Origin of the sequence: Salinisphaera sp. S4-8, assembly GCF_040361235.1 — a bacterium.
Taxonomy (GTDB): domain Bacteria; phylum Pseudomonadota; class Gammaproteobacteria; order Nevskiales; family Salinisphaeraceae; genus Salinisphaera.
The window spans coordinates 458,981-516,651 of record NZ_APNF01000002.1 but is presented as its reverse complement, the minus strand read 5'-3'; the positions used below and the strand labels follow the sequence as shown (position 1 = coordinate 516,651).

At 62.8% G+C, this 57,671-nt stretch carries 43 protein-coding genes (2 of these 43 running past the window's edge); 29 read left to right on the top strand and 14 right to left on the bottom strand.

Annotation, left to right across the window (positions count from 1 at the left end; genetic code table 11):
- A protein-coding gene (locus S4A8_RS04920; protein WP_353219269.1) for a hypothetical protein crosses the window boundary here: on the top strand, window positions 1-423 show its 3' portion. Its footprint begins 618 nt before the window's first position; the window shows 423 of its 1,041 coding nt (coding positions 619-1,041); its start codon lies beyond the left edge, outside the window; it ends in the stop codon at window positions 421-423.
- A gap of 47 nt (window positions 424-470) precedes the next feature.
- On the opposite strand, the gene speE is transcribed toward S4A8_RS04920, so the two are convergent.
- Window positions 471-1,316, bottom strand: a complete 846-nt coding sequence (gene speE / locus S4A8_RS04915) for a polyamine aminopropyltransferase (RefSeq protein ID WP_353219268.1) — start codon at window positions 1,314-1,316, stop codon at window positions 471-473.
- Between the two features lie 77 nt (window positions 1,317-1,393).
- On the opposite strand from speE, the gene speA reads away from it, so the two are divergent.
- The 3 genes from speA to S4A8_RS04900 all read left to right on the top strand — a co-directional run bounded on the left by speA (window position 1,394) and on the right by S4A8_RS04900 (window position 4,691).
- Complete coding sequence (gene speA / locus S4A8_RS04910) at window positions 1,394-3,262, top strand: biosynthetic arginine decarboxylase (RefSeq protein WP_502950701.1); 1,869 nt, start codon at window positions 1,394-1,396, stop codon at window positions 3,260-3,262.
- Between the two features lie 878 nt (window positions 3,263-4,140).
- Window positions 4,141-4,395: a type II toxin-antitoxin system ParD family antitoxin gene (locus S4A8_RS04905; protein ID WP_353219266.1), complete on the top strand. Its 255-nt coding sequence runs from the start codon at window positions 4,141-4,143 to the stop codon at window positions 4,393-4,395.
- A complete protein-coding gene (locus tag S4A8_RS04900; RefSeq protein ID WP_353219265.1) occupies window positions 4,395-4,691 on the top strand; it encodes a type II toxin-antitoxin system RelE/ParE family toxin in 297 nt (98 codons plus the stop codon). Before S4A8_RS04905 ends, S4A8_RS04900 begins: the two co-directional genes overlap by 1 nt.
- Window positions 4,692-5,428: 737 nt before the next feature.
- Here S4A8_RS04900 and S4A8_RS04895 read toward each other — a convergent pair.
- Window positions 5,429-8,641, bottom strand: coding sequence for a DUF748 domain-containing protein (locus tag S4A8_RS04895; protein ID WP_353219264.1), 3,213 nt, complete (start codon window positions 8,639-8,641; stop codon window positions 5,429-5,431).
- 71 nt (window positions 8,642-8,712) lie between these two features.
- Between S4A8_RS04895 and S4A8_RS04890 the strand changes: the two genes are divergently transcribed.
- Complete coding sequence (locus S4A8_RS04890; RefSeq protein WP_353219263.1) at window positions 8,713-9,579, top strand: NAD(P)-dependent oxidoreductase; 867 nt, start codon at window positions 8,713-8,715, stop codon at window positions 9,577-9,579.
- Between the two features lie 424 nt (window positions 9,580-10,003).
- Here S4A8_RS04890 and S4A8_RS04885 read toward each other — a convergent pair whose 3' ends face one another.
- Both S4A8_RS04885 and argH read right to left on the bottom strand, forming a co-directional pair.
- Window positions 10,004-10,516 carry a DUF1269 domain-containing protein gene (locus S4A8_RS04885; RefSeq protein ID WP_353219262.1) on the bottom strand — a complete coding sequence of 171 codons (513 nt, stop codon included), beginning with the start codon at window positions 10,514-10,516 and terminating at the stop codon, window positions 10,004-10,006.
- Window positions 10,517-10,580: 64 nt separating this feature from the next.
- Complete coding sequence (gene argH / locus S4A8_RS04880) at window positions 10,581-11,981, bottom strand: argininosuccinate lyase (protein WP_353219261.1); 1,401 nt, start codon at window positions 11,979-11,981, stop codon at window positions 10,581-10,583.
- A gap of 241 nt (window positions 11,982-12,222) precedes the next feature.
- Between argH and S4A8_RS04875 the strand changes: the two genes are divergently transcribed.
- The 7 genes from S4A8_RS04875 (at window position 12,223) to S4A8_RS04845 (ending at window position 19,452) form a co-directional block, all read left to right on the top strand.
- On the top strand, window positions 12,223-13,260 hold the full coding sequence (locus tag S4A8_RS04875; protein WP_353219260.1) for a sensor histidine kinase: 1,038 nt from the start codon (window positions 12,223-12,225) through the stop codon (window positions 13,258-13,260).
- 39 nt (window positions 13,261-13,299) lie between these two features.
- The gene (locus S4A8_RS04870; RefSeq protein ID WP_353219259.1) at window positions 13,300-14,031 is read left to right on the top strand and encodes a LytR/AlgR family response regulator transcription factor; all 732 of its coding nucleotides are present in this window, start codon (window positions 13,300-13,302) and stop codon (window positions 14,029-14,031) included.
- 66 nt (window positions 14,032-14,097) lie between these two features.
- Window positions 14,098-15,018 (top strand): hydroxymethylbilane synthase, encoded by a 921-nt coding sequence (gene hemC, locus S4A8_RS04865; protein ID WP_353179698.1) that lies wholly within the window; start codon window positions 14,098-14,100, stop codon window positions 15,016-15,018.
- Window positions 15,015-15,797: a uroporphyrinogen-III synthase gene (locus S4A8_RS04860; protein ID WP_353219258.1), complete on the top strand. Its 783-nt coding sequence runs from the start codon at window positions 15,015-15,017 to the stop codon at window positions 15,795-15,797. Before hemC ends, S4A8_RS04860 begins: the two co-directional genes overlap by 4 nt.
- Window positions 15,798-15,843: 46 nt before the next feature.
- The gene (locus tag S4A8_RS04855; protein WP_353219257.1) at window positions 15,844-17,418 is read left to right on the top strand and encodes a uroporphyrinogen-III C-methyltransferase; all 1,575 of its coding nucleotides are present in this window, start codon (window positions 15,844-15,846) and stop codon (window positions 17,416-17,418) included.
- Window positions 17,418-18,602 carry a heme biosynthesis HemY N-terminal domain-containing protein gene (locus S4A8_RS04850; protein WP_353219256.1) on the top strand — a complete coding sequence of 395 codons (1,185 nt, stop codon included), beginning with the start codon at window positions 17,418-17,420 and terminating at the stop codon, window positions 18,600-18,602. Before S4A8_RS04855 ends, S4A8_RS04850 begins: the two co-directional genes overlap by 1 nt.
- Window positions 18,595-19,452: a Rossmann-fold NAD(P)-binding domain-containing protein gene (locus S4A8_RS04845; protein ID WP_353219255.1), complete on the top strand. Its 858-nt coding sequence runs from the start codon at window positions 18,595-18,597 to the stop codon at window positions 19,450-19,452. Before S4A8_RS04850 ends, S4A8_RS04845 begins: the two co-directional genes overlap by 8 nt.
- Window positions 19,453-20,354: 902 nt before the next feature.
- On the opposite strand, the gene S4A8_RS04840 is transcribed toward S4A8_RS04845, so the two are convergent.
- Window positions 20,355-20,882 (bottom strand): hypothetical protein, encoded by a 528-nt coding sequence (locus S4A8_RS04840; protein ID WP_353219254.1) that lies wholly within the window; start codon window positions 20,880-20,882, stop codon window positions 20,355-20,357.
- Between the two features lie 355 nt (window positions 20,883-21,237).
- Here S4A8_RS04840 and S4A8_RS04835 point away from each other — a divergent pair, with 355 nt between their 5' ends.
- Window positions 21,238-24,492, top strand: a complete 3,255-nt coding sequence (locus S4A8_RS04835) for a hybrid sensor histidine kinase/response regulator (protein WP_353219253.1) — start codon at window positions 21,238-21,240, stop codon at window positions 24,490-24,492.
- Window positions 24,489-25,520, top strand: coding sequence for a response regulator (locus S4A8_RS04830; protein WP_353219252.1), 1,032 nt, complete (start codon window positions 24,489-24,491; stop codon window positions 25,518-25,520). The genes S4A8_RS04835 and S4A8_RS04830 overlap by 4 nt, the downstream gene beginning before the upstream one ends.
- On the opposite strand, the gene S4A8_RS04825 is transcribed toward S4A8_RS04830, so the two are convergent.
- From S4A8_RS04825 to S4A8_RS04810, 4 genes are all read right to left on the bottom strand, one after another.
- Window positions 25,490-28,582, bottom strand: a complete 3,093-nt coding sequence (locus tag S4A8_RS04825; RefSeq protein WP_353219251.1) for an efflux RND transporter permease subunit — start codon at window positions 28,580-28,582, stop codon at window positions 25,490-25,492. The genes S4A8_RS04830 and S4A8_RS04825 overlap by 31 nt on opposite strands.
- Complete coding sequence (locus S4A8_RS04820) at window positions 28,579-29,925, bottom strand: efflux RND transporter periplasmic adaptor subunit (RefSeq protein WP_353219250.1); 1,347 nt, start codon at window positions 29,923-29,925, stop codon at window positions 28,579-28,581. Before S4A8_RS04820 ends, S4A8_RS04825 begins: the two co-directional genes overlap by 4 nt.
- A complete protein-coding gene (locus S4A8_RS04815; RefSeq protein WP_353219249.1) occupies window positions 29,922-31,412 on the bottom strand; it encodes an efflux transporter outer membrane subunit in 1,491 nt (496 codons plus the stop codon). Before S4A8_RS04815 ends, S4A8_RS04820 begins: the two co-directional genes overlap by 4 nt.
- Window positions 31,413-31,522: 110 nt before the next feature.
- Window positions 31,523-32,041: an EF-hand domain-containing protein gene (locus tag S4A8_RS04810; protein WP_353219248.1), complete on the bottom strand. Its 519-nt coding sequence runs from the start codon at window positions 32,039-32,041 to the stop codon at window positions 31,523-31,525.
- Window positions 32,042-32,251: 210 nt separating this feature from the next.
- On the opposite strand from S4A8_RS04810, the gene S4A8_RS04805 reads away from it, so the two are divergent.
- From S4A8_RS04805 to S4A8_RS04770, 8 genes are all read left to right on the top strand, one after another.
- Window positions 32,252-32,974 carry a response regulator gene (locus S4A8_RS04805; protein WP_353219247.1) on the top strand — a complete coding sequence of 241 codons (723 nt, stop codon included), beginning with the start codon at window positions 32,252-32,254 and terminating at the stop codon, window positions 32,972-32,974.
- Window positions 32,975-34,312, top strand: a complete 1,338-nt coding sequence (locus tag S4A8_RS04800) for an ATP-binding protein (protein ID WP_353219246.1) — start codon at window positions 32,975-32,977, stop codon at window positions 34,310-34,312.
- Between the two features lie 84 nt (window positions 34,313-34,396).
- On the top strand, window positions 34,397-35,146 hold the full coding sequence (locus tag S4A8_RS04795; RefSeq protein WP_353219245.1) for a phosphatase PAP2 family protein: 750 nt from the start codon (window positions 34,397-34,399) through the stop codon (window positions 35,144-35,146).
- A gap of 66 nt (window positions 35,147-35,212) precedes the next feature.
- Entirely contained in the window at window positions 35,213-35,896 is a 684-nt protein-coding gene (locus tag S4A8_RS04790; RefSeq protein WP_353219244.1) for a type 1 glutamine amidotransferase domain-containing protein, read from the top strand.
- Between the two features lie 26 nt (window positions 35,897-35,922).
- A complete protein-coding gene (locus S4A8_RS04785) occupies window positions 35,923-36,399 on the top strand; it encodes a GNAT family N-acetyltransferase (RefSeq protein ID WP_353219243.1) in 477 nt (158 codons plus the stop codon).
- 32 nt (window positions 36,400-36,431) lie between these two features.
- Window positions 36,432-37,922 (top strand): RimK family ATP-grasp domain-containing protein, encoded by a 1,491-nt coding sequence (locus S4A8_RS04780; protein ID WP_353219242.1) that lies wholly within the window; start codon window positions 36,432-36,434, stop codon window positions 37,920-37,922.
- A gap of 96 nt (window positions 37,923-38,018) precedes the next feature.
- The gene (locus tag S4A8_RS04775; RefSeq protein ID WP_353219241.1) at window positions 38,019-40,190 is read left to right on the top strand and encodes a malate synthase G; all 2,172 of its coding nucleotides are present in this window, start codon (window positions 38,019-38,021) and stop codon (window positions 40,188-40,190) included.
- 212 nt (window positions 40,191-40,402) lie between these two features.
- Complete coding sequence (locus S4A8_RS04770; protein WP_353219240.1) at window positions 40,403-42,172, top strand: JDVT-CTERM domain-containing protein; 1,770 nt, start codon at window positions 40,403-40,405, stop codon at window positions 42,170-42,172.
- A 738-nt stretch (window positions 42,173-42,910) separates the two neighbouring features.
- Here the strand turns inward: S4A8_RS04770 and S4A8_RS04765 are convergent.
- The 3 genes from S4A8_RS04765 to S4A8_RS04755 all read right to left on the bottom strand — a co-directional run bounded on the left by S4A8_RS04765 (window position 42,911) and on the right by S4A8_RS04755 (window position 49,848).
- Entirely contained in the window at window positions 42,911-45,049 is a 2,139-nt protein-coding gene (locus S4A8_RS04765; RefSeq protein ID WP_353219239.1) for an FUSC family protein, read from the bottom strand.
- Between the two features lie 524 nt (window positions 45,050-45,573).
- Window positions 45,574-47,088, bottom strand: a complete 1,515-nt coding sequence (locus S4A8_RS04760) for a metallophosphoesterase (RefSeq protein ID WP_353219238.1) — start codon at window positions 47,086-47,088, stop codon at window positions 45,574-45,576.
- 42 nt (window positions 47,089-47,130) lie between these two features.
- Window positions 47,131-49,848 carry a CehA/McbA family metallohydrolase gene (locus S4A8_RS04755; RefSeq protein ID WP_353219237.1) on the bottom strand — a complete coding sequence of 906 codons (2,718 nt, stop codon included), beginning with the start codon at window positions 49,846-49,848 and terminating at the stop codon, window positions 47,131-47,133.
- A 527-nt stretch (window positions 49,849-50,375) separates the two neighbouring features.
- Here S4A8_RS04755 and S4A8_RS04750 point away from each other — a divergent pair.
- The 7 genes from S4A8_RS04750 to S4A8_RS04720 all read left to right on the top strand — a co-directional run bounded on the left by S4A8_RS04750 (window position 50,376) and on the right by S4A8_RS04720 (window position 57,032).
- A complete protein-coding gene (locus tag S4A8_RS04750; RefSeq protein ID WP_006912179.1) occupies window positions 50,376-50,645 on the top strand; it encodes a DUF4212 domain-containing protein in 270 nt (89 codons plus the stop codon).
- A 9-nt stretch (window positions 50,646-50,654) separates the two neighbouring features.
- Window positions 50,655-52,421, top strand: coding sequence for a sodium:solute symporter family protein (locus tag S4A8_RS04745; RefSeq protein WP_353219236.1), 1,767 nt, complete (start codon window positions 50,655-50,657; stop codon window positions 52,419-52,421).
- A gap of 197 nt (window positions 52,422-52,618) precedes the next feature.
- The gene (locus tag S4A8_RS04740) at window positions 52,619-53,899 is read left to right on the top strand and encodes a DUF445 domain-containing protein (protein WP_353179552.1); all 1,281 of its coding nucleotides are present in this window, start codon (window positions 52,619-52,621) and stop codon (window positions 53,897-53,899) included.
- Window positions 53,900-53,922: 23 nt separating this feature from the next.
- Window positions 53,923-54,672: an Abi-alpha family protein gene (locus tag S4A8_RS04735; protein WP_353179550.1), complete on the top strand. Its 750-nt coding sequence runs from the start codon at window positions 53,923-53,925 to the stop codon at window positions 54,670-54,672.
- Between the two features lie 250 nt (window positions 54,673-54,922).
- Complete coding sequence (locus S4A8_RS04730) at window positions 54,923-55,786, top strand: M23 family metallopeptidase (protein WP_353219235.1); 864 nt, start codon at window positions 54,923-54,925, stop codon at window positions 55,784-55,786.
- Between the two features lie 245 nt (window positions 55,787-56,031).
- Window positions 56,032-56,256, top strand: coding sequence for a DUF2188 domain-containing protein (locus S4A8_RS04725; RefSeq protein ID WP_353179546.1), 225 nt, complete (start codon window positions 56,032-56,034; stop codon window positions 56,254-56,256).
- 413 nt (window positions 56,257-56,669) lie between these two features.
- On the top strand, window positions 56,670-57,032 hold the full coding sequence (locus S4A8_RS04720; protein ID WP_353219234.1) for a hypothetical protein: 363 nt from the start codon (window positions 56,670-56,672) through the stop codon (window positions 57,030-57,032).
- A 31-nt stretch (window positions 57,033-57,063) separates the two neighbouring features.
- On the opposite strand, the gene S4A8_RS04715 is transcribed toward S4A8_RS04720, so the two are convergent.
- Window positions 57,064-57,495, bottom strand: a complete 432-nt coding sequence (locus S4A8_RS04715; protein ID WP_353219233.1) for a carboxymuconolactone decarboxylase family protein — start codon at window positions 57,493-57,495, stop codon at window positions 57,064-57,066.
- Between the two features lie 38 nt (window positions 57,496-57,533).
- Window positions 57,534-57,671: the final stretch of an FMN-dependent NADH-azoreductase gene (locus tag S4A8_RS04710; protein WP_353219232.1), read on the bottom strand. Its footprint extends 468 nt past the window's final position; 138 of the gene's 606 nt are visible here — the last part of the coding sequence; its start codon lies off the right edge, out of view — the gene reads right to left on this strand; it ends in the stop codon at window positions 57,534-57,536.

Genomic DNA, 57,671 nt, shown 5'->3' with positions numbered 1-57,671 from the left:
GAACTGTTGATCGAATCCCTCGACGAAGAGCGCATCCGCGCGATCGCCGCGGAAATCTGGGCCGAGGTCCAGGACAAGAAGCTGTCGATCGAGGATGTGGTCGACAGCGACGAGCTTCAGAAGCTCATCGATTACGGGCTGCGTATCTGGCAGGAACTGCGTGAGACCCAGTACGTCGGCGAACTGGTGGATGCGGCGGTGGTGTCGTATTTCGAGCGCAACGGCAGCCGTACGCTGGCCGACGTATTGGGCGACGTCGGTGTCGATCGCGATCTGCTGCGTCAGGAGGCCGAAACCCTGGCGCCGCCGGTGATCGAAGGTCTGGCCGAAAGCGGGCTGCTCGAGGAGCTGGTACGCCGGCGTCTGGGCGCGTTCTACGAATCGGATGCCTTCGACAAGGCGCTGGGCGAGGCCGGCGAATAAGACGCGACGAGCGCGGCGCCGGCGCTATGGCTGGCGCCGTCGCCTGTTCAGTCGGCGAGAATTCGGGCCATGAAGGCCGGCTGCGCAAACGCGGCGTTATGCATGGCCGGTGTGTAGTAGAACGTCTGCAAGGTCAGATCGCCTTGCGGTGCGTACAACGTGCGCGTATCGCGCGCGGCCAGTGTGGCCGACCACCAGCCGGTGGGATAACTGGGCTGGGGAAAGCTCAGTAGATGGGTATCGGCAAAGCCGGCCGCGCGCAGCCCGCCATGCATTTCCCCGATCAGTTCGCTGTGTACCAACGGCGATTCGCTTTGCTGGACCAGCAGCCCACCCTGGGCAAGCACGCGGTGGCACTGCTTGTAGAACGCTTCATTGAACAGGCCCTCGGCCGGGCCGATCGGGTCGGTACTGTCGATGATGATCAGGTCGACGCTGGCGTCCGGGGCGTTGTTCATCCACGCCACACCATCCTCGAAGGCGAGCGTGGCGCGCGCATCGTCGTTGGCATCGCACAGCGCGGGAAAATATTCTTCCGCGATGCGGGTCACGCGTTCGTCGATCTCGATCTGGGTGGCACGCTCGACACTTTCGTGCTTGAGCACTTCGCGCAGGGTGCCGCAGTCGCCACCGCCGATGATCACCACGTTTTTCGCTGCGCCGTGGGCGAACAGGGCCGGGTGGGTCATCATCTCGTGATAGACGAAATTGTCGCGGTCGGTGAGCATCACCAGCCCGTCGATGGTCAGAAGCCGGCCGAAGGTCTCGGTTTCGTACACGGCAATGGTCTGATAAAGCGACTGTTCTTCATGCAGCTTGGCCTTGATGCGTAACGAAAAGCCCAGTCCCAGATCGTTGCTTGCTTCGGTATACCAGTTCTCGTCGAGTACCATGCGTTGTCCTTGTCTGCGCGTACGCGCGTCCATCAAGCCAGAATCGCCTCGCAGTATAAGCCAGCCACGCAAATACAATGTCCATGTCCCGACCCCAACCAACCCCGCATGCCGCTGCCGACTGGCAGATCGATGACGCCCGCGCGCTTTATCGTGTTGCCACCTGGGGTGACGGCTATTTCGATATCAACGATCGTGGCGCGGTGACCGTCACGCCGCAAAAGGGCGGGCCGGCAATCGATCTCGACCGCTTGACCGATGAAATCCAGCAGGCCGGCCTGCGCTTGCCGGTTTTGGCGCGGTTTACCGATATTCTCGGCGACCGTATCAACCGGCTCTGCGATGCGTTCGAAGCCGCGCGCGAACGCCACGACTACGATCGCCGCTATACGGTGGTTTATCCGGTCAAGGTCAATCAGCAGCGCGCGGTCGTCGAACAACTCGTGGCCTCGGGCGGCGTGCGTGCCGGGCTGGAAGCCGGCAGCAAACCGGAGCTCATGGCCGTGCTCGCATTGGCCGCGCCGCAGAGCGTGATCGTGTGCAACGGCTACAAGGACCGGGCCTTTCTGCGCCTGGCCATGATCGGCCAGCAACTCGGCCATCGCGTGTATATCGTGGTGGAAAAGCCCTCCGAGCTGGAACCCATCGCCGAAATCGCCGACGAACTGGGCCTGCGCCCGACCATCGGCCTGCGGGTGCGCCTGGCCAGTGTCGCCGCGGGCCACTGGCAGAACACCGGCGGCGAGAAATCCAAGTTCGGCCTGACCGCCACCCAGGTGGTGGCCGCGCTCGAACAGCTCCAACAACTCGGCTATGCCGACTGCGTACGCATGCTGCATGTACATGTCGGCTCGCAGGTGGCCGATCACGGCGCGCTGTCGCGGGCGATGGACGAAACCGCCCATCTCTATCGCGGCCTGCGCGCGCTCGGCGCGCCGCTGGAATGCGTGGATGTCGGTGGCGGGCTGGCGGTCGACTACGAAGGCCGCGGCGCGCGCTCGTTCTGTTCCATGAACTACGGCGTGCCCGACTATGCCGACGCCGTGGTCGGCGCGCTTGCACGGGTGTGCCGCAGCTTCGACCTGCCCATGCCGGATCTGATCAGCGAATCCGGCCGCGCATTGACTGCCCACCATGCCGTACTGCTCACTCAGGTCATCGACAGCGAACTGGCCAGTACGCCGGCGCCGGATGCGCTGGATTCGACGCTGTCGCCCAGCGCCACGCTCGATCGCGCCGAACGGCGAATGGCCGATACGCAGGCGCGTTTTCTGGCCGGCGATATCGGTTTGGCCGAACGCGCCGAGGCCGAGGCACAGGCAATATCGACCTATCGTGCGGTGGCTGCGCATGCCCCCGAAAACGACGACGAACGCACCGCCGTCGCCGCTGCCCAGGAAAAGCTGGCGGCCAAGTATTTCGTCAATTTCTCGGTATTCCAGTCGGTGCCCGATGTCTGGGCGCTGGATCAGATCTTTCCGGTGATGCCGCTGGCGCGACTCGACGAGCGTCCGGACGAGCGCGCTCGGCTGTGCGACCTGACCTGTGATTCCGATGGCCGGCTGGACCGTTATGTCGACGAAAACGGCGTCGATACCACCCTGCCGTTGCATGCGCTACGCCAGGATGAAGCCTATCGGCTGGGCATCTTCATGGTCGGCGCCTACCAGGAAAACCTGGGCGATATGCACAACCTGTTCGGCGATACCGATGTGGTCAATATCGAAATCGACGACGCGAGCGACAGCGGCTGGCGCCTGGCCGATGCCGAGCAGGGCGATCGCACCGACGAACTGCTGCGCTATGTCCATTTCGAGCCCGACGACCTGCGCGCGGCCTACCGGCGCAAACTGGCCGCCTCCGGCCTGAGCGGCCGGCTCAAGCGCGAAACCGAAGCCCTGCTCGAAGCCGGGCTTGCGGGCTACACCTACCTTGTCGAATCGTAAGCGCTGCTGAAGAAAAGTTTGGTCCGCGAATGAACGCGAATAAACGCAAATAATAAGACGGCGGGTCTAACCGACCAAGCGGGCTGCCTTGTAGCCTGCATCTCGTTGATTCGAATACATTTCTTTTGAAGCAAAATCCGCAGATTGCGCAGATTTTGATCGAGTCGGGGTTAAGGCCGATTGCCCGAGGCCACGATAGCGACGTGCTGCCGATAGGCGTGACTTACCGTCTTCAATCTGTGAAATCGGCGTAATCTGCGGATTGTTGTCCAGGCAACTAAGCCCAGTGCTCGTGCAGGGCGTGTTTTCGGCAGGGCGCCGTTACGTAGTCGGTAAGCGATGCCGAATCGACACGCGACCGCTGTCTTTCATTCGCGTTCATTGGCGTGCATTCGCGGACTGTTTTTCAAGACAGGATCCGCGGATTGCGCAGATGACACAGATTATCTGACAGTCGCTGCGTGCTTCGGCGCCCAAGTCTGACGACACGCGCGGTCCGCTACTGGCGTCATAGGGTCTTAAATTAATCTGTGAAATCGGCGTAATCTGCGGATCGTTCCAGGGAACGAAGCCCAGAGGGCCGCGATGGCAGGGTTAGTCCGCAAGTAAACGCGAATAATAAGACGGCGCGCCGCAGGTCATGGGAGAGGTCTGATCGACCAAGTGGGCTGGCTTGTAGCCTGCGTCTCGTTGATTCGCAGACATTTCTTTGAAGGAGAATCCGCAGATTGCGCAGATTCTCGTGCAGGGCACGTTTTCGGCAGGGCGCCGTTGCGTAGTCGGGGAGCGATGCCGAATCCGGCTCCAAGCGGTCGACGTCTTAATTCGTGTTTTGGGTATGATATTTTCATACGATCCGTGCTATTGGAGTGGCCGACATGGGCATGCATCGCAAAACCATCACGTTGACTGAGCAACAGGACAGCTGGGTGAAAGACCAAATTGAAACCGGTCAATTCGGCAACGACAGCGAGTACATCCGTCATCTCATCCGTGAAGACCAGCGGGCGCAGCGACGCCTGGCCACGCTACGCGATGCGCTTATAGCGGGAGAATCAAGTGGTGAATCCAGACCGCTGGACATGGCGTCCATCAAGGCATTAGGTCGCGAGCGAGTAAAGGCGGCTGAGTAGTGCGCCGATTGCGTGTCACACCGCGGGCCGAATCGGATCTCGTCGGCATCTGGTTGTACACCTGCGAGGAATGGGACATAGCGCAAGCTGACAAATACCTCGATGGGCTTGAAGCCGGCATGAAACAGTTGCTTGTCCATCCGTCACTGGGCGCCGATTATGCCCATGTCTTGCCCGGCTATCGCCGATTGCAGATCGAACATCACGCGGTTTTCTACAAGGTCGACGAGCCGTACGTGCTCGTTGTCCGCGTACTGCACGAAGAGATGGATGCCCCGGCGAGGCTGTTCGATTAGATGACAGGTTGCGCGGTGCGCGGCGGCACGATACGGGATTTCGGTGCGTAGCCTGGAAGCAATGCCGAATCGACACCCAGGGGGGCCGATGTCTTTCATTTGCGTTTATTGGCGTGCATTCGCGGACTGTTTTTCAAGACAGGATCCGCAGATTGCGCAGATGACGCAGATTATCTGACAGTCGCTGCGTGTTTCGGCGCCCAAGTCTGACGACACGCGCGATCCGCTACTGGCTCCCGGTGTTCTTAAGCCAATCTGTGAAATCGGCGTAATCTGCGGATTGTTGTCCAGGCAACGCAGCCCAGTGCTCGTACAGGGACAGGTTTCGGGCAGGATGCCGTTGATTAGGCTGGAAGCAATGCCGAATCGACAACCATGCGGCCGATGTCTTTCATTCGCGTTTATTGGCGTTCATTAGCGGACGGTTCTCAAGACAGGAACCGCAGATTGCGCAGATGACACAGATTATCCGACAGTCGCGGCGTGTTTCGGCACCACGGTCTGACGACACGCGCGATCCGCTACTGGCCCAGGTGTTTTTAAGTCAATCTGTGAAATCGGCGTAATCTGCGGATTGTCGTCCAGGCAACGACGCGCGGCGCTCGTGCAGGGCCAGTTTTCGGCAGCGTCCTCCATTCGCGTTTATTAGCGTTCATTCGCGGACTGTTTTTAATACAAAATCCGCGGATGACGCAGATTGTTTGATCGGGGCTGTGTGCTGCGGTGCCCTGGTGTATTTACTTGGCGGATAACGACAAGGTCGCGCGCGGTTGGGCGTCCTCGTCGCGATCGATCACCGGGTCGGCGAGGGTGAAGCGCTGGGGCAGGACATCGCGTGCGGCCAGATAATCGCGTACCGCTTTTCCACGGCGGCGCGCCAGTGCATGCAGCGCATCTTCGTTGTCGCTATCGATGGTGGCGCTGCCGAACAGCGACATGGCCTTGGCGTCGGCCGGCGTGGCATGGCCCTGGATGGTCAGCCTCAAGCCCGGCTTTTCGGTCATCTTCTGGGCAATCTTGCCAAGATAGGGCCGGTCGTCGGGACGGATATAGTCGCGATTGGGCACGAACACCACCGGTTGCGACACCAGCGACCGGCCGATGCTCAGCAAGGCGTTCTTGGCCTTGTTGAGTAGCCCCACCGGCGAGTAGTCGCTCATGATCGCGGTGCGCAGGCCGGCGAGCACGGCTTCGCGGACCAGGTTGCGAATCGAGAAGTAGGGGTTGGTGACGTCGCCGAGAATTGCGGTTTGAAAGTGGATGGTATCGCTTTGACCGCGCACCAGTGCCAGCGCGGTATCCATGGAAATACCCAGCACGATCTCGGTTTCTTCGCCGGGTGTCTCGATCAGCCGAAAATTCGACAACGTCGTATCCAGAATACCGTCGAGCTGGCCGTTGGTGGCGGACAGATTGAGTGTGCCATCGGCCACGCCGTTGGCGATGCGCCGGCCCATCGCGGCATTGAGATAACCGGACAGCGGCGTCAGCGCGAGCGAACGCAGCCAGGCATCGATATCCATTTCCAGCCCGCCGGTGGCCAGCGGCGCAATCTTGCCGCGGCTGTCGAGATGGCCATATTCGCCCACATCCAGCGCCAGCCGGTAGCTGGCATCCTGATCGGGATGGCCGGTATCCAGCCCGTCGAGATTGAACTCCAGTTCCGAACCGCGTAGCGATACGTTCGGCGTGACCGCGACATCGTTGAACACGATCTGCGAACCGGTCAGCGATAGATGGTCGATCGCGTAGCGGGTGCCGGGGCCGGGCTCGGCGTCGGTTGTGGCGTTGTCGGCCGCGTCATCGTCCGGGCCGGCGAAATATTGCGCCATCACGCCCATGCCGTTGGCATCACGGCGAACATGAATATTGGCGCCGTCAATGTCCATATTGCCGACCTGGTAATAGGCCAGATCGGACAGGCGAAAACCACGCACCGTGGTGGATACGGCCTGTAGCACGGCTGCGCTGGTATCGGTATCGCCGAGTACGCGTACGCCCTTGCTGCTGAGGCTGTCGAAGGCGATATCGTCGATACCGTCGATGACGAGACGGTGCACTTCGGTATCGCGCAGCGCCAGCCAGGGCGCATCGAGTGCCGTGTTCTGGGCGCGGAAATTCTGGCTGGCCATATCGCCGTCCATGGCGAGCCTGAGCGCGCCGCGGGCCGGTTGTTCGCTGTACGCGCCGTTGAACACGATGCGGTCGGTCGTTAGTGCCAGCGGTTGTCCGGGTAGCTCGAGCCGTGCGTCGTTGCCGATCACGCGCCCCCGTGCCCGCCGTGCGAATAGCGTGGCGATATCGAATACCGTGCTGCCACGCCAACTCACATCGTTGGCTTCGAACAGCGCTGATTCAGGCACATCGAACGTCAGCCGAGTCGCGTCGAGCTTGCCATCGCTTTGTATACGGGTGGCCGCGCCGGTGTCGATATCGATCGCGCCCTGCCAGTCGAGCTTGGCCAGCACCATGTCCAGCGCGCCGGGCGAGGCCAGGGCCAGGCGATCGCTTTTTAGACGCCCGTCGGTGTCGATATCGTCGAGCCCGGCGAAGGTGATTTTGCCCTGCCAGTTCACGGCGGCGGTGTCGGCGTGCAGGCTGTCGCTATCGATCGTCAGCGCGCCGCTGTCCAGCCGGCCATCGCCGTGGATATGCGTACTTTGGGCCAGCCGCGTATCGATGGGGCCCTGCCAGCTCAGCCGCGGGCTCTTTACCGTGGTGCCGGCACTGACAAGGGTCGGCTTTTCGGCATCGATACGGCCGCTGAGCTTCAGTTCGCTGGTGTTCGGGGCGAACGCGCTGTCGAGTGTGCCTTTCCAATCGAGCCCGGCCGTGCGTAGCGCGGTCGCGCCGCTTTTGAGTGCTGGCTTGTCAGCCCGGTAGGCGCCGTCGAGTGCCAGCTGGGTAGCCTTGGCCAGCGTGAGTGTGGTCTTGCCCTGCCAATGGGCCTTGGGTTGTTCGAGCTGAAAGCTGTGGCCGTTGTCGAGGGTGAAACCATCGACATCGATAGCGCCATTGCTCGTGATCGTGGCCGGTTGCCCCTGCGCGCGAAACAGCTGCATGTCGATCTTGCCCTGCCAGCTCAGTCCGCCGCTGCGCAGGCGAGGCCCGTTGTTGAGTGCCAGCACCGATTGATGGCCGTGGGCCTTGCCATCCATGGAGACCGCGAGTGCGCTCGCCGAGTCGTATTCGAAATCGATCTGCTGATCGCTGTCGACCAGGCCTGTGAGTTCGCGCAACCCGCCGGCCGAGGCCAGCGGCGCGATCAGTTCCAGCGCGAACCGTTCGGTCACCAGTTCGAAATGACCGCTGATGCGATCGCCGAAAGGTGTCACGCGGCCACTGAGGCGGATACGGCTGTCGCCGACGCTGACATCGGCGTCCATGGGCACGTCGTTGTTCTGCTGCCAGCTGACCACATCGCGGGCGTTGGAATCGTTGAGCACGAGTTCCCGATCAATGGCGCGCTGCTGGCCGTTGGCGGGCTGGCTGTAGTGCACGCGCAGCCCGCGCAGCACGACGTGTTGCAGGGCGATACCCCAGTTAAGCGACGTGGCCTGGCTATCGCTCGTGCCGATCGGATAACCGCCCACGCGCAACGTATTGTCACGGTCGCGATGGATATCGAACGCGCCGTTTTCGATCGCCAGGTGTTCGAGCACCACCCGCTTGGACAACAACGGCGCGTACGCCAGCGACAGCGCCAGTCGGCCGATGGCGATCTGTTCGCCTTCGGCGGCGCTGGCCTGAATATCGTCATAGACCACGGTGCCAGTCACGATATTGACATCGACATCGCCGATCGTGGCCTGCATGCCGGCCTGCTCGAGATAGTGCAGCGTCAGCCCGCGTACAACGATTGAAGGCAGCCACAGCGCGGCAGCCGCAAGCAGCACGGCGAACACGCACAGCGCGACAAGAGCGCCTTTTGTGCGCCGTGAAAATTTCATTGCGTTACGAGATTGGCCACCGGGGTTTCAAACTTTATCATCGAGGCTTCGTTTCCCGACACACGTTCGCTATGAAAACTGCATTTATCGGCCTCGGCGGCATGGGCTACGGCATGGCCGCCAACCTCCAGGCCGCGGGCCTGCTGACCGCGGTCTATAACCGCACGGCCGAAAAAGCCGACGCCTTCGCCCAGGAATACGGCGTCGACGCCGTCAGCAAGCCCGCCGAAACGGCCGCGCACGCCCAGGCGATTGTCATGTGTGTGAGTGCCGACGACGACGTGCTCGCCATGATCGATGCGCTGGTACCGGAACTGGGCGAAGATCATGTCGTCATCGACTGCTCGACGGTGGCCAGCGATACGGCCCGCGAAGCGGCCCGCCGTGTGGCCGAAAAAGGGGCTGCATTCGTCGATGCGCCGGTTTCCGGCGGCACGGAAGGCGCCAAGAACGGCACGCTCTCGATCATGGTCGGCGCGGATGAGTCGGTTTTCGAGCGCGTCAAGCCCGTGCTCGACGCCATGGGCAAGAGCATTACCCATATGGGCGAGGTCGGCACCGGCCAGGCGACCAAGGCGGTCAACCAGATTCTGTGTGCGGGTATCAATCAGGCCGTATGCGAAGGCATGCGTTTTGCCGCCGCACTCGATCTGCCGCTGGATAAGGTCGTCGACGTGGTCGGCTCCGGCGCGGCCGGTAACTGGTTCGTCAACCACCGCGGCAAGACCATGGTCAAGGATATCTTCGACCCGGGTTTCAAGATGAAGCACCACCACAAGGATCTCGGCATCTGCCTGCACATGGCCGAGCTCAACGGTGGCAAACTGCCGCTGTCTGCGCAGACGCGGGCCGAGTACGAACAGCTCATCGAACAGGGTTACGGCGACGAAGACATCTCTGCGCTCTACCGCGCCCGCCGCGATCTGTTCGACCGCTGATCTTGGCCGCGGCATCAGAACGTTTTCGAAAGGTTCTTTGAAGACAATCCGCAGATTACGCAGATTGCGCAGATTTTTATCGAGTCGGCATTGACGCGATAGCGACGTGCAGCCGATAGGCGTGGCTTGCCGTCTTAAATCTGTGAAATCGGCGTAATTTGCGGATCGCTCCGAGGACGAAGCCCAGAGAGCCGCGATGGCAGGGTTAGTCCGCAAATAAATGCAAATAGGGCAGGGCGTGGGCCATGGCAGCACTACGCGACGTGATCGCCGGTTAGCATCCAGAAATCGGCTTTCATTCGCGTTTATTTGCGTTCATTCGCGGACAATTTTTTTCGCTAACGACGACCCAGAAGGTCGCGGCCGAAAAAAAGGCCGGCGATGATTGCCGGCCTTGTTAAGAGCGAGCGGGGCGACGCCGGTATCAGTTGGCGCTCTTGCCCTGGGCGTCGGTGCCTTCGATCTTGGCGCTCGGTGCGGCCTGCTGGATGACGCGTTCGATTTCGTCGACGCGTTCGGCGGCGACATCGACCATGATCAGAACCTGGCCGTCATCGAGGGCTTTTTCATAGGTTTCGATCTGTTCGTTGTCGTGACGAATACCGATCATGCTCGAGGCCCAGGCGCCAAACCCGGCACCGACGACACCGGTGGCCGCGACCAGCCCGCCACCGATAGCCAGCCCGGCCGGCGGAAAGGCCATGGCGGCCAGGCCGGCGACCACGCCCGTCACGCCGCCGGCAGCGGCGCCGCGTTCGGCCGAACCGACCAGGTCTGACGTTTCCGATACATCGGCCTGGGGCAGATCGCTGGTCTGCACGCTATCGCGGGCGACGACCGACATATCGTCTTCGGATACATCGTTTTGCTTGAGTTTGTCGACCACCGCGTGGGCGGTATCGATATTCGGTACGAGGAAATAAAGACGACGCGACATGATTATCCTGTGTATCTGGCTATGAATATAAGACCGTGGCCCAGCCGACGGGTTCCTTGATCGACTAGTTCAGGGCCGCGCGTGCGCGTTGGGCCGCGGCGCGAACCTGGGCCGGTGCGGTGCCGCCGATATGATCACGTGCGGCGACCGAGCCTTCCAGCGTGAGCACTTCGTAGACGTCTTCGCCGATCGCCTCGGAAAAACCGCGCAACGTGGCCAGGTCGAGTTCGGCCAGATCGCATCCGGCCTGAATGGCGTATTGCACGCTCTTACCCACGATTTCATGGGCATCGCGAAACGCCACACCTTGACGTACGAGATAGTCGGCCAGATCGGTTGCAGTGGAAAAACCCTTGCGCGCGGCTTCGCGGCAGACATCGGCATGAACCACCACATGCGGCATCATGTCGGCATACAGCGCGACGCTGTTCATGACCGTATCCACTACGTCGAAGATCGGTTCCTTGTCTTCCTGGTTGTCGCGGTTGTAGGCCAGCGGCTGGCCTTTCATGAGCGTGAGCAGGCTCACCAGATGTCCATTCACACGGGCGGTCTTACCGCGTACGAGCTCGGCCACGTCCGGATTTTTCTTCTGCGGCATGATCGAGGAGCCGGTGCAGTAGCGATCCGGCAGGTCGACGAAGCCGAAGGCGGGGCTCATCCAGAGAATCAACTCTTCGGAATGACGCGACAGATGGGTCATGACAAGCGCCGCGGCCGAGACGAACTCGATCGCGAAGTCGCGATCGGACACCGCGTCCAGCGAGTTGTCGATCACGCTGTCAAAGCCCAGTTCCGCGGCGACCATCTCGCGGTCGATCGGAAAGGTCGTGCCTGCCAGGGCGGCCGCGCCCAGCGGCAGGCGATTCACCCGTTTGCGGATATCGCGCAGGCGTTCGGTGTCGCGCGCGAGCATGGCCTGCCAGGCGAGCATATGGTGGCCGAAGGTCACCGGCTGGGCGACCTGCATATGGGTGAAACCGGGCATGATGGTATCGGCTTCGCGCTCGGCGACGTCGATGAGCGCGCCGCGCAGGCGTTCGAGCTCGCCGATAAGCGCATCGATGGCATCGCGCAGCCACAGGCGGATATCTGTGGCGATCTGGTCGTTGCGGCTGCGCCCGGTGTGCAGCTTCTTGCCGAGCGCGCCGATATCGGCGGTCAGACGCGCTTCGATATTCATGTGCACGTCTTCCAGCGCCGGGTCCCATTCGAAATCGCCCGCGGCGATACGCGCGCCGATGGCCTTCAGGCCGGCTTCGATTTCGCTGAACTCGGCGTCGGTGAGTACGCCGACTTTCGCGAGCATGCGGGCATGGGCTACCGAGCCGCGAATATCGTGGGCCGCCAGACGGGCATCGAAGGATACGGATTCGGTAAACGCGGCAACACGGGCGTCGGGGCTTTCCGAAAAGCGGCCGCCCCAGGTCTGATGGCCGGCGTTGTGGCGGGTGTGTTGGGTCATGCGCTGTGCTCGCTGCTGCATCGAGTGGTGCGGCGCAATGCGCCGCTTCTGGCGCGCGAGTATAGCAACGCGATCGCTGCATCCCATGCGTTGCAGGCGGTTCGGCCTATTGATCGGAGTAAAGCGCGCATTTGCAGCCGCGGCTTTTCGCGCCGATAAAAGACCTGTTGTTTTTCTGCCGGGTTGGGCAATGCGAATGAGGCCAGGGACGGTGAGCGATGATTCGGCATAAGCTTTGCTGATGTCGAACGCCCGCGAACCTGTCGAATTTCTGCCGGATTTCTGTACCGGTGCGCGGGTGCTGCGCGTGCTGGTGGTCTGCGAGGCGGTGGCGGTCGTGCTCGCACTGGGCGGCTCGCTCACCGATGAGCTACCACGCCGGTTTCTGTTGCTGTCGATCTATCTGCAATGGATCGGCGTGTGCAGCGCGGCTGCGCTGTGCCTGATCAAGCGCTATGCCAGTGGCATGTCGGCGCGCGGCATGGCGCTCTTGGCCTATCTGGTGTTGTTGCTGGTTACGCTCTCGATTACCGAAATCACCTTCGTGGCGGGGCGTTATTCGGGTTTTGCCCTGTTGCTCGAAGACGCGTCGCACGACGGCTTTCTGGCTCGCAGCGTAGGCATCTGTGCGGTCGTGTCTGCGCTGGCGCTGCGTTATTTCTGGCTGCGTTCGGCCTGGCAGAACCATGCCCAGGCCGAGGTGCGGGCCAGGCTGGAGGCGTTGCAGGCGCGTATCGAGCCCCATTTTCTGTTCAACAGTCTCAATAGCGTGGCAGCGCTGATCGCGGTTCGTCCGGACGATGCCGAAACCGCGCTGGAGGATCTCGCCGTGCTGCTGCGCGCGCGGCTTTCCGAACAGGGGCCGGCGGAGGTGGCGCTGGACGAGGAAATGACGCTGGTGGATGCCTATGTGGGGATCGAGTCGCTGCGCCTGGGCGATCGCCTGCGTCTGGATATCGATATCGCCGCCGACGCGCGGCGTTGCCGACTGCCGGCCTTGTCGCTGCAGCCGCTGGTCGAAAACGCCATTGGCCACGGTGTGGCGCGCCTGCCTACCGGCGGTACGGTCACCATCAGTGCGAATCGCAAGGGCAACACGCTGGTCGTGCAGGTGTCGAACCCGCTCGCCGGCGACGCCGCCAGCGTGCCCGGCAACCGCCAGGCGCTGGCCAATATTCGCAATCGGCTGGCTTTGCGCTACGGTGATGCAGCGGTACTGCGCGTTGACGAACAGGCCGATCGCTTTACAGTCGTCATGGTCGTACCGCAGATCGGTTGAACCCAGAGGACGCGAATCAGGCGCGATGACAGGACGTAGATGCGAATCGTGATCGTCGACGACGAGCCGCTGGCGCGGGAACGCCTGCGCCGCATGATCGAGGCCTTTCCCGGGTACGATGTGGTCGGGGAAGCCGGTGACGGCGCCAGCGCGCTGACCTGTGTCGACCAGACCAGTGCCGATACCGTCTTGCTGGACGTGCACATGCCCGGCATGGATGGCCTGCAGGTCGCCCGCGAACTCGCCGATGCCGACGTGCCGCCGGCGGTGATCTTCGTGACCGCGCACAGCGAGCATGCATTGTCGGCGCACAACAACCATGCGGCCGGCTACCTGCTCAAACCGGTACGCCGCGACGATCTGGCTGCCGCACTGGCGCGGGCGCGCCGGCCCAGTCGTGCACAGGTTGCCGCCCTCGGCGACGTGGTCACCGGCCATGGCCCGGCCTATATCAGCGCACGCACCCGCGACGGCATCGAACGCGTGGCCGCAAGCGATATTCTGTATTTCTGGGCCGACCAGAAATACACCACCGTCTATCATATGCAGGGCGAATTGCTCATCGAGCAGTCGCTGCTCGCACTCGAACAGACGCTGGGCGATGCCTTCATGCGCGTGCACCGCAAGGCGCTGGTGGCCAAGCGCCATATCACCGGCCTGCGGCTGGACGGCGAACAGAGCGCAACGCTGACCCTGCGCCACGTGTCCGAGCCGGTGCCGGTCAGCCGACGCCGCCTGGCCGAGGTACGCGCGCTCGTCGAGCAGCAGTAGAATCCGCGCCGGTTCATCGATTTTCATTGCGCCGCGGTCCGGCGTACTTCAACAAGGCTTTCGTTCATGTCCAAAACCCTGCGTATCGCCACCCGCCAGTCCCAGCTTGCGATGTGGCAGGCCGAACACGTACAGGTGCGCCTACAGACCGCGCTGCCCGATATCGACGTCGTGTTGCTGCCCATTCGTACCGAGGGTGATCGCGTACTCGATCGGCCGCTGGCCGAGATCGGCGGCAAGGGTTTGTTTCTGAAAGAACTCGAAGCCGCGATCGCGAACGGCGAGGCAGATATGGCGGTGCATTCGATGAAGGACGTACCCGCCGAACTGCCGCCGGGCTTCGCGCTGCCGACCGTGCTCGCGCCGGGCAGCCCGCTGGATGCGTTCGTGTCCAATCATTACGACACGCTCGAATCCTTGCCCGACGGGGCGCGCGTGGGCACCTCCAGCCTGCGCCGCGCGGCCATGATCAAGCATCTGCGCCCGGATCTGGAAATCCTGAGCCTGCGCGGCAATGTACAAACGCGTCTGGCCAAGCTCGACCGCGGCGATTTCGATGCCATCGTGCTTGCCTGTGCGGGTCTAGAACGCCTCGAACTGGCCTCGCGTATCGCCAGCGAACTGACCGTGGAGCAAAGCCTGCCGGCGATCGGCCAGGGCGTGCTGGGTATCGAGATCCGGGCCGACGACGATGAAACCGCCGCCCATATCGCCGCCCTGGACGACGAATACACGCATATCCGGATCGATGCCGAGCGCGCGGTCAACGCACGTCTCGAGGGCAGCTGTCATCTGCCCATCGCCGCCCACGCGGTTCATGACGGCCAGACGCTGCGCCTGCGCGCCTGTGTCGGCAAGCCTGATGGCAGTGTCATGGTGCGCGACGAAATCAGCGGCCCGACCGGCGAAGCGGCAGAACTGGGTCACCGGCTGGCCGAGCGGCTGCTGGCCGCTGGCGCGGACAAGATTCTCGCTGATCTGGGATGAATGCGCCGCTGGCCGGGCAAACGATCTGGCTGACCCGCGCCGCGCATCAAAGCGCGGATTGGGCACGCCAACTCGAGCAGGCCGGTGCGACGGTGATCGTCGAGCCACTGCTGGCGATCGAAACCACGCCCGAGCGCGCCGCTGCCCGGCAGGCGCTGGCCCGCGCGCGTAGCGCTGATCGGTTGCTGGCCACCAGCACCAATGCTGTTGATGCGGCCTGGCAAATCATGCCGGACTTCGATCCGGCCGGGCGGCTCTATGGCGTGGGCGCGGCGAGCGCGGATGCGCTGGAAGCCGCGGCCGGGCGGGCCGTACACCGCCCGCAGGGTGCGTTCACCAGCGAAGCGTTGCTCGCGATGGACACGCTGACCGATGTGGCCGGGCTGGATATTGCCATTCTGTCCGGCGAGGGCGGGCGCAGTCTGCTGGTCGATACGTTGAGCGAACGCGGCGCACGGGTTGAAAAGATCGCGCTTTATCGCCGGCTTTGGTTGACTCCGGAGCGCGAGCGGCTCGAAGAGATCGCCGCGCGGGCGGATACCGCGATCGTGACCAGTGGTGAAGCGTTGTCGCATCTGGCGGATATCGCCAGTACACCGCAAAACGTGGCTTTGCGGGCCGCCTTGCAACGCTGTCGGTTGGTGGCGCCAAGCGCGCGTGTGGTAAAACAGGCCGATCAACGCCTGTACTGGCAGCATGCACCGCTGATTGTTGAGAACATCAGCGGCGAGGCCATCGTGGCCGCGCTTGCGCGGCTGTCGACGGGCGACCGACAATAGCAGCCATCGCTACGGGCTATCGGCTACCGGGGGAATCCGCGACCACATGAGTGAAGAAAAGCGTAACGACGCCCCTTCGAACAAGGGCGCTGACCAGGACAACAGCGCGGCGAGCGCGTCGAAACCGGCCAGTACCACGAGCGGCGCGGCGAAATCGGCCGGCGGTCAAGCGGCCGACAAGTCCCGTTCCGGGCAGGACAGCGCCGGCAAAGCCAGCACGAAGCAGAGCGCGTCGGGCGCAAAAGCCTCGGGTACGGCCAAGTCCGGCACGACCTCGGGTTCGTCGTCGAATACGCCGACCCACACCGGCACGCCCAAGTCCGGCACTGCATCGCCGAGCGCAGCCGGCGCCGGTACGACCGGTACGACCAAGAGCTCGGCCAGTACGTCGACACCGAAGGCCGCCGCGGCCGGCTCGGCGACGCCCAACCGGCCGACCGCGGCCGGTTCCGGTAGCGGTGGCGCCAGCAAGCCGCCCATCGTCGCCATCGTCGCGGTGGTGATCGCGGTAATCGCCTTGGCCATATCCGGCTGGCTGCTCTATCGTGGCGAACAGCGTCTGGCCTCGGCGGACTCGCGTCTGGATACGGTCGAAAAGAGCGTGCAATCCAGCGTGCAGGACATCGTCATGCCCAAGCTGTCGCGCTTCGATTCGCGACTGCAGTCGCTGAATTCGGATCTCGACGATCTGGGTTCGCGCCTCGATCGGCGTGGCCAGACGATCTCCGAGCTGCAGGAGTCGCTGCAAACGACCCAGACTCAGCTGGCGGAGCTCTCCGATGCGCGCAATGACGGCGCCAACCGGCTGCAACTCGATCAGATCGAATCGCTGCTGCGCGTTGCCAATCAGCGTGTCCAGCTCTATGACGACCCGCAGGGCGCAGCCCGTGCGCTGGAAATGGCCAGCGATGCCATCGCGCGCAAGAACGATCCGCGTTTGTTCGATATTCGCGGCGAAATCGCCAACGAGATCGCCGCGCTGCAGGCGCTGCCGTCGCCGGATATCGAAGGGCTGTCGTTACAGCTGGCCGCGCTGATCGAACAGGTGCCCAACCTGCCGCTGGCCTCGAGCGTGCCCGGCGAATACGAAAACCAGGAACAGGCGTCGCAGGACGCGGATAGCGACGAGGGCATGAGCTTCGACGAATTCCAGTCGCAGTTCAGCCAGGGCTGGGATCATTTCAAGAACTCGGTTGGCGATGCGCTGTCCGGCATGCTCACCATTCGCCGTTCGGATGGTACGCAGCGCGCGTTGCTGCCGCCGGATCAGGCGTTCTTCCTGAATCAGAATCTGCAGCTGGAACTGCGCAGTGCCCGGTTAGCCCTGCTCGAACGCGATACCCAGAACTATCGCGAGAGTCTGGCCACTGCCCGCGAATGGCTTGCCGACTACTACGATACCGACGCTGCGCCCGTGTCGAACATGCGCGAGCGGCTCGATCAGATGAGCAACGTCAAGCTCGACTGGGATACACCGGATATTTCTCGCAGCCTGGTACTGCTCGAGCAACTCAAGTCGCGTCGCGGCGGCGCCGGCTCGGGCGATAGCAGCGCCGGTAGCGCCGGTGGCGAAAGCGATAACGCAGGTACCGGTCAGGCGACCGGCCAGGAAGGTGCCTGATGCGCCGTACGCTGCTGGCTTTCTGCCTATTCCTGATTCTCGGCATTGTCATTGCGCTGGTCTTTCGCGATCAGCATGGCTATCTGCTGCTGTCCTTCGGCGGCTGGGAAGTCGAAACCTCGCTGCTGTTCGCGGTGGCCGCGCTGGTCGTGGTGCTGGCGATTGCGATCGGTCTCTACAAACTCGTGGTGGCCGGCGTGCTGCTGCCGCGCTCGTTGCGCAACCGGCTGGCCAAACGCCGCGAACGCAAGGCGCGGCATTCGCTTTATGACGGTATGCAGCTGTTGCTGGAGGGGCGCTGGGCGCGTGCCCAGACCGAGCTCAGCCGTCTGGCCGATAGCCACGAAGCACCCGGGCTGAATTATCTGCTCGCCGCACGCGCGGCCCAGTTCCAGGGCCATGTATCCGATCGCGATCGGTTTCTCGAGCTGGCTGCCTCGCGCAAGGGCGCGAGCGAGCTAGCGGTATTACTCACCCAGGCCCAGCTGCAGATCCAGCAGGGCCAGAGTGCTGAAGCCATGGCCAGCCTCGCCCGGCTGTATCAGATGGAACCGACCCATCCGCAGGTCCTGCAGCTGTATGCAGCGCAGTCGGCGAGCGTGGGCGACTACAAGCAGCTGCGCGCGTTGGTGCCGGCGCTGTACAAATACGGCGAGATGCCTACCGAGAATATCGATCGGTTGGCCGTGGATGCCTGGAACGACGATCTGGCCCACAACCAGCAGAAAGATGCCATTGCCCTGACCACGGCCTGGAAGCGCGTGCCCAAGCGCCTGCGTTCGCGCCCGAGCATGGTCGAGCGCTATGCCAAGCTGCTCAAGCAGGCCGGCGCCGACGAACAGGCCGCCGATGTGGTGCGCGAAACGCTCAAGCAGGAATGGAGCGCGTCGCTGGTGTTGCTGTTTGGCGACCTGGAATGTGCCGATCGTACGGCCCAGCTGGCCACGGTCGAAAACTGGCTCAAGCAGTACGGCGAAGAGCCCGAACTGTTGCTGGTGGCTGGCCGCCTGTGCCTGCGCAATCGGCTTTGGGGACGGGCCCGCAGCTATTTCGAAGCCAGCCAGAAGAACCAGTCGCGCCCGGATGCGTTGCTCGAGCTGGGCCGGCTGTTCGAGGAAATCAACGAAAAGGAAGAAGCGCGCTCGGCCTATCGCCGAGGCCTGGAATTGCGCGACGATGCATAGCCTGATCGTGGGCTGTGGCGACACCGGCGTGCGGGTTGCCGCACGCGCGGTCGCCGCAGGCGATTCGGTCACCGGCGTGGTGCGCAGTTCCGCCAGCGCGGCGCGGGTACGCGGGGTTGGCGCGACCGCGCGGGTGCTCGATCTCGATACCGATACGCTCGATCTGGGCGCCTGCGACCGGCTGTTCTATTTTGCGCCGCCGCAACGCGAAGGCGCGTCCGATACACGCATGGCCCGCGTGCTCGCCGCACTGGACTCGACGCCGGCCTATACCGTCTATATCAGCACCAGCGGCGTGTACGGCGATTGCGGCGGCGACTGGGTGGATGAAACACGCCCGGTGAATGCCGAAAGCGAGCGTGCCAAACGACGTGTCGACGCCGAACGCCAGATCCTGGCATTCGCGCGCGAGGCGCGCATACTGCGCGCGCCCGGCATCTACGGGCCAAACCGGCTGCCGATCGAGCGGCTACGTGACGCCACGCCGATTCTCGATGACGCCGACGGTGGCTGGAGCAACCGGATTCATATCGACGATCTCGCCGCCATCGCCTGGCTGGCCGGTAGCCAGAGCTTGTCGCATAACGTCTATAACGCCAGCGATGGCCATCCGACGGGGCTGGGCGTGTATTACGACACCCTCGCGCATATGCTCGATGTCGAGCCGCCGCCCCGTATTTCCTGGGCCGAGGCCGAGCAGCGTTTTTCGGCGATGCGTCTATCGTTTCTGCGCGAGTCGCGGCGGTTGAGCAACCAGCGCCTGCGCGAGGACAGCGGCTATGAATTCGCGTTCGCGGATTTTCACGATGGGCTGGCTGCCAGTCTCAAGGCCGAGCCGCCGCTGGACTGATAACCCGGCGCCCAAACAGCGGACGAGGTGCGCGGTTTTCGACGCCGTCGAGAAATTTAGCACCGGCTTGATCATCTACGAAGCCCGGCACGCGGCATGAACATCAATCAGGCCGCCTGGCCTTAGAACGATCTGTCTTCGCGTTTACTCGCGGCCAACCCGCCTGCTCGAGAGACACCAAACGAATGTCACGCAGGATCAAGGTAAACGTGCCCGGCGGGCGCCGCCGGCGCGGCGCGCCAGGTTCACGCTACGGGCTACGTTTCTCAAAGCCGTGTCCGCAGATCGACGCCGATTCACGCAGATCAAAAGCGGGCCCCGCACAAACCCGACGTCGCCAGGCCCTGTCCAGATCTGTGACGATCTGTGTCGATCTGCGGAAAGTGATTGTCGTGTTACCGATGAGTGCGCTGAGCAGCACGCGGCGTGAACATCAATCAGGCCACCTGGCCTTCGAGTGATCTGTCTTCGCGCCTTATTCGCGAGGCTTCGCGTTCACTGGCGGCCAACCTGCCTGCTCGAGAGACACCAAACGAATGTCACGCAGGATCAAGGTAAACGTGCCCGGCGGGCGCCGCCGAGCCGGCGCGCCGGTTCACGCTACGGGCTACGTTTCTCAAAGCCGTGTCCGCAGATCGACGCCGATTCACACATATCAAAAGCGGCCCCGCACAAACCCGACATCGCCAGCCCCCTGCCCAGATCTGTGTTGATCTGGGTCGATCTGCGGAAAGTGATTGTCGTGTTACCTATCTGTCTGCGTAATCAAGAACGCCGAGGCCTGGCCACTATTTATGTGCATGTCGTGGCAACCAGTGGCTGCGACGCGCCTGTGTTCAAAGGTGTGCGTTCAACCCGAAAAATCCATCTATTTTGTGCCGGGTTGATCAGCCGGCGCGGGCTCAGCCGCCGGCGCCGATACGCGGCACGATCAGATCGTTGCGGTCCAGTCCGTCGGCAAAGCGTGAAATTACCGTATCCAGGCAGTTTGCGCCGGTCAGCGCGAAAACCACATCACCGCTGAGGTTTTCGATCATGGCAGCGTTGTAGAGATAACTGGGGGTGCCGCCGCGACAGTTGCCGATGCGGTCTTCGGAGAGCGTGAGTCGGTATTTAGCCTGGCGGGCCAGGCTGTCGTAGGCACGGCTACGTTCGAGTGCCGCCGCGTCGTAAGACATCAGCGCCCAGCCGCGTTCGCGCAGGCTCGCGCGCAGACGCTCGACCAGCACGCCGTCGTCACCGGGCACGGCAACCGCGCGCGCCGCGCCGTTGTCTGCCGGGGGCAATGGCGCGCCGGCACAGGCACTGAGCATGCCGTAGAGCATAATCGCCAGAGCGAGCGACGGAATCTTGCGTAGCGTCATCGTGTTCTGCACAGACCAGGGCACTACAGGATACCCGCTGGCTGCCAGCAGGCGTACCTGTTTCATGGCATCGACCGGCGTGTCGACGGCGCCAGCCGTGCCTTCGAGAGACTTGTTCGAGCCCGCCACGGGGTTTGCTGAGCCGGGCTGCTCGCACCGCTGCAAGCGTCGTCCGAACGGCATTGGCGTGCCCAACGAGTTGATGCAATGGCCGCGACCGTGCTTTCTTGGTTGAGCCGAGGCAAAGCACAAATCTCGACGGGGACTTCGTAGTGAACGAATCGTGGCCGCTTCGAATGTATGCCGTGTGGGTAGGGCCGGCGGCGCGGAATACCTGCGTGCGCCGCGATTCTGGCGCCTGGGCATTCGCATATAGCCGTGGTGGCCCACCTTGAAATCGGCGTTATTCAACTTTGCGCTGTTGGCACTGAGTTTCGCGCTGTTGGTTGGCGTCGGCGGTTATTTTTATGCCCAGTCGCAGATACGCTACGAGCAGCAGGGCAGCCTGGAACAGGCGCGTTATGCAGCGGAAGTGGCCGCACAGGCGTTACGCGAGCGTTTGCGGGTGGCGGCCGAGGATATTGTCTTTCTCAAGAACCTGACCCTGGCCAGCGGTGTGCTGCAGCAGCCCTCGGTAGCCAACCGCGCGCGCCTGGCCGATCATTTCGGCGATTACATGCGCGCGCATCGCAGTATCGCGCAGCTACGCTGGATCGACCGCCACGGCAGCGAGCGGCTACGCGTCGACTACGAACAGGGGCGGATCGCGGTACGCGCGCGCGAGCTGTTGCAAGACAAAAGCGAGCGCCCTTACGTGCGCTCTGGCCTGGCAATGGCGGATGGCGAGATTTATGTATCGCCATTGAATCTGAATATCGAAGAAGGCCAGCTCGAGCTACCCCACAAGCCGGTCATCCGTTTTGCCACACCGCTGTTCGACGCGAGTGGTCGCCGACGCGGGCTGGTAGTCGCCAATGTGCTCGGACGCGAGTGGCTGGATGCGTTTGCCCTGGCGGCGGGCGAGTTTTCCGACCAGCTGATGCTGCTCAACCGCGACGGCTACTGGTTGCACAGCCCCGAGCGCGCTGATGAATGGGGTTTCGAATTGTCCTCGAATCGGCGTTTCGGCAAACGCTACCCTGATATCTGGCAGGTGATTCAAAGCGGTCCGGCCGGTAGTCGCCTGATCGACGACCGGCTGTGGATATGGACCCGGATCGATCCGCTCGCCCCGGTGCGTGCGAGTATTCAAAACGACGCGCAGGCGCCGGGCGTGCATAGCGAACAGCCCTATATGTGGTATGTCGCGATCCAGATTGCGCGGGACGAAGTCGCGATGATCGGCGCCCGGGTATGGCGTTCGCTCGTACCGGTCATTGTGATTGTGCTATTGGTGACCTGGGGCCTGAGCGCTTGGATCGCACGGTCGCAGTTGCGTATCGGGCGCCTTAACCGGGCGTTGGCCGCGCGGGCTGATGCCGCCGAGGCCGGGGCGCGTGCCAAGGCCGATTTCGTGGCCAACATGAGCCACGAAATTCGTACGCCGATGAATGCGGTCTCCAGTCTGATCTATCTGCTCGCCCAGGAGCGCCTGAGCGATTACGCCCGCCAGCTGTTGCGCAAGATGGACGCCGCCAGCCGGTCACTCGTGCGAATCATCGATGACATCCTCGATTTCTCCAAGATCGAGGCCGACCGTCTCGTACTGGAAAACAAGGCCTTCAATCTTGCGGATGTGCTCGACAATCTGGCGACCATCATGGCGGCCAACGCACAGGATCGGGATATCGAGCTGGTAATCATCCCGCCGCCTGCGCCGATCGATCGACTGATCGGCGATCCCTTGCGTCTGGAACAGGTGCTGATCAACCTGGCCGGCAACGCCATCAAGTTCACCGAACATGGTCATGTGGCTGTGTCGGTCAGTATTCTGGATCTCGAACGCGAACGTGTGTCCCTGCGATTCGCGGTCCGTGATACCGGTATCGGTATTCCGCCGAATCAGCGCCAACGTATTTTCGAACAGTTCGCCCAGGCGGATTCTTCAACCTCGCGGCGCTATGGCGGCACCGGCCTGGGGCTGACGATCTGCAAACGGTTGGTCGCCATGATGGGCGGCGAAATGGGCTTGTCGAGTACCCCCGGGGCAGGCAGCGAGTTCTGGTTCACCCTCGATTTCGAACGCGAAGGCGAGCACGTGCAGGGATGTCGCGACCTGACCGATATCGAAGTGGCCGTGGCCGACGATAACGCTGTCGCACGGGCCGGCCTGCGCAATACCGTACAGGCCCTCGGCTGGGAGGCGACCGCTGTGGTCGACGGCCCGGCTCTGGTCGAATATGCGCGTAAGCAGCGCTCGGCCAGGAACCGTCCGCTGGTGCTCATGCTGGACTGGGATATGCCTGGTGGCGACATCATCGAAATCGTCACCGAGATCCATGCGATCGACCCCGGCAACATGGAACCGGTGATCGTGATGGGCAGCCAGGCCGCGCGCCAGGAGGTGGCCGAACGTTTGCGGGTGCAACGCGAGGCGAACATCGTCGGACCGTTGATTCAGAAACCGGTCACCTCGTCGACGCTCTACGATGCGGTGACCGAAGTATTGCGCGATCGCCACGGAGCGATGCCGGTCGCGCGTGACACCGGCGATCGACTCAAGGGTGTTCGAATTCTCGTAGCCGACGATAACGACATCAACCGCGAGTTCCTGGCCCGTGTGTTCACCCACGAAGGCGCCGAAGTGGTGCTGGTCGCCGATGGCCAGGAAGCCGTGGACTGGATGCATGCCTATCACGACGAAGTCGATATCGTGCTCATGGATCTGCAGATGCCGGGTGTCGATGGGTATCAGGCCTGCCGGGCCATTCGCGCCATGCCAACCTGCGCCGATGTGCCGATCGTGGCTTCCAGTGCCGGCATGCAGTCTGGCAAATATGACGACGCCCGCGCGGCCGGCATGACCGATGTTTTGCCCAAGCCCTTCGATGCCCAGAAGGCGGTGGATGTGATCGATCGCTGTGTAGGGCACGCGCGCCCGGCACATGCCATGGAAGCCGCCACCGAGCGGCCCGACCCCGGCCCGGATGCTCAACGCAGGCAACCCGTCGTCGCCTTCGAGCGTGCGCTCGCGATATGGGAAGACGAAGCGATCTACCAGCGTTATCTGCGCCGGTTCATACGCAAGTACGCACAAAGCGTACCGGTTATGCGTGAGATGGCTCCCGGCGCCGCGCCGACCATGGCCCATACCCTGGCTGGCGCGGCCGCCAATCTCGGGCTCGAAGAGGTTCAGGAATGCGCCTGTCGGCTGGAAGTTGCCCTGGTCGCACAGCGCGATACGGAACCCACATTCGATGCGCTCGAAGCGGCGCTGTCGCGCGCCAACGCCTGGATCGCCCGCTATGCGTTCGTAGCGGCCCCTGCGCCGCAGGCCGGACAAGGTGCGGGTGATTACGTCATAATCGAGCAGGCATTACGAGGTTTGCTCGTCGGCTTTGACGATAACGACCCTGCCGCGGTCGAGCCGTGGCTCAAGACGCTGGGCGCGCATGTGCCGCCACAGGCGCTGGTCGAGATCGATACGGCCTTGGAGAACTTCGATTTTGCTGCCGGAAAGCGCGCCACGCGCGCGTTGGCAGCGACGCTGGATATCGAATTGGGGGAGGCGCCATGACAGCAAGACGAATTCTCGTGGTCGACGACGAACCGGAGACACTCGCTGCGATGCGCCAGATACTCGGTGGGGAGCACGCCCTGATATTCGCGACCAGCGGTCAGGAGGCCCTCGACGTGTGCAAGCGGCAGCGATTGAAAATGGTGCTGCTGGATATCCGTATGCCGGATATCGACGGCTACGAGGTGTGCGCCCAGCTCAAGGAGAACGAGGCGACCCGCGATATCCCGGTCATCTTCGTGACCCATATGACCGATATCGGTAACGAAACGGCCGGTTTCGCCGCGGGTGCGGTCGACTACATCACCAAGCCGCTGGTACCGGCGATCGTACGCGCGCGGGTGCGCACCCATTTGTCGCTGGTTCACGCCAGCCAGGTGGATCGCGCCTATCGCGAGACGCTTTACATGTTCGGCAACGCGGGCCATTACCACGATGCCGATACCGGCTTGCATATCTGGCGAATGGCGGCTTATACCTCGGCGCTGGCGAGAGCCAGCGGCTGGGACGACGAAGACGCCACTCAGCTTGAGCTCGCGGCGACATTGCACGATATCGGCAAGATCGGCATACCCGATGCGATACTGCGCAAGCCCGGCCGTCTGGATGAGCGCGAATGGGCGGTCATGAAAACGCATTCGCGAATCGGTTACGGCATTCTCGAGCACGGCTCCGGGCCGATGTTTCGCATGGCCGCCGAAATCGCGCTATACCACCATGAAAAATGGGATGGCACGGGTTATCCGGAGGGGGTGTCGGGCACCGATATCCCCGAATCGGCACGCTTGACCGCGGTCGCCGATGTTTTCGATGCGCTGACCATGATACGGCCCTACAAACCCGCGTGGCCGATCGACAAGGCGGTCAAGACCATGCAGGCCAGCGCCGGCAGTCATTTCGAGCCGCGCCTGATCGAACACTTCATGGATATTCTGCCCATCATTCGCGAGATCAAGCACGAATGCGATCAACGCGACGAAGCCGATCGAAACGCGCGTCAGGCTGGCTCGCCCCGTCCCATGGCATAGCGCAGATCTTCGACGATGACATAGAAGCAGGGCACCAGCACCAGCGTGATCGCGGTGGCGAAGAGAATGCCGAAGCCCAGCGAGATCGCCATCGGGATCATGAAACGCGCCTGCAGCGAGGTTTCGAAAATCATCGGCGCCAGCCCCCCGAAGGTGGTGAGCGTGGTCAGCAGAATGGGGCGAAAACGCCGCACTGCGGCCAGGCGCACCGCATCGGCCGGGCGCTCGCCCTGATTGCGCAGGGTATTGGCATAGTGGATAAGAACGAGTGAGTCGTTGACCACCACGCCGGCCAGCGCCAGTACGCCCATGAGGCTGATCACCGACAACGAGTAGCCCATGATCTCGTGACCGAGAATCGCACCCACCACGGCAAACGGAATCGCGATCATCACGATCAGGGGCTGGATATAACTGGCAAAGGGAATCGCCAGCAGCATGTAGATACCCGCCATCGAAAAGACAAAGCCCACGAACAGGGCATGCACTGAATTCGCCGTGTCTTCCTGACGCCCTGAATAGCCGTAGGTCAGGCCGGGATAATCTTTTGCCAGCTGTGGCAGCGTCTGGGCGTTAAGGGTCTGGGTAATACGACTGGTGGCATCGAAGGGGGTTACGTTGGCACTGACTTCGATACTGCGCCGGCCGTCGCGACGCGTGATCTGGGTAAACGCGCGGGTGTAGTCGATATCGGCGATCTGCGCCAGCGGCACGTAGGTATTATCGGGCGTGCGAATGAGCAGATTGCGTACTGCCGCCGCACTGTCGCGCTCCGCCTCGGGCAATGTCACCAGGATCTTGACTTCGTTGCGCCCCTGCAGCTGACGTAGGGCTTCGGCACCGTAAAAGGCCGCGCGGACCTGGGCGCCGACGCTGGCATTGGTCAGCCCGAGCGAGCGCCCCGCCTCGTTGAGGGTGAAGCTGATCTGGTTCTTGCCCTCGGCTACGCCGTCGTCGATATCGGTAGTACCGGCGAACTCGCCCAGCCGCGTGGCCAGGGCTTCGGCCGCGCGGTCGAGGGTATCGGTATCCCGATGCGACAGTTCCACGGTGATCGCCTTGCCGGCCCCGGGCCCGCCGGCATCGGACTGGAACTGGGCCGACTGCAGTCCGGCCACATCGCCCAGCTGTTCGCGCCAGGCGGTAATGAAGGCGGCCGTGCTGATCGGGCGTACATCCGCGGGTTGCAGATACACGCGCATTTCGATGACGTTTTCCTGGATGGTGGCGAATACGCCCGTGGCCAGATCATCGCCGCCGTTATTGTCGATGACATGCTGGGCGGCGGCTTGCAGGCGATCGCGTGTGGCCTGCACCCGATCCATGGGGCTGCCATAGGGCAGGGTGAGCGTGGCCTGGGCGCGATCGGATTCCACCTTGGGCATTAGCGCAAAGCCCATGCGTCCGGAAAAAGCCCAGGCGAGCACGATCAGCAGCACCGCCACGCCCAGCGCCGAGGTGAGATAGCGATGCACTACCAGCCTCGACGCAAACGGCGCGTAATAATCGCTTACGAACCGCGAAAAACCGCGTGAAAACCCCTGCTGGCGGGCGTGAATCGCGGCCGACAGGCGGTTGCGCTGGCGCGTTCGGCCATGGGCCAGATGCGCGGGCATGATGAACAGCGCCTCGACCCAGGACACCAGGAATACGGTGATCACGACCATCGGGATCACCCCGAACAGCTTGCCGAGAAAACCCGGGACCAGCAGTAGCGGCAGAAACGCCACCACGTTGGTAAGAATGGAAAACGAGATCGGCATGGCCACATCGCGCGCGCCGGCGATGGCTGCCTGCATCACGCTCGCCCCGCGCTCGCGCTGTTCGTAGATGTTTTCGCCGGCCACGATGGCATCGTCGACGACGATGCCCAGGGCGATGATAAAGGCGAACATCGAGATCATGTTGATGGTTACGCCCATCAACGGCAGGAACAAAAAGGCCCCGAGAAAGGCCGTGGGAATGCCCATGGTCACCCAGAACGCCAGCCGCACTTCCAGAAACAGGCTGAGTACGACCAGCACGAGCACCAGGCCCATGAACGCGTTCTTGAGCAGCAGTTCGAGGCGCTGCTGATAGATTTCCGAGCTGTCGCCGTTGATCGCGTAGTGCAGCGCGGGCGGCAAATCGTTTTCCAGCTCGGCCATCACCTTGCGTGTGGCCTCGGACACCGAAATCGGCGTCTGCTTGCCCACGCGAAACACTTCGATACCGATCGAGCGCGCGCCGTCGTAGGTGGCTTCGGTCTTGCTGTCTTCGAAGCCGCTTTCCACGTGCGCGACATCGCCCAGCCGCACCACCGTGCCATCGGCGGTGGTCACCAGCGGTATGCGTTCGAACTCGCGGGCGGTATCGCGCCGGCCCTTGAGGCGCAGCAATACTTCGCCGGCGGCGGTATCCGCGCTGCCGCCGGCGACATCCACTGCCGAGGCGGCCACGGTATCGGCGACCTCGCCCAGGGTCAGATCGAAGCTACGCAGCCGCTGCTGCGAGATGGCGATACGCAACACGTAGTCGCGTGCGCCTTCGAGTTCGACCTGGGTAATATCCGGCGACTGCAACAGCCGGTCGCGTACTTCCTCAGCATAGGCACGCAGGGCGTTTTCGCTGACATCGCCGTAGAGCTGTACATCGAGCACATCGCGTTGATGATCGGATAGCGAAATCACCGGTTTTTCGGCATCGTCGGGAAAGGTGGTGACCTGGCTGATCGCCTGCTGGACATCCTGGAATACGGCCTGACCGTCAGCCGATTCCGACAACTCCAAGGTGACCGTGGCACTGCCCTCCGAGGCCACCGCGGTCATTTCGTCGATGCCGGAGACATCGCGTACCTTCTCCTCGATGGCCAGCACGATGTTCTGTTCCACCTGTTCCGGCGTGGCGCCGGGATAGGCGACCGAGACGGTGACCATGTCGAGGCTGAACTCGGGAAAGACTTCCTGCTTGATGAGCGTGGTCATCAGCAGGCCGCCGGCCAGCAGCACGAGCATGAGCAGGTTCGGGGTGACCCGATTGGCCACCATCCAGGCGATCGGGCCGCGGCGCGGGGTGTCGCTCACGAACGGGGCTCCGTCGTCTTAGCCAATGTCTGTGAGCCGTCACCGAGATCAGCCGGCGGCCCGCTCAGGCGCAGGCCGAGTTTGCCCGTGTCGTCGATCGTGTCGCCGGCCATGGCCGGCTTATCGGTTGCGTTGCCGGCCTTGGACGGGGCGTCGCTGCTGGGGGATTCCACCCGTACCGGCATGCCCTGAATGGGCGCGGTCAGTTCGCTGCTGATCACGGCCTCGCCCGGCGCGAGCCCGGCCGAAACCACCGTCTGGTTGGCATCCCGATAGATGATATTCACGCTGCGAATATCCAGGTGGTCGTTTTCGTCCATCACCCAGACGTTGTTGTCTTCGTGCACGAAGGCCGAGTCGATAAGCACACTGTCGGCCGGCAGACGCGCTTCCAGGGCGGCGCGGACATAGGCGCCGATAAGCAGCTGCGTATCCGCGGGCGTGTTGTCGCCCAGCGGATCGGGCACCTGCAGCAACACCCGCGCCATGCGGCCCGAGGTTTCCAGTGCCGGCTGGATACGCAGCACCTCGGCGGGCAGAAAGGCATCGGCGCCCCAGCCGTCCGGATAGTAGATCTGAGCCGGGGTGCCAGCGCGCTGGGCGTCGGCGGCATGAATGAAACGCAGTTGATCGACCGGCATGGAGACATCGACCCAGTAGGTGTCGGTCGCCGCCAGCGTGGCCAGCGTATCGCTGGTGGTGACCACATCGCCAAGCGAGGCGCTGCGTTCGGTCACGATGCCGGCAAAGGGCGCGCGGATCTTCGTGCGTTCGAGATCGAGCCGGGCCTGTTCGACCGCGGTGCGCGCGGCCTCGACATCGGCCTGGGCCTGTTCGAGCTGCGGGCCGCGCAGGGCCAGATCGCGTTCGTCGGCGCTGACCTCGCTGCCTACGAGCGCCAGTTCGCGCTTGGCCACCGCCTGCTGGCCCTGTTCGACACGCAGCGCGGCACGGGCATTGGCCAGATCGGTACGGGCGCTGGCCAGCGCCAGCTCGTAGTCGGTGGGATCGATACGAGCGAGCACGTCGGATTGTTCGAAGCGGGTGCCGGGCGCGAGCTTGTCGGTCAGGGCCACGATCTGGCCCGAGACACGCGGGCGCAGGGTAGTGGAATCCGCAGCCTCGACCGTGCCATTGGCCGAGAAATCCAGCGTGGCCGGTGCGGCTTCCGCAGGCGTGACCGTGACCAGCCGTGCCTGACGCTCGCGCGGTTTGCCCTTGGGCGCGCTGGGCGCACTGCCGAGTATGGCGAACGCGATGATTACCCCTGCGACGAGCACCAGCGCGGGCAGGGCGATCCAGAGCAGCCGCGGGATACGGCTTTTCGAGGCGGGTGTGTTCATGGACGATCTTCGTCGGCGGCGGCGCGTAGCGGGACGTCCGGGGTATCGATGCCGGCATCGGGCAGACTGTCGATATCGCCGGCGAGCGCGCGATAGAGATTGATACGGTAGTCGAGCAACTGTCGGCGGCCGGCCAGATAATCCACCTGCAGGTTCTGGCGCGTGAGCAGGGCATCGAGTACATCGAGATAGTCGGTTGCCCCGCGCAGATAGCGCAGGCGCAGGTTGGCCACGCTTTCGCGCGACAGACGCAGCTGTTCATCCAGGCGTTCGAGATAGCGCTTCTGGCGGTATTCGTTGGCCAGCGCATCCTCGGTCTCCTGCAAGGCCTCGAGCAGGCTTTGCTGATAGTCGGCCACTTCTTCGGCGACGACCGCCTCGCTGCGATCGACCTCGGCCGCTCGCGATCCGGCATCGAAGATCGGCTGGGTGAGATTGGCGGCCAGCTGCGTGATCCAGTTGGAAAACAGATCGCCCGAGTCGTTGCTGCTGGACAGACTGGCCGACAACGACAGCTGCGGGGAGCGGTCGGCCACGGCCACCGCGACCCGCCGATCGGCGGCGGCGAGCGCATAGAACGGCTGGCGTACATCCGGCCGGCGCATGAGCGCGGTCGCCGGCACGCCGGTATCCGGCAACGCGGGCAGGGCGATCAGCTCGCCCTGCGGCGGCTGAAAGTGCTCCGGGGCGACGCCCACCAGCGTGGCCAGCGCGTGTTCGACTACCGCCGCGCTGGCCCGGGTCTGTTCGAGCTGGCCGCGCACCGATTCCACCGCCTGGCGCTGGCGCAGCACATCCGCGGCCTGGGCCTGGCCATGCGTGAATGAATAAGTGGTCAGATCGAGCACATCGCGATTGGTCTGGATCTGGTCTTCGAGCAGGGCGATGCGTGCGCGCAGTTCCTGGAGCTGATACCAGTTGCTGGCCAGATCGGCGGTGAGCGTGATCGCGGCCGCCTGATAGTCGGCGGCACTCGCGCGTGCATCGAATACGGCCGCGCTGCGGGCATTGCGCAGCCGGCCCCAGAGATCGAGTTCGTAGGCGGCCGAGAACTGCAACGTTCGGGTATCGCGCCAGTTCGAGCCACCGCTGTCGAGCACGACGCCGTTACTGCCGGCGGTGCTGCCGCTGACCTCGGCGCCGCTATTCGAACGTCGGGTCGCGCTTTGCTCGACGCTGGCGTCGACACTCGGAAACAGATCGGCGTTGGCGCTGGCCAGCGTCGCGCGGGCCTGTTCTACACGCGCATAGGCCGAGGCCAGGGTGAAGTTGTTGGCCAGGGCGCGTTCGGTCAGCGCATTCAGCCCCGGATCGTCGAAGGCCGTCCACCAGCGGCTGGCCACACCGGCCTCACCCTGGGCGCCGAAGCGCGCAGGCAGTTCGAATGCCGGTTGCGCCAGTTGGTCGAGTGGTGTGGTTGCGCAGCCGGCGAACGCCACACACAGGCAGGCAATAGCGGCAAGGCGCATGGGCGATGACCAGATCACGGGAGACTCGGACGCATTCTACCGGCTGTGAAAACGAGCCGGCGATGACGCCGGCGGTAAGGGCAGGCCGAATCCGGCCCGCCCGTGGGGCGCATGCAGGCCGGGGCGCCTTACGATGCGTGCTTGTCGTGGTGATCCTGCATGCGCTCGCGATGGCGCTGCATGGCCTGGTCGAATTCTTCCCGCGATACGCTGCCGTCGCCGTTACGATCCATTTTCTTGAACATTTCGCCGCGCTTGTCGCGCTGCTTGGCCCTGTCGGCATCCTTGCCGGGTTTGGCGTGATCGCCCTCGTGTCCGGCGTGTTTTGGCGGCCGCGCTTCGCTGGCGTCCAGATGGCCGTCGCCATTGGCGTCCATACGCTTGAACAGGCGCTCGGCGCGCTGGCGCGATTGGGCCATGAATTCGTCCTTGTCGATCTGGCCATCGTCGTTGCTATCGGCCTTCTGAAACCGCAGCTTGCCCATGGCCTGGGGCATGTTGGCGACTTCCGGCTGGCTCAGCTGGCCGTTTCCGTCGGCATCGAGCGCGTTGAACAACTGATCGGGCTCGTGCATCGGGCTGGCGTGGGCACTGGCGATGCCGACAAGGCCGGCCGCCAGGGCCGTGGTGAGAATACGGTGTTTCATCGATCGCTCCGTTGGATGTCGAACGGGCCGGTATGGCCCGGTTTCGTGACTCATTTACGCGCAGGAATGTCGTAGAAATCTGTCGGCGGCGGGCGAATTTGTCGCAAATTGTGTCACCGCCCGGGCGCTGGCGATGTTGGATACACGGCGGTACGCAAAGGCGCGTGGCGGGCGCGTTATATTGGCCAGGCCATTCGTTTGTTTGTGTTCATGGCCGAGCCACAGCCGCATATTCTCGTCGTCGACGATCATCGCGATATTCGTGATTCGCTCACGCGCTATCTGCGCGATCATGGTTTTCGCATCTCGGCGGCGGCCGATGCCGCCAGTGCGCGCCGGCTGGTGCGCGAGTCGGCCTTCGATCTGGTGGTGCTGGACATCATGATGCCCGGCGAAGATGGCTTGAGCCTGTGTCGCTGGCTGGTCGAAACCCGTGCCATTCCGATCGTGCTGCTCACCGCCGTGGCCGACGAAACCGATCGGATCATCGGCCTGGAAATGGGCGCCGACGACTACGTCACCAAGCCGTTTTCGCCGCGGGAACTGCTGGCGCGCATCCGTGCAGTGTTACGCCGGGCCACCGCCTTGCCAGCCCAGCGCAACCACAGTGAGTGCACCGCATGGCGATTCGATCGCTGGGTGTTTCATACCGCCCAACAGGAACTGGTCGATGACGACGGTGTGGCGGTGGCCCTGTCGACCGGCGAGTACCGGCTTTTGCTCGCGTTTGTGCGCCATCCCAATCATGCGCTTTCGCGCGATCAGCTGCTGGATCTGACCCAGGGGCGGGAGGCGCAGGTATTCGACCGCAGTATCGATAACCAGGTCAGCCGGCTGCGCCGCAAGATCGAAGCCGATCCGACCAATCCGCGGCTGATACTCACGGTGTGGGGCGGCGGTTATCGGTTTGCCGCGGCCTGCGAGGCGGTCTGAATGCGCCTGTGGCCGCGGAGTCTGGCCGGGCGTATCGCGGCACTGACTTTGCTTGCACTGATGATTTCGCAGCTGGTGAGCTTCGTGCTGTTCATGCACGAGCGCGATCGTTTTCTCGAACGCGTGATTCTCGCCAATATGGCCGATAACGTGGCCGCGGCCATGCGCACGCTCGATTTCGTGCCCGCCGACGAGCGCGCCCAGGCCGTGGCCGCGCTGTCGACCCACGATTTGCGCTATCGACTGGCCAGCACACCGGGCCGGACGTTCGTTGGCGCCAGCGATACCGCAAAGCGCTTTGCCCGTGACATGGCCCGCAGCATGGAGATCGACGTCGCGCGCGTGCGTGTGGCGGTTGGCCCCGGGCTGGCACGCCGGCCCAACCGGCGGGCCGGCGACGCCCTGCGCATGGCCGTTCGGCTCGACGATGGCCAATGGCTGCGCGCGCGCCAGCGAGTGTTCGACCCGACCCGGCACTGGGCGCGCTCGTCATTGCTGACACTGGCCGTCAGCGGGTTGTTAATGGCCGTCATCGTGGTGGTGACCAGCCGGCGTATTACTGCGCCGCTACGCGATCTGGCACGAGCGGCCGAGCGTTTCGGGCGGGGCGAGACCGTCGAGCCGCTGCCGGAATACGGCGCCGAGGATATCCGGCGCTCGGTGGCGGCATTCAATCTCATGCGCGAGCGCCTGGCGCGCTTCGTGGCCGATCGCACGCGCATGGTTGCAGCGATTGCCCACGATCTGCGTACGCCGATTACGGCCCTGCGCCTACGTCTGGAGTTTCTGCCCGACGACGACAATACCCGTGCCATGGCCGCGACGCTGGACGATATGGCGCGCATGAGCGAAGCCTCGTTGACTTTCATGCGCGAGGAGGCCGCGACCGAGCCGAGCCGCAATGTCGACCTGTCGGCGCTTGTCGACGCGCTATGCGAAGACTATCGCGCGGCCGGCGCGACCGTGGCCTTCGAGCCGGATACGCGCGTGGCACTGGTGTGTCGGCCGGCCGCGATCCGCCGTGCACTGCGTAATCTCATCGATAACGCACTGACCTACGGCCAACGGGCACAACTCACGCTAAGCGACACGCCTGAAGCGGTCACGATCTGTATTGCCGACGACGGGCCGGGCATCGCCGAAACCGACAGGCAACGCGTGTTCGACCCGTTCGTGCGCCTGGAAAGCTCGCGCAGCCGCGATACCGGCGGAACGGGGCTGGGGCTGTCGATCGCTCGTTCGGTCGTACAGGGCCACGGCGGCGAAATCACGCTGGCCAACCGCGCCGAGGGCGGGCTGTCGGTGCAGATTCGCCTGCCCAGAACCGGCACTATTTAGATGGCATGTACAACGGATTAATAAATCGTTAATATCTCGTTCGTGAAACGTGTGGCGATAGCGAGGTACGCCGACATGTCTGCCATGAACGAGCCGTATTGGAATCTGCGTGGGTTGCTGATCAGCTATGGCATTGCCGCGCTGATGGTGTTGTCGTATCTGTGGTCGCCCACACGCATGCTCTGGGACAGCCTGGACCGGCATATCGCCTTCGGTCTGAATTCGCTGGTACAGACCAGCCGTCCCGAGCAGTTGTTCTGGGCGTTCGCGAATCTGCGGGTGTTCGATTACATCGCCGCGTTCATTCTGTTCGGGGTATTGGCCTGCTATGTCCTGCGGGGCACCAATGCGCCGCGCGAGGTGCGTTTCGCCCGCGCGGTGGTGGTGTGCGTGCTGTTGGTCCTGCTGGTGGCCTTTACCCGCGAATTCCTGTTCAAGGATGTCGCGCGCGAAAGCCCGTCGCTGGTATTGCAGCCCTTCACGCTGCTTTCCGAGCACACGCCATTCGACGCCAAGGATCATTCCACCCAGAGTTTTCCGGGCGACCATGCCACCGTAGTGGCGACGTTTACCTTCCTGTTGTGGTTCTTTGCCGGACGCCGTTACGGGCTGGTATCGGCACTGCTGGCGACGCTTTTCATATTGCCGCGGCTGGTCAGCGGTGCGCACTGGTTCAGCGATGCGGTGATTGGCGGCGTGGTGACCGCACTGGTCGCGGTGCCGCTGGTGGTGTTTACGCCGGTACAGGACGCGCTCGTACGCGCACTGGTCGGTTTGATGCGTCAGACCCGGCGCGGCGCGCATGCCCATACGCACCATCCATCGCACCGATAAACGGCAATTGAATGTGACCGCAGCCGGGCGCATCGTTGCCGCTTCGATTCAATCAAAGGACACGGCATGCAGGTGCTGATGGTGTTGACTTCGCATGACCGGCTGGGGGATACCGGCAAACCCACCGGTTACTGGCTGGAGGAGTTCGCTGCGCCGTATTACGTTTTCATGGATGCCGGCGCCGACGTGGTGCTGGCCTCGCCGGCCGGTGGCGCGCCGCCGCTGGACCCGGCCAGCGATACGGCCGACGCGCAGACCCCGGCGACCGAGCGTTTCAAGGCCGATCAAGAGGCGCAACGCGCGCTGGCGCAAACGCGAAAGCTCGCGGACGTGGCCACGGACCGTTTCGATGCCATCTTCTATCCGGGCGGGCACGGCCCGTTATGGGATCTGGCCGAGGATCGAGACTCCATCGGCCTGCTCGAACGCCAGTATTCGGCCGGTACGCCGCTGGGACTGGTCTGTCATGCGCCGGGCGTGCTCCGGCATGCGAAAAACGCCAGCGGCGGGCCACTGGTGCACGGGCTGAAAGCCACCGGTTTCACCAATCGTGAAGAACAGGCCGTGGGCCTGGCCGATGTGGTGCCGTTTCGTGTCGAGGACATGCTGGTGGCCCAGGGCGCACAGTTTTCCAGCGGCAAGGACTGGGCCTCGCATGTGGTGGTGGCCGGCAATCTGGTGACCGGTCAGAACCCGGCTTCATCGACCGCGGCCGCACGTACGCTCATCGCCCAACTGCAACCGAAATAGCACGTTGCTGCGCGTATACTCGCGCCATGCCCGCGCTTTCATCGCCTACGATTCGTGTCGCCACGCTCGCCGACCTGGCCGCTGTGGTCGCACTGGAACAGGCCTGTTTCGCGCTGGACGCACAGACTGGGCGTAGCCTGCGACATCTTCTCACCCGCGCGCATGGCGATTTTCTGGTCGCCGTGATCGATGATGGAATCGTGGCGGATGTCGTCGTGCTCTATCGGCGCGGCAGTCGCGTGGCTCGGCTGTATTCGATTGCGGTCGGCCCGGCCGCACGCGGGCGCGGTGTAGCCGCCGCGCTGCTCGCGCAGGCCGAACGGCACGCTATCGCACGTGGCTGTGTTGTCATGCGCGCTGAGGCACGTTGGTCGAATACGGCCTCGCGCGGCTTGTTCGCCGCCGCGGGTTATCGCGAAACCGCACGGCTGGCGGATTATTATCCCGGCGCCGGTGGGGGCCATGAAGATGGCGTACGCCTGCAAAAGCATCTCGACAATTGAAGCATCTCAACAACAACGAGTAGAACGCCTCTATGGCTGAACCGATCGTGGTGGTGGAATCCCTGCGGGACTGGAAAGCGCCCGCGCCGTCGGTGCGGCTCGTGCTCGCCGACGATTATCTGGCCGATCCGGCCTTTGCCGAGGCCGAGCTGCACGTCATCAATCTGTGTCGCAGCACGCGTTACCAGAGTCTGGGCTATTACTGCTCGTTGCTCGCCGAGGCCCGCGGGCATCGTGTGCTGGCCTCGGTGGCCACGCTTCAGGATTTGTCGCGCAAGATCATCTACGGCAGCGAAATTCCGGCGTTGGCCCAGTATCTGGATCGCCTGAGCGAGGCCGAGCGCGCCGAGCTGCCGGCGGCTTTCAACGTATATCTGGGCCAGTGCGAGAATCCGTTGCTCGCACCGCTGGCACGCCGGTTGTTCGAGCAGTTCGCGGTGCCGCTGTTGCATGTGGAGCTGCGTCGGCGCGAGGGCCGGGTCGCCGTCGATGGTCTGCGGACGTTGTCGATCCGTTCGCTGGACGCCGAACAGGCGGCATTTCTCGATCGCGCCCTGCAGGCCCATGTCGCCCAGGGCTGGCGCGGCGCACGCAAGCGCCGGGCCGCGCGTTTCGATGTGGCCATGCTCGTGGACGCCGACGATCCGCAGCCGCCGTCGAACATCGAAGCGCTGGACAAGTTCGTGGCTGCAGGCAAGCGCCTGGGCCTGGATGTGGAAATCATCGGCCGGCGCGATTTCGGCCGCCTCGCCGAATTCGATGCGCTGTTCATTCGCGAAACCACGCGCCTGGCCCATCATACGTACGCGTTTTCCCGGCGGGCCGAGCGCGAAGGGTTGGTGGTGATCGACGACCCCACCTCGATTCTGCGCTGTACCAACAAGGTCTATCTTGCCGAGCTCTTGTCGCGCTACAAGGTGGCCGCGCCCAAGGCCTGTATTTTTGGCGAACGCGAGGTCAAGCGATTGCCGGAGCTGCTGGGTTTTCCGATGGTGCTCAAGGCCCCGGAAGGCGCGTTTTCCAAGGGCGTATTCAAGGCCAACGATCGCACGGAACTCGATGCCATCGCCGCACGGCTGCTCGATGATTCCGAACTGGCGCTGGCCCAGGAGTTCATGCCCACCGAATTCGACTGGCGCGTGGGCGTACTCGCCGGCAAGCCGCTCTATGTGTGTCAGTACGCGATGGCCGGCGGGCACTGGCAGATCGTCAAGCACGAGGACAGCGGCGACTACAGCGAAGGCGATTCGGCCACACTGGCGGTCGAGGACGCGCCTGCCGAGGTGATCGAAACCGCGGTCCGCGCGGCCAATCTCATCGGCGACGGGCTGTATGGAGTCGATCTCAAGCAGACCGCCGATGGTATTCGCGTAATCGAGGTCAACGACAACCCGAGCCTGGATGCCGGCATCGAGGACGCGGTGCTGGGCGACGCGCTCTACGACCGCATCATGGGCGAGTTTCTGCACCGACTACAGCAACGCACCCGTTCACGTGTGCGCCGCCGGCCCAGCCCGCCGTAAAACCCACGGCCGCAGTGCTTTGTTATGATGCCGGCCTGACAAATTTTCGTGACCGTCTGCAAAGACGGTGACGATTGGCACAAGAAAAGGCGTTTTATGACCGACCGTATCGAAAAAGCGGGCCTGCAGATTGGCAAGCCCCTGTATGACCTGATCGAAAAAGCCCTGCCGGGCACCGGTGTGGACTCCGACACGTTCTGGCAGACGCTGGCCTCGCTGGTTGCCGAGTTCGGTGATCGCAACGCGCAGCTGCTGCGCCACCGTGAGGATATCCAGGAAACGCTGGACAAGTGGCACCGCGAACACCGCGGCGATGCCTTCGACAAGGGCGAATACCGCAAGCTGCTCGAAGAGCTGGAATACATCGTCGGCGATGTGGGCGACTTCAAGGTGTCCACCGACAATGTCGACCCCGAAATCGCCACGGTGCCGGGCCCGCAGCTGGTGGTGCCGATTACCAACGCACGCTTTTCGCTCAACGCCGCCAACGCGCGCTGGGGCAGCCTGTACGACGCGCTCTACGGCGCCGACATCATCCCCGAGGACAACGGCGCCGAGAAGGGCACCAGCTACAACCCGAAACGTGGCGCGAAAGTGGTCGAATGGGCCGCCAAGTTCCTCGACGACACCTTCCCGCTGGCCGACGGCTCGCACGCCGACGCGACCGCCTATCGCATCGACAACGACACGCTGGCCGTGGACGTGGGCGATAGCCACACCACGCTCAAGAACAGCAAGCAGTTCGCCGGCTATCAAGGCGATGCCGCGTCGCCCAAGGCGGTGTTGCTGGTCAATAATGGCCTGCATGCTGAAATCCAGATCGACGCGAACGACCCGGTAGGCAAGGATCATGCAGCCGGCGTGAAAGATGTGCTCATGGAAGCTGCCGTAACGGCGATTCAGGATTGCGAGGATTCGGTCGCCGCTGTCGATGCCGAAGACAAGGCGCTGGCCTACGGCAACTGGCTCGGCCTGATGAAGGGCGATCTGCAGGAGTCGCTGGAAAAAGGCGGCAAGACGATCACCCGCAAGCTCAACGACGATCGCGAATACACCGCGCCCGACGGCTCCACGCTCACGCTGCCCGGACGCAGCCTGATGCTGGTGCGCAATGTCGGCCATCTGATGACCACGCCGGCCGTGCTCGACAGCGACGGCAACGAGATCCCGGAAGGCATTCTCGATGCCCTGTGCACGGGCACGCTCGCTCTGCACGATCTCAAGCGCAACGGCCCGCATACCAACAGCCGTGCCGGCAGTGTGTATATCGTCAAGCCCAAGATGCACGGCCCGGCCGAGGTCAACTTCACGGTGGAACTGTTCGACGCCGTCGAAAAGGCCATCGGCATGGCGCCGAACACGCTCAAGATGGGCATCATGGACGAAGAGCGGCGCACGACGCTCAATCTCAAGGCCTGTATCAAGGAAGCCCGCGAGCGCACCATCTTCATCAACACCGGCTTCCTCGATCGCACCGGCGACGAGATGCACACCTCCATGGAAGCCGGCCCGATGCTGCCCAAGGGCGAGATGAAGTCCCAGCCCTGGCTCAAGGCCTACGAAGACAACAACGTCGACACCGGCCTGGCCTGCGGGCTGCGCGGCAAGGCCCAGATCGGCAAGGGCATGTGGCCCGCGCCGGACAACATGGCCGACATGATGGAAGCCAAGATCGGCCATCCCAAGGCCGGCGCCAACTGTGCCTGGGTGCCGTCGCCGACCGCCGCCACGCTGCACGCGATCCATTACCATCGCTGCGACGTGCTGAAACGCCAGGCCGAGCTGGAATCGCGCCACGAGGATTATATCGACGACCTGCTCACCATCCCGCTGCTGGATCGTGAGCTGTCCGACGACGAGATCCAGAAAGAGCTCGACAACAACTGCCAGGGCATCCTGGGTTATGTCGTGCGCTGGGTCGATCAGGGCGTGGGCTGCTCCAAGGTGCCGGACATCACCGACACCCAGCTCATGGAAGACCGCGCGACCTGCCGTATCTCGTCGCAGCATGTGGCTAACTGGCTGCATCACGGCGTAACCAACGAACAGCAGGTTCGCGAAACCCTCGAGCGCATGGCCGCGGTGGTGGATCGCCAGAACGAAGGCGACGCCAACTACCACAACATGGCGCCGAACTTCGACGATTCCGTAGCCTTCCAGGCGGCCTCCGACCTGATCTTCAAGGGTCTGGAACAGCCCTCGGGCTACACCGAACCGGTCTTGCACGCGCGCCGTCGCGAGCTCAAGGCCAAGCGGGCCAACGGCTGATACCAGCCACTATCCCGTTATGAAAAAGCCCGGCTTCGGCCGGGCTTTTTTTTGTTTGGGAGGTCGGCGCGGGTAGGTACGACATCGCAACGCGATTGCGCCACATAGGTGATTGTGATTAGTTGGGTGCGGTCGTACGGCGGTATGACGTTTATATTCTGTAAAAGGGGGATTTGGGAATGCTATTAGGACATATCGTCCGACGAAGCGTTGTGGGCAGTTTCGTCGGTTTGAGTGCGCTGACCTTTGCGACTGCTGCCATGAGCAGTTCGACACCCGATACGTCGATCGAGGATTCGCAACAGGTGGATATGGCTGGCAACGGTGTGCAATCGACGCTCGATGTTGTCAGCGATGCCGTCAATAATACGGTGGCGGTCTATCTTTCCGATTTCGCGTTTGATGGTGGTGACATCCTCGCGCGCCGCTATCCGCTTGATGGATCGCCGAGCGACGAGAAAACTCTTCAAACACTTTGTGGCGACTGTGGTCGCCGAGAAGCCGTCGCCGTCGGGCGCGCCGATGGCCAGTTCGCGCTGCTATGGACGGGCGATGCGTCATCGACCGATACAACGCTCTATGGCCAGAGGTATGACACGCAGCTAAACACGGTCGGCAGCCGGCTTGTTATAGATTCACAAGGTGGTCGCTCGGTACGTGCCGACATGAACAGTAGCGGCGAGTTTGCAATGTTCTGGTCCACGATTCGCAATTCTGCGTCGGTTTGGGCTGCGCAGCGTTTTGATGCCAGCGGCAACCCCGCGGGCACCGAGCAGCAGATCAATGCCACCGCCAATGGCGGCGATATCGCCATATCAGAATCGGGCGATTTCGCTGTGACCTATTTCGTGGAAGGCGCGGATTCGACCAACTCGATCATTCTGCGACGTTTCGCAGCTGATGGAAGCGAAATTGGCGCGCAGCAAACCGTTGGGACTTTGAGCTTTCCCAGTCGCGAGGCTCTCAGAGTGGAGATCGCTGGGAATGAAACGATACTCGTGGCCTGGGAGCCCAGTGCTATCGATGACACGGTCGTAGGTCGACTCTATTCCGCGAACGGCGTCCCGCAAGGTGATCAATTCACTATTTCAACCGCCTTGCAGACGTCATGGGCGGTCGCTTCAAGTGTTGGCGGTTTCGTTTTGGTAGTGGAGGGGGACGACGACGTATTTGTACGAAGGTTGGCAACTGATGGATCGCTTACCGATCCGGTGGTGGCCTACAGCGGGGACGATCCGGATCTCGTACGCATCTCCTCAGATGCTGATTGGGACTACGCAACGTTGGTAACAGAGGATGGATTCGACGACAACGGAAGTGTTTTTCTGCGCCGGTTCGTCGGTGGAGAAAATGTCGATATCGCAGCAACCATTACGACGGCTGCGGATACCGTAGATCCCGGCTCGGTCGTCGCCTTTGACGTGCTCGTGGATAACAATCACGACTCCGTTGCCCCGCTGCCCAGCGCGCTGGCCGCGGCTGACATCGTCAACCGCGCGATCGGAAGCGCTACAGGTCTTAGCGTAACCGCCACGCTGCCGACCGACATGAGCAGTGTTGCGGTAGCGGATACCGCGGCCCCGACGGGGCGTTCGCTCGATTGCGGCCCGCCCGCTAACGGCAAGATCACTTGTACGCTAAACGGTGTGCTCTACGCAGGCGAAAGCGTGTCGGCGCGTATCACCGCCACCGCGCCCGACGACAACAAGTCGTCCTTGCAGGCGAGCGTGCAGGCGAGCGCCGATCAGTTCGACTCGAACGAAAGTAACGGGAACAACACCGATCGTGTTGCGTTTGCAGTTGGTCAGGCAAATAGCGGCTCGGACTCCGGCACCGGCGGCAGCGATGACGATAGCGACGGCGGCGGGGGCGGTTGCACCATGACGGATGCGAAGGTGCCGTTCGATCCGTTGTTCGCGGTATTGTGTATGGCGGCAGTGTTGGTGCTCATGCGCCGCCGTTGGCGCGCGGGCTCACGGTAAGAAAGACCTGCTCCAGGGCAAGGGAGCCCGTATGAAACGGGCTCCCCTCTAGCGTACACACGGCCGTTGAAGACGTTCTTGTTCAATAACGCCTATCAAAACGGTCATGAAGTGCAGAAGCAGATCTTGTAATACAAGACCAGCCAGCTTATGGGGTAGTTATGGGGTCGGCTCTTGAATTGTGCGCAAAATGCCGAGCCTGACTCCGTGACCTTCTCGTACACCATTTGCAAGGATAGTCGGAGAAACCGATGGGCCGAAAAGCGGCGGTAATTGCTCTGATAGCCCTTGCTACGGCCGCATGCGGGACCAAGGGCCCAGGTTATTACGGAAAGCCGCCTATGATACAAATTCACCCAAACCACCCTGGTCTTTATCTTGTCGACTACACATACCGAGACATGATTGAAAATTACGGGCCGGGATTGGAGGAAACTGAAGCTAGTCTTCGGGCGGCCAAGAATAACCGAGAAATACGGGCTGTATGGGATAACGCGTTAACAGTTGCTGTTTCTAACTACTTAGAACTATATGAATTGATACCGGAAAAATGTTCTAAGGGGGTAGAAATCCTTGGAAATAGCATACAGGAGATGGGTCGTGGCGCAGTGTCTTCCTTTAGGTGTAAATGAAACCAGCTGGAATCATGGAGTAGGTCTTTCCATCGAATGGACACTGAGGCTTCCGGAGTCATGGGGCCAAGTGTTGCATTGTGAGGCAAGACGGGGTCAGGTCTAGCTAAGTAGCATTGGTGGTGGCCTCGTTCGCCGTCTCTGGTTCGGTAAGCGGCGATTCGCCGTGCTCGAAGGCCAGTATGTAGTCCGCCAGGGCCGAGGCCACCAGCTCGGCGCAGATCGCGGCGCGGATGACGAGCCGGCGCTCGGCGGGACGGTCGAGTGCGACGCCGTGTGCCAGCAGTTGTGCGGCCAGGTTGTGGATGGCTCGCGCGCGCTCGGCGATATCGTCGAGCGAACCCGGCCGGCGTCCTGCGAATAGCGTGCGCAGGGCGTCCATTTCGCGGTGCACGCTGTCGTTGAGTGTTCGGGGCAGGGTCGCCCGCTCGGTCAGCACGACCAACGAGCGGGCCTCCAAGCCAATGTTGATTGCTGCCAGCACGGCCTGGCGCGCGGAAAACCGATACGGTTCGTCGATTTCGCTTAGCGCGAGCGAATTCAGACGGTCGTACATGCGGGTTTCGAAACGCTCGCGCGTGTGCCGCCGTCCGTCGGCCAGTTCGTCAAATACGCCTCGCATCTGTTCACGCAGGCGCTGGCGGGGTGACACCGGCAGCACCAGCCGAAACGCGAGCACGGTCAGCCCGATCGCACCGAATATGCCGAGCACGATCTGAATATAGGTTTCGAAGCTGGGTAGGGCGCCGTTCTGAACATGTACCAGCAGCGCGAACATGACCACCGAGATGCGTCCGGGCAGGGCCAGGCGCGGGTTGGGCACCGCCATCGCCAGGCCGCCGACGAACACGACCGGGAGCATCGCGAGCATCAGCATGGGGAAGCCGACCGCCTGCGGCAGCACCAGAAAATTGATGACGAACGCGGCGGTCGCGGCCAGGGCCAGGCCCTTGGCGAATCCGCCGGCGGCCGCAACCGGGTTGGGCAGGGTGGCAAAGATCGTGGTCAGCGATGACAGCAGGATCATCAGTAGCACGGCCGGCAGTTGGGTGTGGAAATTCACCCACACCACCCCGCCCAGGGAGACCGCGGTCAGCGTTCGCAGGCTGTTGCGCAGGGCCTGGCGTATATCCATCGGCTGACTGAATTCCGAGCGCCGCGAAATGTGCTTGCTGGGATGCTCGCGCTCGGCGATCAGCAGGCCGTGGGTGGTCATCGCTGCGCGTCCGCGACTGGCCAGCTCAAGCGCCCGGCTGAGTACCACGTAGTCGGCCAGACGCCGAGGCCGGCCGTGGTCTGCCGGCTCGTCGGCGAGCGCGCGGATTGCCGCGTGGGCATCGTCGAACGCCTGTTTGGCCCCCTCGGCGTCTTCAGGATGCGCCGAGAGTCGCCGTGCCGGTTCGGCCAGCGCGGCGATCGGGCGCGTATCGATGGTTTCGGTATGGCCGGCCAGATAGATATGCAGCGACGAGGTGGCGCTGATCAGCGACAAGATGTCGTAGTCGAGGCGTCGGGACAGGCGGTCGAAATTGGCGAACTGCGGGGCTTCGTAACGCAGATACTGGCGAGTCTGCTCAAGCGCGAGTGTCTGGGCCGCCAGGGCCTGGAGCGCCGGGTGCGGATCATCTTCGCTGCGTGGCCGACCCGGCGCGGCGGGCTGGCGCGACGATAGCCCAGCCAGGCCGACAAATTCGCGCCCCAGATTGCGTAGCAGGGCAAGCCGGCTGTTGAAGTAGTTGCGGATGCCCACTGGCGGCGAGAACAGCACGTTGACCGCGGCCGTGACCAGCGCCGCGAGCACGCACTCGGATACGCGCGCGACCGCGATATCGAACGGCGGCGTGGCCAGCGAGTGCGCCAGCATGACGGTCACGCCGGCGATGAACCCGGCAATGGCGAAACCGTAGGACAGGTTGTTGCGCAGTACGTTGGCCCAGAACGCACAGAAGGCGACCCAGAGCGCGAGCGCGGCCGCACTGAGTTCGTAGGACTGGCCGAAAAAAGCCATGATGGCCAGACCGGCACACCCGGCCACGATGGTGCCGGTGGCCCGCGCGAAGCCGCGGACCACGGCCATGCCGGGCGCCGGCTGGATCATCACCGCCACTTCCAGCGATGCCCAGTACGGCCGGTCCAGCGCGAGCCACATCGACAAATACAACGCCAGGGCAATCGCCAGGCACAGCCGTAGCGCGAATAACAGCTGGTCGGTGGAAGGCGTGAGCAGCCAGGCGAGAGGCTTCATGCGCATTACTATGCCCGCTAGCGCGTGCGCAATACAGCTTTTGCCATGCCTGTTCGGGTTTCGGGCGTCAGTCGCTACGGACGGCCATACGCCCGGTCGGTATATGACGGTCTATCGTCGATAGCCCGATGAGCGTACGTCTTGCGTTGGTTTCGGAATATGCCGATAGACAACAAGATATTAGCCCGATGAAGCGTCCGACCGGCTAAGGCTGCGAAGGCTTTGGGTGGTACAGCCTTGGGGGGGGGCAGATTGCTCCGGTGACCCCTTGCCTCGTTCGTCCATTCCTTAGGTCGGGTAGTGCACTCAGGGCCTGCATGCATGCAAGGGCACGATGAATGAGCCCTTGTAGGGTTTGATGTGCTCGGCACTGGGCGTTTTCGAAGCGAAGTGGCGTCGAAGTTGGCGCGACGGGTAACGCCCGGTAAAGCGGGCGACACGGCAAGTGCGAATCGGCTTACGTGGTGGGGATAGCAAAAAAATCGCGGTCTGTGCCTTATTCGAGCGTGGTTTTAGAAACGACGCTAGCGACGCCGGGAGATCGCTTCCAGGCTGTCGTGCAAGGCGTTGCGTTCGCGGGTATGGCGCAGCATGGCCTGGGTCTGGTCGGCGTTGAGCAGCTCGCTTCGGCCGGGTCTGGCGAACAGTTGGCGTTCGTCGCTATTGCGCGAGCGCAGCTCGAACGTGTCGATCGCGTTCAGGCGGGCGCCGGCGAGCGTGTTGTCTTCATTATCGACCGCCCAAGTGGTGGCGGTGAGGCGTTTGCCGTCGACGTTGTATTCCGTAAAGCAGTAGCGTACGGCATGGGCGGCCGACCATTCGCTGATGGGCGCGAAACCACGCAGGCCGACGCCGCCGCTGCCGCCGGTGACCTGAATATAGCCGTTTTCTTGCGGCAGGCCTCGCCCCATCGGTTTGGAGCGTTGGTAGATATGATCGTGGCCGACCATGGCCAGGTCGACGCCGTAGCGTAGTAGTTTGTCTTCTTCGAACAGAACCAGCGCGGGTGAGGCAGGCTCGCGACCCTCTTGGTCGGTCCAGAGGGTGTAGTGCTGTACCAGGATGATGAAATCGATTTCGCCCTTGGCGCGACGCAACGCGGCCTGGGCAAGCTCGATTTCGAGCCAGGCCAGTTCGGCGACCAGATCCAGGTCCTGGACGACATTGTTGCCGAGCAGCGAGCCGCCCGTGCTTACAACGAAATGGACGTTGCCGTAGGTCATTGCATATCGCGTATTTTGGCCGGGCTGGCGTATGCGGCTTCGATAGGCCTTGCCACCGTTGTCTTCTTCTTCGTGATTACCCGGCGCGGTCATGACCGGCAGCGTCGAGGCGTAAGGTGCGAGCCGGTCGAACCAGGTATCCCATTGGGGTTGATCGCCATTGGCATACGACAGATCGCCGGCGATAAACAGCAGGTCCGGGTTGCGTTCGCGTACACCGTCGAGCACGGCGAGACTGGCCTGTTTGAGCCCGTGATCGCCGAAATGGCAGAACCGCAACGGGCCTTGTGGTGTGGGTGCAAGGACTTTGACGTTCGACCAGCGGCCGGGCGCGCCAACGCGATAGCGTATGGGCAGGCCGGCATCGAGGCCGGTGGCCGTGGCTGCATGGGTCAGTACGTTCGTGCCGAAGGCTTGTTCGGCACTGCCCTCGATGCGCCCGGGAAAGGGGGCGCAGGCGATGTCTTCGGCGCTCATGGCACGTGTGACCGGCCCGTATTCCAGTTGCGAGCCAGGGTCGTCGAGGCCGTCGGTATACCACGTAAGCGTGCGCGTTCGCACGGGATCGTCGGTAAAACTTACATGTATGCCGCGCGGCGATTGCGTCAGATTTGCCGGCGCACACCGTTCAGGTGAGGCGGGCGGCGTTTGCGGATCGCTCGGTCCGGTGGGCGCCCGGCCGGCGCCCAAGTCGACTGGCGTATCGTCGCTACAACCCCACAGCAACGGCCCGCCCGCCGCGATTGCAGCGCCGCGTAAACCGTAGCCGAGTATCCGTCGCCGTGCGTTGTTGACTGTATCCGTCGACTTTTTCATGTCGCTCTCCCGACAAGCGGTATGCCGCGCGCTTGCCTACGGCTAGTGCAAAGACACCGAGAACACACCAAATCGGTTGTCGCGCTGGACGCGTTGTAGTGCGCGATCGCTGGTGAATACGAGCTCGCCTGCGGCGAGCCGCTGGAAGGTGGCGTTACCGGGGCCGGTTACGGGTACGGGCGTCGCGAAACCGTCGTCGGTCACGTCGGCCGCAAAAATGCGCCACCGCCAGTCGGCACTGCGGCTGTCCGACCAGCTCAGGGTTAATGCGCCATTGGCGCGGTGTCCGAAAGCCGGCCGGCGGGCCATGCCGGGCTCGCTTTCCGCGGTCACGTCGACCACCGCCGAAAAGTGTGCGCCTTGGTCGTCGGATCGCGCAGACCGGATATACAGATCGCGCCCGGACGAATCATCGTTGCGCTTTGCGTCCCAGGCCACGATTAGCTCGCCGTTATCGGTGAAGGCCAGATCGGCATGCCAGTCGGCACGGCTGGCATCGTTGCTGGCGTTGACTAGCGCCGACCAGTTGTCGGCCTGCGCGGTACGCGTCGCCACGAGGATTTCCCAATCATCCGGATCGGTGCCTTCCCCGCGGCCTACCTGGCCTGTCCAGAGCGGTTCCTGATCGTAGCGGTTGTCATGCCAGGCCACTGCGATGGTGGCGTTCTTCGATACCGCCACCGCGGGGAATAGCGATGCCGGGTATCGCGCGCTGCGCGTATCGAGCGGGTTAGCGGCCCGCGTCTGCTTGGTAGCCCCGGATAGAGTGATCGGCTGCGCATCACGGCCGACGATGAACGCGAAAATATCGAAGGCGCCCAAACCCCCACCTTCGGCGCGGACATTGTCTTGCCAGACCACGACTGGCGCGCCGTCGGGCATAAGGGCAATAGCCGGATGCATGGCACGTCCCGCGCCGTTCGACAGTGTGCGCGTGGTCTCCCAGCTCAGACCGCCGTCGCCGCTATGCTTGAGACGAATACGCGGCCGACGCGGGCGCTGTGTATCGCTATCCTCTTGCCATACCACCCAGACATCGAGCCCGGACACAGCGATCCGGGGAAAGCGCGCGTTGACAGCGGATTCGCTCAGAACCGTTACCGCGCTGAATTCATTGGCCGCATCCCGGCGCCGATATACGATCCGGGTGGCGGTCTCGGTATGCGCCTCGGCGACATAGTGGGTGGCGAAATCGCTGCTTGCGAGATCCGCAAAGCCGGCGAAGCCCGTATTGGCGCCGAAGAGACGGTGTGCGCCGTCGGGTTGTGCGCGGTCCGCGGGTATGGCGACTTCCGGCGCCGGTTCGGCGTAGTCGCCCGTCACGGAAACGAAAATCGGTGACGTGACGGCGCGCAGTTGATCGGGCAGGTCGGTAGGCGCTTCCAGGCCGGACGGTAGCGCACTCGGGCCGCGCACCATGACATACCACCAGCGATGCCCCGTCGCGGGCGCTTTGACCGTTATCGTACGCGTGCTTTCGTCTTCGCCAGGCTCGAATTCGAGCACTGGATTGATCGGATTGCCCGGCCCGTCGTCCCGACCGGGGCTTTGATACACGAGCACGCGATTGCCGCGCGCATTGCGCGCCGAGATACGTAGTTCGATGTCTTGATTCGGCTGTGTCAGCAGTTCGCTGCCGACGATGCCTTCGAAAACGCCGTCCCCCTGGGCGTCGGCCTCGATGTTAGGGAATGGCGCGTCGCGGTCCGCGCTGACCACCGTTCGGCCGGAGGCCATCGCCGAGAGTAGGCCACGCTCGGTACGATCGGCGGCGTAGACCCAGGTCGTCGGTTTGCCGGGGCCGGAAATCGACCACAGCAGCCGGTCGTGATTGTCGCTCGCCCCGACCACGCCGAAACGCCAACCGCGGTTCCAGCGATTTTCAGCGTAATCGATTTCGGATTCCGGGTTTTCCCCCTTGTTCCAGATTTCTGCGAGTGACTGGCCGATCTGACTGGCGTAGTTCTTCGCGGTCGGGGTATCGGTTTCGCGGTCGTAGCTGCGCCGGTCGGGATGCGCCTGATTCCATAGTGCGCCTTGGGCGCGTACGTCCCAGATCGATTGCTGGATGGTGCGAAAACCCGGATCGTTTTCGGGCTCGTCGCCCTGGACCGCCGTATCAATCGCACCGAACACCGTACAGTGCGGGCTGCCGTTGGCTTCTTCACCGGCGATAAGCAGGACTTGGTCGCTGTCCCAGGTCGGATCCCAGTGCTGGTCGTAGGTGCGATGGTCGGTGAGTACCATCCAATCCAGCTGCTGTGATACGCCGAAGCCGATCTGGTCGTCGGTGGCGGTGGTTCCGGGGCCGGTATCGTCGAACAGTTGCCGCAGAAAGCTGCCGTCCGAGGAGTGGTCGTCGTGGACATGGCCATCGCCGGCGAGCCAGCTTCCGGGGGGCGGGGTGGGTTCAAAGCGCGCGGTCACCGTTTGCGTGCCCGTGCCGGAAATACTGCACGCATGGCTGCCCTGGCAGGCACCGCCCCAGCCTGCGAAACGGCTCCGATCGGCGGCGTTGGCGCCGAGCGTGGTGGTGCTACTGGCAGGTCTTTCGATATCGCACGACTGTTCGCAGCTTTGCCCGCCAGGCCCGGTCGAAACGCGGCCTCGGCCGTCGCCGATGATGACGATTTGCAGCCGGACAGCCGGTTGAGTGGGCTGCTCCTGTGCTGGAGGGTTGGCCAACGCCACGTCGGAATCGGAATCGTTGCAGCCTACGATGCCCAATACGATGGCGACCACCGCGAGCAAACGCTTCATGCTTCAAGCTCCCCGCCTTGCTTGGCCGGCCGCGCAGGCACGCAGCGCTGGCCCAAGATACGCTCGATTGAATAAAAGCTCCCTTAGGCAGGGTATCTAGGCATATTGATATGACATTAGTGCGACGTATCGATATCGAACCGGTTGGTAAGTCGCAGGCCGGCTTTATTCAATTCATTTGCCGTTCGTCGGGCATATTTGAATTGTAGGGCGGGTGTTTTAACGCGCTTCGAATTCGACTGGAAATATCTAGCCAGTGATGGCCCAAGCGGATGGTTCACGCAGCGTACCGATAGTTGGCGGCATCGTTTAGTCAGAGACGTAAAGATGTCCATGCCGAGGCCGTGGCCGAACAACGATGCTGTCTGGTGGCGCAGGTAGGTACGCTGCATGGTCAATACATTATTTATTCGCAGGCTTTCGGCATACCGGGCTACACAAATGGTTGAATAGCCAAAAGTCTCATTGTCGCTTCTCCACCGCTACCCGAGGATGGTTGCGGACAATTCATAACAATGGAGGGGGATATGTCCGATCGGCCATCCGATGCGGCCGCGGCGTACTGGCAAGCCAATATCCGGCTTGTACTCAAGCTGCTGGTCGTATGGTTCGTGGTGTCCTACGGCTGCGGCATTCTGCTCGTGGACGTGCTCAACAATTTCCATATCGGTGGCTATCCGCTGGGGTATTTCTTTGCCCAGCAGGGCGCCATTTACGTGTTCTTGTTCCTGATCTTCTTCTATGCGTTTCGCATGAACAAGATCGATCGGGAATTCGGCGTCGAAGAAAAGGAATAGAGCGCACCCATGGATACACAAACCTGGATTTATCTTGCGGTGGGCGGCAGTTTTCTGCTGTATTTCGTCATCGCGATCGCCTCGCGTGCGGGGAGCACGGAGGACTTCTATGTGGCCGGCGGCGGTGTCGGCCCGGTAGCCAACGGTATGGCCACGGCCGCCGACTGGATGAGTGCGGCCTCGTTCATCTCCATGGCCGGGCTGATCGCCTTTCTGGGCTACAACGCCTCGCCCTACCTGATGGGCTGGACCGGTGGCTTCGTGCTGCTGGCATTGCTACTGGCGCCTTACCTGCGCAAGTTCGGTAGCTTTACGGTGCCGGCGTTCGTGGGCGCGCGCTATTACTCCAACGTGGCCCGTACGGTGGCGATCATCTGTCTGATTGTGGCCTCGATTACGTATGTGATCGGCCAGATGAAAGGCGTGGGCGTGGCCTTCGGGCGCTTTCTGGAGGTGGAGTTCGAAACTGGCGTACTCATCGGCATGGGCGTGGTCTTCGTCTATGCGGTGCTCGGCGGTATGAAGGGCATCACCTATACCCAGATCGCGCAGTACATCGTGCTGATTTTTGCGTTCACGGTGCCGGCCATCTTCATCTCGATTCAGCTCACCGGCATTCCGTTGCCGCAGATCGGGCTGGGCGCGACCATGGCCGATGGCAGCGGCGTCTATCTGCTGGAAAAACTCGACGGGGTGATTACCGAACTCGGCTTCGACCGATTTACCAACCCCGAGCATTCGACGCTGAATATCTTCATGCTCACCTTGTCGCTGATGATCGGTACGGCAGGCTTGCCGCACGTGATCATCCGCTTTTTTACCGTGCGCAAGGTCAGCGATGCGCGTAAGTCGGTGGGCTGGGCGTTGTTCTTCATTGCCATTCTCTACACCACCGCGCCGGCGGTCGGTGCGATGGCGCGCTTGAATCTGATGGAAACGGTACAGACCGGCCCGGTGGGCGAGGCCAATTCCAACCTGGAATACGAGCAACGCCCGCAGTGGTTCAAGACCTGGGAAGGCACGGGCCTGCTCGGTTTCGAGGACAAGAACGGCGACGGTCGCATTCAGTACTACAACGACAAGAACCCCGATTTCGCTGCCACGGCCGATGAGTACGGCTGGCAGGGCAACGAAATGGTCAATGTCGATCGCGACATCATGGTGCTCGCCAATCCGGAAATTGCACAGCTGCCGGCCTGGGTGATTGCCCTGGTGGCCGCCGGTGGTGTGGCAGCGGCATTGTCGACCGCGGCCGGTTTGCTGCTGGCAATCTCGTCGGCCATTTCGCATGACCTGCTCAAGAGCATGCTCAAGCCCGATATCAGCGAAAAGGGCGAGCTCATGGCCGGGCGTATTGCCATGACCGGGGCGATTCTGGTGGCCGGTTATCTGGGCATCAATCCACCGGGTTTTGCCGCCGAGGTGGTGGCGTTGGCCTTTGGCCTGGCGGCGTCGTCGTTGTTCCCGGCCCTGCTCATGGGTGTGTTCTCCAAGCGCATGAACCGCGAAGGCGGCATTGCCGGCATGCTGGCCGGCCTGACCGTGACCGTGGTCTATATCTTCCTTTACAAGGGGGTGTTCTTCGTGCCGGGGACCAACCTGTTCGCTGATAACGCGTCGAACTGGATGTTCGGTATCCAGCCGGAGTCGTTTGGCGCGATTGGTGCGCTGATCAACTTCGTGGTGGCCTTTCTGGTGTCGCGGGTGACCGCGCCGCCGCCGGCCGAAGTCCAGGAGCTGGTCGATAACGTGCGTATTCCGGGCTCGCTGCGCTAAGCGCCCGCGAGTGACGATACGCCTGACGAGGCCCCGCTTTGCGGGGCCTTTTTATTGGGCGGCTGGATTGCGCAGCAAAAAATTGCGTGCGATAGGCGACAGCGTTCGTTAATGGCTGTATGTTGATTCGAAAACGCGATCTTTTCCGAGCCGTCTGGCTGGCCTTCGAATCGCGACAATAACAACAACACGAGCCCGTGCAGGATTACGAGGAGACCGGTTTCATGATGGACTTGGCGTTTCTGGGAACCGCGACGTTCTGGAAGTATGCGTCCATGCCGTTTATCAGCGCGATAATCGGCTATATCACCAACCGCGTGGCGATCTGGATGATGTTTCATCCGATCGAGTTCGTGGGCATCTGGAAGCCGTTTCTCGGCTGGCAGGGCATCGTGCCGCGCAAGGCAGCCAAGATGTCGGCGATCGCCACCGACACGATCACCCAGAACCTGATCGACAGCGAAGAGATCTTCGCGCGCCTGGACCCGGACGAGGTGGCCGACAAGCTCACCCGGCCGCTCAACGAGATGACCGAAGATCTCGTCAACGAAGTCATGCAGGAGCACCACCCCACGGTGTGGGCGCGTACCCCGCAGGCCGCGCGCGACACTATCGTTGCCCGTGTGCAGGCGGCGGTGCCGGGTGCGATCGCCGATACCGTGCGCGATCTGCGCTCGGATGTGAATCAGGTGTTCGACCTCAAGGATATGGTCGTGACCAATCTGGTTCATCACAAGGAACTGATGAACCGCATCTTTCTGGAAACCGGCAAGGAAGAGTTCAAGTTCATTGCGCGTTCGGGTGCCTATTTCGGCTTCCCGCTGGGCATGGTTCAGATGTTTGTCTGGATGTTCTTTCAGCCGTGGTGGCTGTTGCCGTTGTTCGGCATGCTGGTGGGCTGGTTCACCAACTGGGCCGCGCTGAAGATGATCTTCAACCCCAAGGACAAGCATCGGATCGGCCCGTTCGAATTGCATGGCCTGTTCTTCAAGCGCCAGGCCGATGTGGCCCGGGCCTACGGTGACCTCGTGGCCAACGAGGTGCTCGCGCCGGCCAATATCCTCCAGCAGGTGCTCAAGGGCCCGTATTCGGATCGTATCTTCGCCATCATTGCCCACCATGTCGGTGAGGCGGTCGATGAAAGCGCGGGCCCGGTCGGCTCGTTCATGAGCTGGACCGTGGGGGACGTGAACTATATTCGGCTCAAGCAGACGGCGGTTGAGCGTCTGATCGAATACACGCCCGATGCGCAGGGCAGCGCATCGCCCACCATGCAGGAGTTCATCAGCTATACGAATCGCACCATGGCGATCGAGCAGACACTGGTGGAACGCATGAGCCAGCTCTCGCCGCGCAAGTTCGAAGGCATGTTGCGCCCGGCGTTCGAAGAGGACGAGTGGATTCTCATTACGGTCGGCGCCGCACTGGGCCTGGCGGTCGGCGTGTTTCAGTTCATCGTTCTTTTCGGCGGCGCCTGAGTTCGGTTCGCCAAGGAGACCCCGTGAATCAATACGATTATGAACAGCAGCGCTACGACGCGTTCGCGCCCGAATTCGAGGCGGAAGACACCGCGCCGTTGCCGTTGCATTTGCTACGCCGCACCGCGCTCTGGCTGGGCCGCCGCCCGGTCGCGGGGGCGGGCATTCGTGCGCTGCGCCGGGCCGAATACCGGGCGCTCAAAAGCCTGGGTGAGCGCCTGGATCGCGCCGGGATTCGTCCCGCCGATCCGCTGGGCAACTCCAGCCCCAACAGCGATACGCTGCCAGCCCAGATTTTCGCCGAGCTGCTGGATGCCTCGCGCGGGACCGATCAACAGGCGATCGAGCAGGATTTCTACGTACGCCTGTTGCGCCAGCTCAATCCGTCGCAGGCGCGTATTCTCGTGCTCATGGCCGACGGCAGTACCTGGCCGATGGTGCATGTGAATGCCGGCTCGCTGCCGGGGCTTGCGAGCACGCGGGTGCTGTCGTATGCCTCCAGCGTCGGCAAGGAAGCCGGGGTGCTCTTGCGTGCCCAGGTGCCGAACTTCATTGCCCATATGTATTCGCTCGGCCTGCTTACCGTGGGCCCCCAGGAGCGCGAGCTCGAACCGGAATACGAAATCCTCGAGGCCGACACGCTGGTGCGTAATGCCATGGCCTATATCGAGGAAGAGCTCAATCAATACTCCAATATCGAGCGCTGCACCATCCGCCTGAGCGAATTTGCCGAGTCGTTGTGTGCGGTCGCCTTGCCACAGGGGCGTGCCTGAAGGCTGCGTTCGTCGCGGCCAGCGTCGGCTTCATATAGGATCGACGGCGCGGCCCGCGGCTGCGAAACCCGAAACCGACAGGCGACGAGGTTTTTGGTCGCGATATCGTCAATAAACGCCCAGCTTCCGACGGGATGACCGATGGGCGTGCCGGTTCATAGACCCAACGTAGCTAGCGCCAGGCGAACAGGACGCGTACGGGCGATGTGCGTTCGTGCGCCGGCAGGCCTGCCATGAGATGCCGATAGCCATGAAATCGACGACTTCGAAGACTAAGAAACGGCCTGCGATAGCCGGTCTTCTGGCCGGTCTGCTGATCAGTCTGCTCTACGCCACGCTTGCCTGGGCGGCGCCGGCGAGCGAAACCGTGTTCCCGGCCCACGTCCAACAAGGCGCGCTGGTTTATGGCCGCGTGCCGCCCGGCAGTCGGGTGGTTTACAACGGTCGCCAGCTCGATGTGACCGACTACGGCACGGTGGTCCTCGGTATTGGGCGTGATGCCTCGGGGGTTGCCCGTGTTCGGGTGACACCGCCGGACGCCGACGAAAGTAAGGTCTCGATTGAAATTCGCCCCCGAGACTGGCCGGTCGAACGTATTAACGGCGTACCCCCCAAAACCGTGTCGCCGCCGCCGGAAATCGCCGCAAGAATCGCGCGTGAGCAGCAGAAAGTGACCGCCGCGCGGGCGCATAGTAATCACGGTCTTGGCTTTGCCGAACACTTCATCTGGCCCGTGCGCGGCCGGATCAGTGGCCGGTTCGGAAATCAGCGTGTCTACAACGGCACCCCCGGCTCGGCGCATTCCGGCATGGATATCGCGGTGGCCACGGGCACGCCGGTCAAAGCGCCTGCCGCCGGTACCGTAGTGCTGGCGGAACCGGACTTGTATCTTACCGGCGGCACCATTCTCATCGACCACGGCTATGGCGTGGGCTCGAATTTTCTGCACCTGTCCAAGCTCGATGTCGCCGTGGGCGATACCGTGGCCCAGGGCGATATCATCGGCGAAGTCGGTGCGACTGGACGGGCGACGGGCCCACATCTGCACTGGGGTATGACCTGGTTTTCTACCCGTATCGATCCGCTGTTGGTACTGCAACGCCCCAACGGCTAGCCGACCCGATCGGGGGAGGGTGGCAGGCTTAGTACGCGGATGTGTACCGCGGGCCCCGGTACAGACGCGCGGCGTAACCTTCCTGCGCGTTGGCAGGCCAGATCGGTTGCCAGAAGCGCGAGTCAGGCTGCCTCGCTGCAACACGGCACAGCGGAGTCATAGACGTATGGCTTACGTAGTTGTACGGAGGACCGCCTCTGGTTATCATCTACGTCCGTTGCTGTGGTGCACCATCGGGAGGCGCTATGCAGGTATTTCGGGTTTTGCGCAATCGCGCATATTGGTATGTCGAGCAGGTGGGGATGCACCGTGCCGTTCGCGGCTATCGCTGCCGCGACAACGCCATCGCCCGAGCCATGGATCTGGCCAGCGGTCACCGTCCCAGCGTGGTTCGTATCGAAGACGCGCAGGGTGCGATCGAAACCGAACGCAACTTCGGCCAGCCGAACGCGTTGTCGAAAAGCGCCTGAAATGTATCCTGCGTTGCAGGGCGGCTGAGCTGGCGGCCAGGCAATTGCCCGCCAAGGCAAGGCCCGGATCGCAAGTCCTGTATCGGTGCCTTTTTATCTTTCCCCTCATGGCCACGAATCATCCCCGTAGTCGGGTCGGTCCGGGTGTATGTGCCGTCGTTTCGCAAGGATGACGGCAGTAAGAACCCGCGGCGGCGTCTAGCGCCAAGGCGTTGAAAAAACGGGCTAATTATCCGAAGCAAGCGCCTGCGTATTTTCGCCAGGCTGTCTTGTTCAAATAATCTTCGATCTGTCGCCTGCCTGTCACCTGGACGGCGCAGTCTAGCGGGCACTCGACGCAGCGACCGGTCGCGCCCCGCAAACATGAGCCGCGCGTTCGACCTGCAAACCTGTTCCTCGCGGAGGCAACGAACATGATCACGGCTATCGAACACCACCCCGATGCGTTATGCGCCTTTCTCGGTGCAATGGCACAGAAGTATTTTCCGGCAGATCGTCTCGGCGATACCGAGCTGGCCGAGCGCATCGCCGCGCGGGTAATGAGTGCGGGCACCTATCGTGATGTGTGCGAACTGGTCGATCTGGCCGGTCGCGATTATCTGGCCTGGGTATTTAGTACCGCGCCGCGCGAGTGGTTCAGTGACGCCGCGCGCGAGTACTGGCAGCGTCATCTGAGCTCGTCTGGCCGTTATCCCGCCCGTACGCGCGCTGCGAGCACCTTGGCACGCACGACCGGGCATACAAACGCGCTCACGGCACGCGTGGCGAAACATTAATCGGCCTTTTGTAGCAGCGCTCGTCAGCGACTTAAATCGGCATGCCGACGGCGAGCCGATTGAACGCGTTCATCAGCGCCACGGCAAACGTCAGATCCGAGATCTCGGTATCGTCGAAGTGTGTTGCCAGCGGTTGGTAGGCCGCGTCGGGCGCGGCGGTTTCGGCGACGTGGGTCAGGGATTCGGCCCAGGTGAGGGCGGCGCGTTCGCGCTCGGTGAATCGATCGCTTACACGCCAGCCGGCCAGGCTATCGATCATGGCATCGTCGAGGCCGCGTTGGCGTAGCAGACCGGCGTGCAGTTGCGTGCAGTAGGCACAGCCGTTGATCTGCGACACACGTAAGTTGATCAGCTCGATCAAACCGGCACCCAGCGGGCTTTTCTCCAGGGCTTTCTTGCTGTGTAGAAAACCCTGATAGGCACCGGGTGACAGCTCGTTATATGGAAGGCGGGGCGTCGTCATGGTCAAACTCCTGGGTGTTGAATGGAAGGTTCAGAGCGCTAGTCCAGTAGCCCGTTTGTGCGCAGCTGTCCGCGGGCCGCATCGAGCGCGGTAACGCGCCGCGATTGGCCGGCCGTCAGGCCTTGCAGATAATGAAAGCCGATATCGGTGATGCCGATGGTGGCCAGTACCTGGCG

Excerpts from the sequence above, each read along its gene's own strand:
- speE (WP_353219268.1), bottom strand. The coding sequence starts at position 1,316 with ATGGTACTCGACGAGAACTGGTATACCGAAGCAAGCAACGATCTGGGA.
- speA (WP_502950701.1), top strand. The coding sequence starts at position 1,394 with ATGTCCATGTCCCGACCCCAACCAACCCCGCATGCCGCTGCCGACTGG.
- S4A8_RS04905 (WP_353219266.1), top strand. The coding sequence starts at position 4,141 with ATGGGCATGCATCGCAAAACCATCACGTTGACTGAGCAACAGGACAGC.
- S4A8_RS04895 (WP_353219264.1), bottom strand. The coding sequence starts at position 8,641 with ATGAAATTTTCACGGCGCACAAAAGGCGCTCTTGTCGCGCTGTGCGTG.
- S4A8_RS04890 (WP_353219263.1), top strand. The coding sequence starts at position 8,713 with ATGAAAACTGCATTTATCGGCCTCGGCGGCATGGGCTACGGCATGGCC.
- S4A8_RS04885 (WP_353219262.1), bottom strand. The coding sequence starts at position 10,516 with ATGTCGCGTCGTCTTTATTTCCTCGTACCGAATATCGATACCGCCCAC.
- argH (WP_353219261.1), bottom strand. The coding sequence starts at position 11,981 with ATGACCCAACACACCCGCCACAACGCCGGCCATCAGACCTGGGGCGGC.
- S4A8_RS04875 (WP_353219260.1), top strand. The coding sequence starts at position 12,223 with ATGTCGAACGCCCGCGAACCTGTCGAATTTCTGCCGGATTTCTGTACC.
- S4A8_RS04870 (WP_353219259.1), top strand. The coding sequence starts at position 13,300 with ATGCGAATCGTGATCGTCGACGACGAGCCGCTGGCGCGGGAACGCCTG.
- hemC (WP_353179698.1), top strand. The coding sequence starts at position 14,098 with ATGTCCAAAACCCTGCGTATCGCCACCCGCCAGTCCCAGCTTGCGATG.
- S4A8_RS04860 (WP_353219258.1), top strand. The coding sequence starts at position 15,015 with ATGAATGCGCCGCTGGCCGGGCAAACGATCTGGCTGACCCGCGCCGCG.
- S4A8_RS04855 (WP_353219257.1), top strand. The coding sequence starts at position 15,844 with ATGAGTGAAGAAAAGCGTAACGACGCCCCTTCGAACAAGGGCGCTGAC.
- S4A8_RS04850 (WP_353219256.1), top strand. The coding sequence starts at position 17,418 with ATGCGCCGTACGCTGCTGGCTTTCTGCCTATTCCTGATTCTCGGCATT.
- S4A8_RS04845 (WP_353219255.1), top strand. The coding sequence starts at position 18,595 with ATGCATAGCCTGATCGTGGGCTGTGGCGACACCGGCGTGCGGGTTGCC.
- S4A8_RS04840 (WP_353219254.1), bottom strand. The coding sequence starts at position 20,882 with ATGAAACAGGTACGCCTGCTGGCAGCCAGCGGGTATCCTGTAGTGCCC.
- S4A8_RS04830 (WP_353219252.1), top strand. The coding sequence starts at position 24,489 with ATGACAGCAAGACGAATTCTCGTGGTCGACGACGAACCGGAGACACTC.
- S4A8_RS04820 (WP_353219250.1), bottom strand. The coding sequence starts at position 29,925 with ATGAACACACCCGCCTCGAAAAGCCGTATCCCGCGGCTGCTCTGGATC.
- S4A8_RS04810 (WP_353219248.1), bottom strand. The coding sequence starts at position 32,041 with ATGAAACACCGTATTCTCACCACGGCCCTGGCGGCCGGCCTTGTCGGC.
- S4A8_RS04805 (WP_353219247.1), top strand. The coding sequence starts at position 32,252 with ATGGCCGAGCCACAGCCGCATATTCTCGTCGTCGACGATCATCGCGAT.
- S4A8_RS04800 (WP_353219246.1), top strand. The coding sequence starts at position 32,975 with ATGCGCCTGTGGCCGCGGAGTCTGGCCGGGCGTATCGCGGCACTGACT.
- S4A8_RS04795 (WP_353219245.1), top strand. The coding sequence starts at position 34,397 with ATGAACGAGCCGTATTGGAATCTGCGTGGGTTGCTGATCAGCTATGGC.
- S4A8_RS04790 (WP_353219244.1), top strand. The coding sequence starts at position 35,213 with ATGCAGGTGCTGATGGTGTTGACTTCGCATGACCGGCTGGGGGATACC.
- S4A8_RS04785 (WP_353219243.1), top strand. The coding sequence starts at position 35,923 with ATGCCCGCGCTTTCATCGCCTACGATTCGTGTCGCCACGCTCGCCGAC.
- S4A8_RS04780 (WP_353219242.1), top strand. The coding sequence starts at position 36,432 with ATGGCTGAACCGATCGTGGTGGTGGAATCCCTGCGGGACTGGAAAGCG.
- S4A8_RS04775 (WP_353219241.1), top strand. The coding sequence starts at position 38,019 with ATGACCGACCGTATCGAAAAAGCGGGCCTGCAGATTGGCAAGCCCCTG.
- S4A8_RS04765 (WP_353219239.1), bottom strand. The coding sequence starts at position 45,049 with ATGAAGCCTCTCGCCTGGCTGCTCACGCCTTCCACCGACCAGCTGTTA.
- S4A8_RS04760 (WP_353219238.1), bottom strand. The coding sequence starts at position 47,088 with ATGAAAAAGTCGACGGATACAGTCAACAACGCACGGCGACGGATACTC.
- S4A8_RS04755 (WP_353219237.1), bottom strand. The coding sequence starts at position 49,848 with ATGAAGCGTTTGCTCGCGGTGGTCGCCATCGTATTGGGCATCGTAGGC.
- S4A8_RS04750 (WP_006912179.1), top strand. The coding sequence starts at position 50,376 with ATGTCCGATCGGCCATCCGATGCGGCCGCGGCGTACTGGCAAGCCAAT.
- S4A8_RS04745 (WP_353219236.1), top strand. The coding sequence starts at position 50,655 with ATGGATACACAAACCTGGATTTATCTTGCGGTGGGCGGCAGTTTTCTG.
- S4A8_RS04730 (WP_353219235.1), top strand. The coding sequence starts at position 54,923 with ATGAAATCGACGACTTCGAAGACTAAGAAACGGCCTGCGATAGCCGGT.
- S4A8_RS04725 (WP_353179546.1), top strand. The coding sequence starts at position 56,032 with ATGCAGGTATTTCGGGTTTTGCGCAATCGCGCATATTGGTATGTCGAG.
- S4A8_RS04720 (WP_353219234.1), top strand. The coding sequence starts at position 56,670 with ATGATCACGGCTATCGAACACCACCCCGATGCGTTATGCGCCTTTCTC.
- S4A8_RS04715 (WP_353219233.1), bottom strand. The coding sequence starts at position 57,495 with ATGACGACGCCCCGCCTTCCATATAACGAGCTGTCACCCGGTGCCTAT.